The sequence below is a fragment of the Thiomonas sp. FB-6 genome (assembly GCF_000377645.1).
In the GTDB taxonomy this organism is placed as follows: domain Bacteria; phylum Pseudomonadota; class Gammaproteobacteria; order Burkholderiales; family Burkholderiaceae_C; genus Thiomonas_A.
Map to the genome: position 1 here is coordinate 1 of NZ_KB898481.1, position 55,184 is coordinate 55,184.

Here is a 55,184-nt window from a genome sequence, read left to right on the forward strand (position 1 = left end):
CTAGGGATGCTGTCCAAAATCAGCTGAGCGCCGAGGCAACGGAACGATGAAAGCCACGAGATGATTCCCGTCAGTGATTTCGCACGGAGCGCCGGCCGCGATGGGCTCCGCAGCGGTCGTTTCGACCCTGCAGGAGGCCGTTTTCGCGAACGGCGGACGCACTCATCCCTGCGCCGCCATCAGATGTCGCCGTGCCATCCAGAGGTTGGACAGCGCGAACAGCGTGTGCAGCTGTGCGGTGTTCTTCGCCAGGCCGCGGTAGCGCACCTTGACGTGGCCGAACTGGCGCTTGATCACGCGGAACGGGTGTTCGACCTTGGCGCGGATGCGCGCCTTGACGTGTTCCATCTCCTCGGCGATGGCATCCTTCGGACTCGTCACGTCAAGCAGCCTGCGCAGCCCGGGGCGCAGCGCGACATGCCAGCGCGTGCGAATGTCCTGGGTGTCGTCTCGCTTCTCGACGCCCTGGTAGCCGGCATCGGCGAAGACATCTGCTTCCTCGCCATGTACCAGCGCGTGCGCCTGGGTGACGTCATTGACGTTGGCCGATGTGCCCACCACCGTGTGCACCAAGCCACTGTCGGCGTCGACGCCGATGTGGCACTTCATTCCGAAGTACCACTGGTTGCCCTTCTTGGTCTGGTGCATCTCTGGGTCGCGCGTGCCGGTGTTGTTCTTCGTCGAACTGGGAGCTGCGATCAGCGAGGCATCGACCGCCGTGCCTTCCTTGAGCATCAGCCCCTTGGCGGCCAACGTCGCGTTCACAGCTTCAAGCATCTTCGGCGCCAGGTCGTGCTGTTCCAACAGGTGCCGAAAGCGCAGGATGCTCACACGATCAGGCAGTCGCGCCATGCTGCCAAGACCAGCAAACTGGCGGTACAGCGGGACGTCGAACAAAGCCTCTTCCATCGCCATGTCCGACAGGCCAAACCACTGCTGCAGGAAGTGAATGCGCAGCATCATCTCGGCGCCGAACGGCGGCCGGCCTCGCTCCTTGCGCGGCGCGTGCGGCTCGATCAGCGCAAGCAACTGCGCCCACGGCACCACGCGATTCATCTCGTCGAGGAACTTGCCCTTGCGGGTCTTACGGCTGGTCAGGTCCAGCCCGAGGTCGGCTTGCTTCATGCCCTCATTGTCTTGTCGGACGCTGCCCGCCGCCAGGGTCGCAATGGCCATTTTTGAACACCATCCCTAGCCGCCTTCGACCAAGCAGCCGAGCAACCTGAACCGCCAGCGCAGCGCTTGCTCAGGCTGCACCGGCATCCAGCAGGACCGCTCGTAGCTTGGCTGCTCGACGATGCCAAGCTACGGCTTCATAGCGCCGCGAAGCTGGCAGAAGCGGTCGGTGTGAGCAACGAAGAGCTGCAACTGCTCGAGCGCGGCCAGGCGCTGACGTTGCTTCGCCACCGCGGCTTCATCGCGAAGGTGGCGCGCTACCTCGGCATCCCGCCGATTACCGTGAGGCTACTTACGGGCGACGTCACCATCCGCGATTTTGCGACCGTGGCGGAGTCGGAGGAGGTGGTCATCGAGCGCGAGTTCGCCCGCTTCTGTGCGAACCCTCAGCTGCGAGCGCTCATCCCCGAAGCTTGCGACGAGCCTTCGCTTGACTACAAGCGTTTCTTGCTTGACGTGCACGCCACACATCGCGAGTTGGACTGGCCGGAGCTTCCGCGGCTGCCTGAAATCCTGCGTTGGCTGCAGCGTGCAGCCGTACTGCACAACGCGAACGAAATCGTTGCGGCTGCGGAGAATGATGAGACAGGTGGCGGAGATAGTGATGCACGGTAGGGTGGAGATGTGGTGACGTGAGCGTGGCCGTTTTCTTCGCTCGCTGATGATTGATTGATTGTTGTTGACTGACGACGGGCCTTCGGGCCCGTCTTTTCTTCGGCCTGGTCGGCCGGTGCCTACACGTGAGACCAAGGTCAACCACGTGGAGAAATTTGACATGACCAATGACGTTACGACGCACCGAGGGTTCGGTGTCGTGCTCGACCCGGTTCAGTTCGCAGCTGAGCTTGCTTCGCTCAAGCAGCGGCCGATGTACGAAGGGCGAGCACTGTACGTGAAGCTGCCCGACGAAGTGGCACGCATCTTCGAGAGCCCGCTGGTTCCGATGCGCCACTCGCTCGCAATCTCAGGCGGGGTGGCGCTTCCCGTCGCCGTGGCCACCTTTCAAGCAGCCGGCACTCAAGTCGTGTGCCTGGTACCACTGGCGACAGACGAGGCGCGTGACTGGCTCATCGAGTCCATCGAGAAACAGCGGCGCATCTTCGTTGCCGTGACTATCGATGAGCGCAGACAACTCGTCGTGATGCAAGCCGAGCCGCCGGTGCAGGATTTCACGGGCCGCGAGTGGCTCGCAGTTAAGGACAGACTCAGCGGATGGCGCAGCGTGGACCCCGTTGCGGAAGCTATGGACGTGCTGGATGTCTTGCGCTTCGTTGAGCAGGTCCCGGAATCCGAGGTGACCGGAGTGCCTGTGCAGGAGCGGTGGATTTTTGTGTGCGTGCCGTACCACCAAGATGGTGCGGGCGCGGGGGCTGCGGAGGCTTCGGTAGCGTCGACTGGTGTGCAGGCTAGCGCGCTGCATTGACACAGGGCATCACACTAGGCAGGGGGAAGCCTCCACCTATTTCTGTTCGTGGGCGACTCGCGGTGGGTCGCCCACCCATCTATTGAGGCATTCTCCGGGAATGGGGCTGGTGCGATGAGGCGAGGTTCTCTCGGAATTGGCCGTGTCTGGTCTCGCAAGTCATCGAAGGCATGAGCCTCGCGCATGACTTCGCTGCGATGTGTGGCTCCTGGAGGCTTGACATATGAGGGCTAAACCTTGGTCTTGCCTTGAGGCAGCTTTCGGCTGGCAGAGGGCGATGCGTCAGGCAGAGGGGCCAAGTGTCTCGTCCCGCTGGACTTTGGGAAGACACCCAAATTGGCCCCACGCTTGCTGCGAGGCGTCTTCTTGGGAGCCCCCAGCTTGAATTTTTCACCAGGAAGCATCTCCACGGGTTTGCCCAAGCTGGCTTGCCTGTAGATATTGTCGAGAGCATTCACCGCCGGTCTTGAGTGTTCCGACCTGTAATGCTTGTACCTCCATAGCGCTTGCGCCGAGCGGTGCCCCGAGATGGCTGCAATGGCGCCTTCAGTCAAATCTGTGCGCTCAAACAATCGAGAAATCGCCTCGTGTCTCGCCATGTGCGGAACGACCAGCCCACGTAGGCCCAGGTCCTTCACGATGACTCTCCAGTGGCTGGCATAGTTGAACGGCACCCAGTCATGGTCGCCCTCCGCATTCTTCGCGCGGGACCTTGAAGAGAAGATGTAGTCGCTCCCGGTCTCGTCCATCTTCACGTAGTAATCAAAGAAGTCAGCTAGGGAGTCGGGAATCAAGACAATGCGCTCATCTTCATTTTTCGTGCGTGGAATGACAATCTGTGGAGGGTCTGGTCGGTACCAAGACTTTCGCGCTGCCGCGAGCTCCCCAGGTCGCGCAGCAGTGGCAAAGAGAAGACGAAAGAACAGTCCCTCCCGCGAGTTCCCGGAAGCCTTCGGGTGATTCAAGATGGCACCCACGAGTTCGTCCGACAGTCTGCCGGTTCTCCGCGTGGTCCTCGGACGGGACACCCCGAGACAGGGATTGCGTTCGACGTTCTTACGCTCGATGTGCCACTTGAAGCACCCACTTAGGGCTGCCACCTCGAGGCGAACAGAGTCCCCGCTCAGGGTCTTGCCTTTGCATCGCTTCGATGGCGTCTTCAGGCGAAGCTCGATGTAGTCCCGAACGTCGTTCTCGCCGACATCCGTCAGGAGCTTGTCCCCAAAGAACTCCAGCAGGGGCTTGTGCAGATGCTTGGCAGCCCTCTTGGTGTTGTCGGCGAGGGATGCGTAGTACGCGCTGTTGACGTATTCGTCGTATGCGTGCGCCACAGTTCGTTTTGCGACTGTGGTTGCCGCGGGACGTTCCCAGGTGCCGTCGCGCATTTTGCGTTCGACAGCTTCCGCCCAGCGCCTGGCATCTTCTCGACGGGGGAAGGTGGATGTCTCGGTCTTCCCCTTGTGTCTCGCCAGAGCACGGAAAGAGCCGCTGGGAAGGAGCTGGACGGACGGCATGGAGCACCCCTGAGATGTACACACGTGTACATGAATCGTATCCGTGCGCACTCTCCGGGTCAAACGTCCAAATCCGCAAGTCTTGTATGTCTATGAAGTTGCTTGCGAAAGTTTGGTGGGCCCTGCGGGGCTCGAACCCGCAACCAACGGATTATGAGTCCGCCCCGGACAACATTCCGGGTTGTTGCGATGTGTTCCCGTTTTGCGCCATGAAGGGCGGATGCCCTAGGAGGCACGGGCTTCGCAGGCCGTTTCATCGTTCCCAAGCATTCCCGAAGATGCCTACAATTCCATTACACAGCCATGACACGACGGCGAAGGCGAGGGCAGGATGGGCAAGCGGGAAAACTTCACGGCGGGCCGGGTGGCAGAGTTCAGCTGCCCCGCGGACAAGCAGCAGGCGATCTACTGGGACGGCAAGCAGCCGGGCCTGGGCCTGCGGGTGACGGCCAAGGGCGCCAGGGCCTACGTGTTCCAGGCCTGGATCGACGGGGGCTCGGTGCGCGTCACGATCGGCCATTCCGACGTCTGGCCGTTGGAGACGATCTGGACGACCGACCGGGAAACCGGTCAGCGCGTGGAGGTGCGGCGCGGCGCGCGCCAGGAGGCGGCCCGGCTGAAGGCGCTGGTGGACAGCGGAGTGAACCCGGCCGAGCACCGCCGCGAGCAGGAAGCCGAGAAGACCCGGCGCAAGACCGCAGCCGAGTCGCTGAAGGAGAAGACCGTCGCCGCGCTGTGCACGGCCTACGTCGAGCTGCTCAAGCAGCGCAAGAAGCTCGATGCTCGGGACGCCGAGTCGACCCTGCAGCGCTTCCTGGCGGCTAATGAGGACCTGGCGGCCAAGCCGGCGCACGCGGCGACCTCGGCGGACTTCGTGACCGGGCTGCGCAAGCTCCACGAGGCGGGGAAGGTGCGCGAGCCCGGGAAGGTGCGCAGCTACGCGCACGCGGCATTCCGCACCGCCATGATGGCACGCACCGATCCGGAAATCCCGGTGAAGTTCGAGGCCTTCCACGTCACTGCCAACCCGCTGGCCACGATCCGAGCCACTGCGGCGCGCGCCGACAAGCGCCCGTTGAGCGCCGACGAGCTGCGAACCTTCTGGCGCATCGCCCAGGCCGCCGGGGGCGCGACAGGCGCGCTGATGCAGCTGCACATCCTGACCGGCGGCCAGCGCATCGCCCAGCTGCTGCGCCTGCAGCGCGAGAACGTGCACGCCGACTACATCGTGCTGCACGATCCGAAGGGACGCAGGCCCGAGGCACGGCGCCATGTCGTCCCGCTGCTGGCCGACGCCAAGACCGCGCTCAAGGCGTTCACGGGAGCGCCCGGCGTGTTCACGGTGAACGGCAAGGCGATTTCGCCCGCGGTGCTGGCCCGGCTGGAGGCGGAAGCCATCGGCGACCAGATCGAGGCCTTCGAGCCCAAGCGCCTACGCTCAGGCATCGAGACGGCACTGGCGTCCCTGGGCGTCGGCCGCGAGATCCGCGCCCAGCTCCAGAGCCACGGCCTGGGCGGCGTGCAGGACCGCCACTACGACGACCACGACTACCTGGCCGAGAAGCGCGCCGCGCTGCAGGTGTTGCTTGACCTGCTCAACAGGAAGCGCTCGGCCAAGGTGACACCGATTCGCGGAGCCGCGGCGTAGCGCTGCAAGGGCTCACAGTTCGCGCCAGGCTACCCCGACGGGGGGAAAAGCGGGAACCTTCACCCGCCTGCCTGGCGCCCAGCATTGAAGGCGAGCGCGTGAAGGAACGCCATGCATCGAGTAATTCAGATCGAGCCGGGTAGCCGGTTCATCGCCGCTTGGGAACTTGGGCTCCGCATCGGCGCGCTGCTGCACCCGACCCCTGACACGCCGCCCCTGCTGGTGACCTTGCAGAAGAAGATTGCCGAAGGGGAGCCGAACAATGTCCGCATCGAAGAACTGAGCGATGCGGACGTGCAGTACCTGCGTGCCACCTGGAAAGACATCGGCATTCCCGATGCACTGAACATGACCCAGGAGCAATGGGCGTTGTGCAATGCTGCGTTTCAAGCGGCAGCTGACCGCCCGCAGTGGGATCTCGTTCCCCGGTTCAAGAACTACGTGCAGGATGCAAAGAGCGAGCATGGTCGCATCGCCAACAAGCACGTCCAGGCCATGAATGCGCTGATCACCGCGGGCCGCATGCGCGCTTACGATGCCGATTTGGCGCCAGTCCAAAAGGTGGATAGCTGGGGTTCGCAAGTCCCCGTCGAGGACGCCCGCGCATATCTCGCCGGACTTGGGATCGAACTGCGCGAGCAAGTGCCAGCGCCGCGACGCACCATCATCGACACCCTGGCGGCGATGAATCAATCCATCGAGCAGCAAGCAGCCGAGGCTTTGGCCGATGGGTATCGACCGCCGGAAGGCCCGTACCGTCACGCCTTGCCAGTCGGGAAACGGCATTTCACGGTGTATGAGGCGACGCTGGAAACCGCGCTGGCCGTCCATCCTCGGCAGGCCGATGACCTGGGCGCCGCAAAGGTGAAGGGCTTCCTTCTGCACGAAGTCGGCCGCCCACAGCAGGGGGTCTACCCGAGCGACGAGCAAGCGCGGGAGTTGGACGACATCTGGAACTCGGCCGCGCTTCCGCGCCCCGCGTTCCCGATGGAGCGATACACATTCGATGCCTACGTGCTGGCGCTATCACAGTCGGCTCGCGGCAGTGAATGGGCATTGGGCGCGAATCTCACGAGCAGGGAAACCCATGCGGGCGTCCTGCGCGCCGCCACATGCAAGGCCCATGAGGAAATGCTGCGCCAGGCCGTCGCCGCCGGAACCGTCACGCTTCTACACCCCGGAACCCTGACGCCGATCGGCGCCGCCGCCGCTGGCGAGAATGCGCTGATTCGCCGGGAGGATCTGGTGAAATTCGCCGCCGACATGCCCGACCCCATCGAGCTTGTCGACGCGGAGACCGCGGCGCAGTCGATCGCACCCGAACCGGCGGCGCCGGACGTTGATGTGCAGCGGTCAGCGCCAGCAGAGCAGGGAACGGCCTCGTTCGAGCCCAGCGCCGGGGACTGCGACTCGGGCGCATCGCCAGAGCCCGCGTTGCTCAGTACCGCGCAGATTGCCACAGCCTTCGGTGGCGCGTGGATGGGGGCGGCGACGCTGCACACGTATCTCGGGAAGCGGGTTCCGAAGTGGCTGGCGAGTGCCATCGCGATACGTGCGCCGGCTACCAATAAGAAGGTCGGGCACCGCTGGAACCCGGTCGAGTTCGCCAAACTCCTGCGCGAGCACAAAGGCGTCAAAGAAGCGGCGATCAGCAAAGCGTTCCGGGAAGTGGCCGACCTCAAGGAATGGTCAGACCGCTGGGGCAACGCGCTAAGCGCGCTCCACCAATTCGACGAGTGAGGCCGTTTTCATCCGCCGATCTCATCCGCCGTTTCTGCCGCGTATCGGGCTGCGACCCGCATAAATCCTAGGTTTCTCTTCCGCATGATATCCGCCGTTTTGTGGCGGATGTCAGGCTTGCGCCAACGGCCAGCCGCGAACGATGGCGGGCCGGGCGCAACCGGAGAAACCCATGTCGGAACTGAAAACGCGGGCGGTCGAAGCCGGCGCCGTCTATCGCGCCGCCGAGATTTACTCGACGCCGCAGCGCCGCGGCCTCATGCCGTTCGCGAAGACGCGCTTCTATGAATTGGTCGCCTCGGGCCAACTTCCCACGATCAAGATCCGGGGCGGCCGCGCGACGATGGTCCGTGGCGCCGATCTGCTGAAGCTGCTCGAGGTGGCGCAATGAGGGCCGAACGTGGCCAGCGGGCGGCATCCAGGGCGCCTCAGGGGACGGCCCAGAACGGGGAATCGACACCCTCGACTGTCCCAGGTACTGCAACTTTTGGAGTACCCGTGATGCACGCCCCCGTCCATATCCCGAACTTGGCCGAGATGCCGCCCAGCGCGGTTCTGCCGACGCGCGATGCCGCTGCCTTCCTTGGCAAGAGCGGCCAGACTCTGCGCAAACTCTACTGCCTGCAAGGCCACGCCTTCGGCGTCCGACCGATCAAGATCGGCGGGCGCCTCGCCTGGAAAGCTGGCGACCTGCTGGCGCTGGTCAACGGAGGCGCGCAATGAGCCCCGGAAATGACGACGCCGCAGACTCCGGCCAGAGTCGCGGCGCCAGGGCACAGCAGGACGAACAGCTGCGCGATGGTAGCCCCAACGCCGCAGCGGCACAACGCGCGCGCATCCTCGCCCACCTGCAGGCCGGCCGACCGCTGACGACGCTCCAGGCGCGGCGCGAGCTCGACACTCTGCACCCTGCCGCTCGGGTCATGGAGCTGCGCCGCGCCGGCTGGTCGATCGCCACAGCGTGGGTCAAAGAGGAAACCGACGCAGGGCGTATGCACCGCATCGCACGGTATGCGTTGCTCGGTGAGCCGCGTCAGGGGGTACTGCTGTGAGCGCCAACCGCCCCTCCGCCGTCGTGATCCCGCTGCGCCTGCGCTTGCGCGAGCTGCTGGCCCTGCAGATCGCCAGGGAGTCCTGACCATGGCGCGCGCACGCAACATCAAGCCCTCGTTCTTCCTCAACGAGGACCTGGCCGAGATCGACCCGCTCGGCCGGCTGCTGTTCATCGGGCTGTGGTGCCTGGCGGACCGCGCAGGCCGGCTGGAGGACCGCCCGAAGCGCATCAAGATCGAGCTGCTTCCCTGCGATGCCTGCGACGTCGACCTGCTCCTGCAGGCCTTGCACGATCGCGGCCTGATCCAGCGCTACGCGGTCGGCGAGCATCGGCTGATCCAGGTGACGAACTTCGCCAAGCACCAGAGCCCGCACCATCAGGAACGCGAGAGCCACCTGCCTGCTCCGGAGGACTTCGAGGCGAGTGGCGAACGTGCCCGAGGCAAGCCCAAGGCAAACCCTGGATTTATCCCGGATAAGCCCCAGGCAAGCCCGGGAGCAATCGCTCTGATTCCTGATTCTCTGATTCCTGATTCAAAGGATATGTCGGGCAAGCCCGACGCTGCAGCCGAACTGCTGGGCTACCTGAACAACCAGGCCGGCAGGAACTTCCGTGCGGTGAAGGCCACGCTGAAGCCGATCCAGGACCGTCTGGCCAGTGCCACACCGGAGCAGATCCGTGCGGTGATCGACGATCGCGTGATGGCGTGGAAGGACGATCCCAAGATGGCCGAGTACCTGCGGCCGGCGACGCTGTTCGCCGCCTCGAAGTTCGAGAGCTACCTGGGCAACCTCGGCTCTGCAGACTCGAACGGCGCACAGGCGCCCTGGGCGGGAGGCATCTGATGGGCGCGCTCATCGCTCGCAAGGGTGTCGACCTGGAAGTCCAGATCTGCGCCGCGTTCGACCAGTTGCCGCCGGCGGAGGTCGGCCTGTTCGTCTGGCTTCCGGACGCCCGCAAGCTGTTCCAGGCCTACCGCGGGCCGCGGGTCAGCATCGACGGCGATGACGTCGAGATCGCCGACGGCTACGAGGTCGACCTGTTTCCCGTCAGGTATTCCCCGCTCGTCATGCGCCGGCTGCTGCGGCAGCTCGGCCTCCTGGAGACCCAACGATGATCGTGCATGCATCCGACCTCGAGCTCGCCGACTACATGGTCGAGCCCGATTTTTCCGCCCACGTCCGCACGGCCGACGACCTGCTCGAGGACATCAAGAAGGCCTTCTCCGGTGCCGGCAGCATCGAGCGGCACGGCACGCTGGGATGGCCGAAGGCGCAGAACCTCATCCAGTTCCGACCCGAGGAGATCACCCTGTGGGCCGGTTCCAACGGCAGCCGCAAGTCCATGATCGGCGGCCAGGTGATGCTGGACCTGGCGCAGCAGTGCTGCCGGTCGCTCACCATCAGCCTGGAGATGTCGGCGCGCAAGACCCTCGAGCGCATGTTCCGCCAGGCCACCGCCAAGGCGTGCCCGAGCCCGCGGGAGTGCGACCACGCCGCCGCGGTGATGCGTGGCCGGGTGTTCATCTTCGACCACGTCGGCGCCCTCAGCCAGGATCGGCTGAGCGCAGTGCTGCGCTGGGCACGCAAGAAGCTGGGCGTCGAGCATGTCCTGATCGACTCGATGATGAAGGTGGTCAACGGCGACGACGACTACAACGGCCAGAAGGACTTCATCAACCGCATGACCGAGATCGCGAAGGAGACGGGCCTGCACCTGCACATCGTGGTGCACACCCGCAAGCCCTCCGAATCGGTCGAGCGCGTGCCGTCGAAGTGGGACATCAAGGGCTCCAGCTCGGTCACCGACCTGGCGCACAACGTAATCACGCTGTGGCGCAACCGCGCGAAGGACGCCGAGCCGGCCAAGCACGTCAACGAGCCGGGCCAAGTGCTGGACATCCAGAAGCAGCGCAACGGCGAGTTCGAGGGGAAGGTTCTGCTCTGGTTCGATCCGGCCTCGATGCAGTTCCTGGACTCGTCCGGCGCGCTTGCGCGACCCTACGTCGCCCAACCGAGCCAGGAGGCCCACGCATGACGAAATCCAAGACTTCCAAGCTGAACGCACGGAGCCCCGCGCGGCGCGTACCCGGTGCTGACTTACTCGAGCCAACCGTGTTGCTCACCGTGGCCGACGCTGCGCGCAATGCCCGCTCTGTCTTGGCGGAGATCCTGCTGGGCGCCAGCGAAGCCGGGTATCAGCACAGCGAGGAACTGGAGCGCCGACTACTGGCAGCGCCGGCCGATGCCGCCACCGTCTCCATGGTTCACGAAGCCCTATCGATGGTTCGCCGGGCGCTTGCCGGCGGCGCCGTCCCTACCCGAAAGGATGCCTGAGATGACCATTACCGACTACGCGATCCAGGTGGCGGCCAAGCTCGATGACGGTGTGACCGCACCGCTGCTCCGGATCATCGACACGCTGAACACCGCGAACCGGGCGATGCTCGATTTCATCGGCAGCGCCAGAGCCATGTCGAGGGCCGGACAGAGCCTGGCGGGCAGTCTCGACAGGGCTGCTGCTGGCGCGACCGCCTTGGGCGACGCCTCAGGAGGGTTGACCCGGGCCAGCTACGTGCTCGACACCATGGCCGCCAGCAGCGCCGACCTGGCTGCGAACATGAAGGCGGCGCGCGCGGAGGGGCGCGGGCTGGTCATCAGCGGCGCAGGAGGCGGAGGAATCGGCCGGGGGTCGGGCTCCGTGGAGCGGAGTCATCGCGGCGCTACCGGCAGCGCTGCGCACGGCGCGGCCATCGGCACGCTGGGCATGATCGGGTACGGGATCTACGAAAACGCCAAGCTCACCGACATACTCACCCGCGCTGTGATGACGGACGGCACCCCGATGGCACGGCAGGGGGCGGCGGTTGCTGCATACCGCGCCCGGGTCATGGGAGAGGCGGCCCAGTACGGGTACGCCTCCCACGGCCTGGCGGACTTCGCCGATTCCTACCTCAGCGCCAGCCGGCTGCTTCGCGGGATGCCGGGCAGCGAGCGCATGGGTATCGTCGACACGATCCTGCCCTACGCCGCGCAAGAAGCATTCCTGAAGCAAATCAGCCTGCGCGAATCGCTGTCCGCCTTCATTGGCGCCGCGCACATGTCTGGCGCTTACTCGCAAAAGGACATCGCCCACATCCTGCCGGCGCTCATCAACACCAGCATGGCCACGAACGCCAGCATGGGGCAGATCGAGCGAGCCGCCGGCTATGCGGTGCCGATCCTGCGCACGGGCCTGGGCGTCGACCCGTCCGAGGTGTTCACCATGCTGGCCATCATGCAGCGTGCCGGCATCCACAACAGCAAATCCGGGACGTGGCTGGCGGACCTGTTCATGAATGCGGTCCCGGGCAACTTCGGCGCCGGGTTGTTCCACAACACGAAACAGGCGAAGGCGCTTCGAGACCTGGGGCTGCTCGACTCGCACAACCACCTGACCTACCTCAATCGAGGCGGCAAGCTCGATCCGATCAAGCTGATTGCCCAGCTCTCGACGGGCCTCGCGCACCTCACGCCGATCGAGCGCGCGGCCGATATGAAGCAGGCCTTCGGCACCCAAGGGGCACGCGCCGCAGCGCTGCTGAGCGATCCGAAGGTACGCGCCATGATCCCGCTTTTGCTGGCAGCAGAGGCGACGCTTGAGTCGCCCACGGCCGCACGCGCACAAGCGCTGCACGGCAACCCCGCCGCCAAGGCGCACCAGGTACTCACGAACGCACAGATCACCATCACCAACGCCTCGGCCACGTTCATGGGGCCGGTCAACGCGGCATTGTCGGCACTGCGGCCAGCCAGCGCCGCCTCGGCCGGCTTCGCGCAAATCCACCCCTTGGCTGCGACCGGGATCGGCGCCGCGGGGATCTTCGGCACGCTGCTGGCTGGCAAAAGCCTGTGGGGCATGTCCAAGCTGCTCATGAAGGACGCTGGCGGCTTGGCCGAGCGGCTGGTGATCAGCGCAGCCGAGCAGGTGACCGGCGAGGAAGTCGGAGGCACCGCGCTGGCGTACCTGGCCGCCGGCTCAGGCGTCGTCGCCACCCTCGGGGTCACCGTGGCGGCCGGCCTCGGCTACGCGGTCGGGCACGTTCTCAACGACGCGATCGACCAGGCGATCCGCTCGCTCTCCGGCGGCAAAGAGTCCAACCTGGGAGGCTGGATCTACGACCTGACCCACCCGGCACACGCCGATCACCGGACGCTCGTCGAGCGCATGCGCGGAGATCTCTTGCACGGCCACGCGGCCCTGGCAGGCGGCGGAAGTACTCCCTACGCCATCGGCCCGTACGCCATCGGGGATGCCGCAGCGTGGCTGCAACACGCGCCAGTCGTCCATGTGCACACTGACGTGCACATGGACGGCGAGAAGGTCGCCCACTCCGTGAGCTGGCACCTTGGGAAAGTCCACCCGGCCACCGGAATGCAAGGGGTCAACCCCCAGCATTCGCCGCTGTCGCCCGGCCTGAACCACGCGCCGGGTATGTGAGCTGGGCGCCCACTGCAGCACGGCCCGGAAGGGCCCCACCCTGAAACCTTGTCCCAAGCGATCTACGCACCACCGAAGGAACCATGACATGAAATTGATCGACCGACTCTCCCTGTTGGCCGGCGCCTCGAGCGCTGCAGCTCCGTCCGGCGTGCGCGCTGGGCCGGTTCACATCCCCCAGCGGGCACGAGGCCCGGCAACCGCCGACGTGCAGGAGGTGGAGCGCCGAATCGCGGTGCTGAACGACGAGATCACCCAGCTCGAGGCGCAGATCGAGGGGCTTGCCCCGCGGCGCCAAGCTGCAGACAGCGCGGTGCGAGACCTGTCCGAGGAAGCTGCCGCAGGGACCCTGCAGGACCCGTCCCGGCTCGCCAAGGCCCTGAAGCACCAGCGGGAAGTTGCCGCCGACACCGGGGAGCAAGCCGCGCTCGACCGTCTGCGCAAGGAACGAGGCGACCTATCCGAGCGCATCCTGACGCTACGACGGGAAGCGGCGAAGGAGGCCTATTCCCGCGCCGTGGAGGACTACGCCAAGGCCTGCACGCCTCTTGTCGGTCTGGCCCAGCGGGTGCGCGAGGCTGCCGTCGATGCCGGGGTGCTGGTGACCGAGCACAACTCGAAGCACCTCATCGGCACCTGGGTGCAGATCGGCGGCGCGGTGATCAACCTGCCCAAGGCCTGACCATGCCACGGCGCCGGCACAGAAGCACCGACCTGGCTACTTCCTCGGCAACGACCAGACCAGGGAACTGGTGGTCGAAATCGAAACTGCCGGAATCCCGGCTTTTTCGACGAAGGAGGGCCGCGGAGGTGGCACCTACGCCTGCCGCGAGCTGGTCGCAGAGCTAGAGCCAGATATGGCTTTTGCCCCCGCGCGCCCGGCGCATGGGGTGCGTCCAATTTCGAGCACCCCCCGAACTGAATGCGCAAAACGGTCAGATGTACGACCTGCGCCGCCGCCGGGATCGATCCGACCCGGGCTGTGGCTTGCGTAGGAGCGCGACCAGCAGGCGAACGGCGCTGCGCCAAGGGCGATGGTGCGGGGGCGCGACGAAAGGCCGCCAGCGGCCCGGATTTCAAACGAGACGATCCGTCAGAGGGGAAACCGTCATGTCCTTCGATCACCTGACCACCGAGCAACTGCGCGCCATCATCCACGGGAAGCATCCCGCGCTGGTGCGAGGCGGCAACGACTGGATCACGGACGAACTCGCCGCAGTTGGCCTGCAAGAGAGCGACGAAGCGGCCGACAACCTGATCCGCAAGATGGCCAAGACCGGCTTCGGGCTGTGCAAGGCCCGGACGCGCAGGGGGAGCCCGTGCCGTGCGCTGGGCGATGGCGCCGGCGGCCGGTGCATCCTGCACGGCGGCGCGTCGGTCGGGCCCGTAACGCTCAAGGGCAAGCAGAACGCCCTGCAGGCCTTAGTCCGAGCTCGCCTCAAGCGGCGCGGCATCGACCCGGACAAGCTGTGATGTGGCCAAATCCGACGCACGCACCTTGCGCGCGCATTGACATGGGGTACTGAAAATGCGGCTACCACCTGGACTCGCCTTCGGACCCGACGGGCGCCTTGTGCGCGTCGATCCGGACGAGCAGCGCAAGCGCCGGGCTGAGCTTTCCGCCGAACGCCGCGCCCGCAAGCGCAAGGAGCGCATCGCCATCGTCCGGGCCCACCTTCCGGCCCTGGGCATCGATCCGACCAGCGAGAGCGGTCAGCGGGTGTTGCAGAGGCTTGAGTATCTGGAGGGCGAGCGGAACTGACATGGGACACCACAACTACCCCCCGACTCGCGCCAAGCCCGGCACCGCGCGCCTGGTAGCCGACGAGGCGCGCCGCAAGTACCTGGCCTTCCTGGAAGAGTTGTTCCGAGAGTCCGAACGCGAACGGCGCGCCGCCGATCTCGCCGCTCGAGTTCGCGCCGCGGACGTCGACCCAGCCAGCGACCTCGGGCAACGACTGTTGCGCAAACTGGAGCGGGCGGACGGCTACCTGTGCCTGGCCACCACGCGCGCCGGAACGCCATGCATCGCCCTCGGCAGCGGCAGCGGCTGGCGCTGCCGGTTCCACGGCGGCGCATCGACCGGGGCCAAGACACCCGAAGGCAAGGCACGCGCGCTGGCCAACCTGCGCCAGTACCGGGACAGTGGGCAGGGCCCCGAGCAAGGTTAACGTCGCGCGCCAGGGGTTGGCCGCACCGATCGCGGCGGGCGCAATTTCGCGAGAGGTACGCGCAGGCGGTATGAGGTACGGGCCGACCGATCCGGATTTCTCCGGTTCCGGCGGGTTTGGCTCGTCGCCCGTCGCGTGCGCGCGCGACCGAGTGCGGCAAAGCATGCTAAGAATTGTTCTGTTTCGCCGGATTGCGCGCAAGCACTGCGCCGACTTCGAGGCGTTCGGAAGGGTGCAATTTGAAATGCGCACCTTCCAGACGCGGGGCGCCCAGCAGCAGCGCGCAGGTTGCCGGTCGCGGCTCAGAATTGAGCCACCAGATTGAGGCCCAGGAGCGCGCGCCCGGGGATCTCGTCAGCCGCCGCACCTGTTCGGGATGTCCCGCATGTTGGCCAGCTCGTCGGGCTCCTGCGCGATGTTGTCGCTGGGGAACCGGGACTTCACACCGCCGGCCGCGGCCTTCTTCGCCATGGCAACGGCCTGATCCGCGGCGAGGATGTAGGGCGTGTACGGACCGAGCGCGCTGTTGCACGTCGTGAGCATGTCGCCACGCGCCTGGAAAAGCAGGTTGCCAGCGATTTCCAAGTTCGTCAGCGCGTACAGGTAGGGCTGGAGTGCCACGGCGTCGGCTGCACTGTGGCACTTCAGCGCATCGGCGTAGCTGCCCTGCAGGCGCACGACCTTGGTGTACGCGTCCTCGGCGCTCGCTGATTCGGCATCGGCAGAGTTCCACCGCGCGTAGCCCTTGGAGCTCGGTGCCGCGTTCATGGAGCCGGCCAGGTGGATTTCTCGGATCAGGGCCGCGCGTGCAGCCTTGTACGCCAGCAGGCCCTGGGCGTAGCGGTCCCTGTAGGCGGCAACCGGCGTGCAGCTCGCAGCGTGGGCCCCCTGCGCGAGCGTTGCAAGGCAGAGAACTGTCGCGCCGAGAACGGTGATGCGACTTGACATGTGATTCCCCGTGAGTCAGCTCGATCGGGAGGATAGCGCTCCCTGGCGACCGCTCTTGAGGATCTTCCGCCGCGCTCGGCAAATCCCCAGAAATGGGCATTTCCCCGGCGCGCATGACCTGAAGAAGCCTGAGGTTCGGGGTGCCGCGCTGCCGGGGATGGGCCTGGCGCGGGTCTTGGGAAACAACCCCATGCGAACTGCGCAGAGCCCTTGCAAATGATGAAAAAGGCGATATACTTTCATCAAACGCACAGGAGCCAAGCATGATTCGCAACAGCAAGCAGCAGTGGGAAGTCGGCCAGACGGTCAAGGTCGGCTTCCTGAGCCTGGTGGTCCGCGCCAAGGTGGCTACGCCTGGCGACGGCGCCCCCGATGCCTACGTCCTGGCCAACGCCGCCGGCACGCAGCTCTACAAGTTCGTGCCGCACAACGGGCTGGAGAAGATCTCCACCGGCGACGCTCGCTCGCTGCTGGCCACCGCACAGCGCCACGGTGCCGAGATGGCGCGGGCCGTCGTCGAGCGCGCCAGGGCGCACGCCGCGCTCGCCGGCGAAATCGACGCGCTGCTCGCGGCTTGCTGACCATGGCCGACGAGCAGCCGAAGAAGTCGGGGCGCGGTGGCGCGCGTCCGGGCACCGGCGGCGCTCGCCCCGGCTCGGGTCGCAAGCCGGCCGAGGTCAAGAACGAGAAGCACCTGGTTTCGCTGCCGCCGTGGGCTGTCGCCGCGCTGCGGCTGCTGGGTGGCGGAAGCCTGTCACGCGGCATCGTGGCCGCGCTGGAGAAGCTCAAGCTGAGGGAATGATTTCACCGCTGCCGGGCGGTTTCTCGGCGATGAAGGCGGGCAAGCGTGGTGGTGGAACACCGCGCCGCCCTGACCACAACCTGCACGATGGAGGTGCAAGCAATGGCTACTGCCAATGGTAGTTCCGTGGGCGCGACGCCCGCGCAGCGGGATCTGCAGTCGATCCCATTTCGAGGCCACACGATCCATGTGTGGCGCCAGCCCGAGCCGACGAAGCATGCCTTCGCCTGGCGCGTGGTGCGCGACGACCTGCACAGCGTCGCCACCGATGAGGCCGACACCTGCGCCGAGGCGTGGAACGCCGCGATTGCGCAGGTCCCTGGCGCCAGCCAGGCGCAGGAGCCGCCGGCCTTTGACTTCGATCGATGGAACCGCTGCCGCTGGGACCGGCTGCCGGACTACTCGCTCACGGCATCCGGTAGTCTGGAAAGCGCCACTCCCGGGCTGGTCCGGCGCCTGGAGGGCATCAAGCACAGCGCGCGCGGCCTGCAATCGATCCTGCGGGTGTTGATGGTGGCCGACATGCACGCCGAGTGGTTCACGGATGGCGAGGAAGAAGCGCGCCCGCTCAGTCCCTTTGTGGCCGAAGGGCTGCACCTGGCCGCCGATCAACTGGCCCAGCGCGTCGAGGACGAGATCCACGGCATCACCGCGATGGAGGTGAGCGATGCCTGAGGCAACCGATAACGATCTGCGCGCCGCCGAGCAGGCGCTCCGCCACGTCACGCACCAAGCGAGGTTGGCCTTATGCGCCCTCGAAGCCTCCGAACTGCTGACGTTCATCGTCGACCCCGAATGCTATGCGGTTGCGGCTGCCATCGAGGACATGCTGGCCCAGACCATGCGCGACGCCGAGGCCGCGGGCGACAAGCTGACGGAGCTGAAGATCGGAGGCAGCCATGAGTGAACTCACGAAGGACGATATCGAGGCCGTCGAGCGTGCGCTCCTGCGCTTCCTCGTTCTGGCGCGTGCCGCGCGCCGGGTGGTCGAGCACGCGCTGCCCGACGACAACAGCGACGCTGGCGAGGATCGCGTCAGCGCCACCGAGCTGCTGGCCATGATCGAGAAGGAGGCCGGCGAGGCGCTGAGCCGCTTCTAGGGCCGACAACCCCGCCACCACGACCCGGCCGCGCGCCGGGTTTCTACCTGCGAGAGGGCATTCCCATCACGAACTCAAGCGCCTCGCGCAACTGCTCGAGAGTTGGCGTCGTATTGACTCGGCCCCAGCTGCCGGCGCGCACCCCGGGAGGCTGGAGCGCCATCACAGCGTAGCCCAGCGCGGCGCGATGCCAGCCCATGGTGATCGCGGTCAGCGCTGCACTGAGATCCGTGGCTTCCCAGTGATCGGGCTGGCGTCCTTGCGTGGAAATTTCCTCCAGTATCGCCCCAACCAAGGCCTCGACCGCATTCTTTCGATCAGCCTCTCCCATAGCGTCCCACTGATCGGAACGCGGCACCACCGAAACGGACTTGCTCAAGCTCATTTGTCACCTCGTGCATGGCTTTGCCTTGCGCAAGCATAGACGCAGGACGCTACCACGTACTCGACGCAACCTGTCGCCGACAGATGATCGCGCTCGCCGTGTTCGAGACGGCGCCGGGTGAATAGGCCGAGCGTCAGACCGGCACCGGCTCATTGAACCTTAGACGTCGACTGTTCCTGGCATCACCTTGCCACGGAGCAGCGAGCATGCCCATTCCCGAGACCACCCCGGCGCCGAGCGCCGCGAACGAAGCCCGCGTGCGCGCGAGCGGCATCAACCTCACGACCGAGTACGGGAAGTGGGTGCTGAACCTGGCGCGCACGTCGAAGAGCCACCTGTGCCTGGCCCGCAAGGATTTCGACTTCCTGTGCATCCAGCCGGGCGACGGCGCCGGCCATCGCTGTCGACTGCACGGAGGTGCCAGTCGCGGCCCCAAGAGCGATGAGGGCAGGGCGCGGGCTTCCGCCAACCTGCTGCAGAACCGGGCCCGTGGGCCGGCTCAGAAACCGGCGCCCGGCGCGGGTGACATGACGGAGCAGCTGGCCGCACCGCTGCCCGCGCATCAGGCCTCGGGCGAGTTCCTCAGCCTGGAGGAGCTGGCCACGTTCACGGGCCGGAAGCGGCGGGCGGCGCAGTGCCGGGTGCTGCAGGAGCTGGGCATCCCATTCCTGCTGCGCGGCCGCACGCCGATTGTTTCCCGCGTGCTGGTGCACCAGGCGATGTCCGGAGCTGCTGGAGCGCGGTAGGTTCGGTGCGTATTTGCACCGGCCAGGGCGCGCTGAAGGCGTCGGAATCGAACCCTCAGGGAAGCCGGCGCGGTGCGTCCAGTGCCCCTGAACAGGCACTGCAACCCGGGGTTCGGAGGGGGTTCGGCAACCCTGGCGAATCGGCCCGTTGCGGCCTCGTGGGGATCGGCCGAAGTGGTGAGATCCGTAGCACGATAACTGTCATTATCGCTCTAGGCAATTCGGTACCCCGAACCCGGAACTCGATGTTGGCGGGGTTCGAGAAGGATGGTCTTGCCGGCGCGTGCGCCCAGGGCCGAGAGGCGTGACGGCACCATGGAGGCATGCATCACCTGCTTTGGCAACGGTCCTGCAGTATCACGCGTTGGTGTTCGACGGTATCGACCGAGTCGATCGGAAGTTCTTGCCAATGTCCTGCTCTGCCCCCGGTCTGGTGAGGCGCGACGCGCGGTCAGGGCTTTCCGTGAGTCAGGGCTGACGCGGCCTCAAAGAGCACCTTCACCGAGAGGGGCATGAGTTCCGGGTCATTGGCCTCTGGCTTCCCATTGCCGTTCGCCCCATAGAACACCCCCTTCATCAGTACGAGCAGAAGCGTTGTTGCAATGGCCCCGGTGAGGCCGAGCGGGACGAGCCAGTGCCAATTGCTGTATGGCAGATTCCTCTCTTTAAGCAGCGGCCAGAGTAGGCACAAGAAGACGCCGTAAAAGACAACCACAGCCGCCAGCGCGAAAAAGATCAGGAGGTTTCTGTGCCGTCGATTCTGGTGCCCAAGCGCCAAGCTGAGCTCATGCCTTTGCGCCGCGAAGATCCTTTCCTGCTCTCCTTCGCCCCTCTTTATGTCCCCGCGCTCGACCTGCGCCGCTAGTGCGTCGGTGGCCCCTGGAATGGCATCTAGACTTGGCCTCGTGGTTGGCGCAGGAGGCTGCGGCGAAGACGGTGTCGACGAAGACGCCGCCGCGGAGCCACGCGGGGGGCGTTCCAAGCTTGGGCCAGTGGCTCCGAGATTGCTGGGCGGCTCCGCTTCACTCATCGGGCTCAAGCAGTCTCAACCCGACCAGTTGCCTGCCGCTGCTCAGCAAGCGCGCGGAAGTAACGCTCGATCTCTCCGTTGTCGATGATTGGCGAATTATCGCCATGCTCGCGACCGGCGGTGCGAGTTGTCTCCCACGGCGACCCCTGGACGTGGGACATCGCCGAGAGTTCAACCGCGTTGAAGTGCCCCAATTCGCCCCAGACACGATCCAGCAGACTCCAGAACTGCTGATCGTCCTTCGAAACCATGAGGTAGCGAGTTGCGTTTGGAGACGTCGGGTCCCCCTCCGAGATGAAGGACGTCACTGGCGAACGCCCGTAGGGCTTCAACTCTCGGTAGACAGAGTCAATGACGGGGCCGTAGGCCCAGGCTTCAAAGGGTTCGTCAACCAGATTTTCGCCCGTGAGGGCCAAGTGCCAGCCGTGCATGAAGTACAGCAACTTCTGCACATGCATCGGCGTCAATTGACGGTTGCTCTCCCGCGCCTTCACCAGCAGCGCGTTGGCGACGTGACGTGTACGGTAGCTCATGGCCTGCTCCTGGCAGGCGCCCGTGGTGCTCTACGACCCACTAGACGACTCATTGGACGTGAAGGGATGAACAAGTGCACTCATCAAGACCAAGGTACATGGCGCTCAAGAAGGAGCGCCTCAATTGTCGGTGACCAAGTGAACGGAACTTGACAATTCCACAGTGAATCATGTTCATAGTACTTGTACTTGATGTGGGGGCAATAGAGGCGGTCGTCAAGCTTGTTGCGTAGATGTCTCGACGCGATGGGGGCCGATCATGCCCGTCGACAGCGGCTGACCGCTTCGCTCGAAACCTTTCACAGCCATTACATGGGGCCGGGATGGGCTTTCTATCGGGGCCTCATATCGCCCTGAGAGCCTTGTTTTTCCTTGGTGGGCCCTGCGGGGCTCGAACCCGCAACCAACGGATTATGAGTCCGCTGCTCTAACCATTGAGCTAAGGGCCCGCGGCGCATACGGGCAGGGTGCCCGCGGCCGAGGGGCGGATTCTACCGGCGGCATGCGGGCCTTCGCGCAGGGGGCCGGCGGCGGGGCAGCGCGGGGCCGAAAATGCGCGCATGGAACTTCGCACGCGCGGCGTCACCCTGGTGGAGTGCCTGGTGGTGATGGCGCTGACCGCGATCTGCCTGGGCATGGCGCTTCCGGCCTGGCGCGACGCCCTGCGGGCGCAGCGCGTGCGCGAGGCCAGCCAGGCGCTGGTGGATGGCCTGCGCCTGGCGCGGCTGCACGCCTTGCAGCGCGGGGGCTTCGTGCGCATGTGTCCGGGCGGCCCGGGCGGCGGCTGCGAGGGCCCGGGGCGCTGGGAGCAGGGCTGGGTGCTGCTGGGCGAGCCGGCGGAGCAAGGCGGCGAGGCTACGGTGCTCGGGGTGGCGCAGGCCTTGCGCGGGGTACGCATCGATGCCGACGCGGCGCTGGCGCGGGGGGCCGGCTTCGACGCCGGCGGCTGGCCGCGCCGGCCCGGCGGTGCCTTGCTGATGGGGCGCTGGCGGGTGTGCCCGCAGGGCGGGGGCGCGGGACGGGAACTGGTGCTGTCGGCCGCCGGCCGGGTGCGCGGCGCCGCGCTGGACTGCTTGCCGGCCTGAGCCGCGCCGGTCCGGCTTCGGCTCAGCGCTGGCTCAGCGCGTTGCCGACCAGCTTGGCGGTGATGTCGACGATGCGGATCATGCGCTCGTAAGCCATGCGCGTGGGGCCGATCACGCCCAGGGTGCCGACCACGCGGCCGTCGACCTCGTAGGGGGACGTGATCACCGACAGTTCCTCGTAGGGCACGACCTCGCTGTCTCCGCCGATGTAGATGCGCACGCCTTCGGAGCGTTGCGAGCTCTCCAGCAGGCGCAGCAGCAGCGACTTCTGCTCGAACAGGTCGAACAGGCGCCGCAGGCCGGCCAGGTCGCCGGCGAGGTCGTCCACCTCCAGCAGCTGTTTCTGGCCGGAGATCACCACCTGCTCCTGGCGCTCGGCCGCGGCCTGGCCGGCGGCGGCCACCGCGGCCTGCATGAGCGCGACGATCTCGCCCCGGATGTTCTCCACCTCGCCGCGCAGCCGGGCGGACATCTGTTCGAAGTCCAGCCCGCTGCAATGGGCGTTGAGGTAGTTGGCCGCCTCGGTCAGCTGGGCCTGGGTGTAGGGGTGGCCGGAGACGATGATGCGGTTCTGCACGTCGCCGCTGGCGTCGACCAGGATGACCAGGATGCGCTGCTCGGACAGGCGCAGGAACTCGATGTGCCGGAAGGCCGCGTCGCGCCGCGGGCTCATCACCACGCCAACGAAGTGGGACAGGTCCGACAGCAGGCGCGCGGCGTTCACGATCACCTTCTGCGGCTCCACGCTGGTCAGCTCGGAGCGGAAGCGCTGCTCGAACTCCTGGCTTTCGCCGTCGCCGCGGGCGGTGAGCATGGTGTCCACGAACACCCGGTAGCCGCGCGGCGTGGGGATGCGCCCGGCCGAGGTGTGGGGGCTGACGATCAGGCCCAGTTCCTCGAGGTCGGCCATCACGTTGCGGATGGTCGCGGCCGACAGTTCCAGGCCCGAGGCGCGGGAAAGCGTGCGCGAGCCCACGGGTTGTCCGTCGGCGATGTAGCGCTCGATCAGGGTCTTCAGCAGCACGCGGGCTCGGTCATCCATGGCGCCCATTTTAAGTTCCCGCGCCCGGCCGTGGGGGGGAGGCGCCGGCGGCCCGCCATCTGCCTGTGCTGTAATGCCGCCAGGGCGGCCTCCTGGCGGCCTCGCCAGCGTGCCCCTCGCTCCCATTGCGCGCGTTCATCCGCCTCTCAGCCCATGTCCGCACCCGTTTTCCAGCACGCCATCCTGATCGGCAAGCCCGAGGCGGCCGGCGTCGGCCGCACGCTGGAGGACATCGCATCGTGGCTGGCCGCCAACGGCGTGGAGCCGCTGATCGAGCAGGACACCGCGCAGCGCTGCGATTTGCCCGGCTACCGCGCGGTGGCCCTGCGCGAGGTCGGGCGCGACGAGGCGCGCAGCCTGGTGGGCATCGTGGTCGGCGGCGACGGCACCATGCTGGGGGCGGCGCGCCAGCTGGCGCCCTCGGGCGTGCCGCTGATGGGCATCAACGCCGGGCGCCTGGGTTTCATCACCGACATCGTCGAGGCGCGCTGGCGCGAGGCGCTGGGCGCCATGCTGCAGGGACACTTCGAGCGCGAGCAGCGCGCGGTGCTGTCCGGGCACGTGCAGCGCGACGGCCAGACGATTTTCACGGGCATCGCCATCAACGACATCGTGGTCAACCGCAGCGGCGCGACCGGCCTGGTCGAACTGCGCGTGGACGTGGACGGATGCGCCATGTACGCGCAGCGCGCCGACGGCCTGATCGTGGCCACGCCCACCGGCTCCACCGCCTACGCCATGTCGGCCGGCGGCCCGATCCTGCACCCCAGCCTGCCCGGGCTGGTGCTGGTGCCGATCGCCGCGCACACGCTGTCCAACCGACCCATCGTGCTGCCCGACCACGTGCGCATCGACATCGAGGTGGCCTCGCGCAGCGACGTGGTGCTGAATTTTGACATGCAGCACTTCGCCGACCTGCTGGGCGGCGACCGCATCCAGCTGCAGATCGCGCCGTACCGCGCGGTATTCCTGCATCCGCCGGGGTGGAACTATTTCTCCACCCTGCGCAAGAAGCTGCGCTGGCACGAGATCCTCGGCGTCGACGACTGAAGCCCGGCAAACCGCGAAACCCTGGGCCCCGAACATGCTGCGCCGACTGCATATTCGCCAATTCGTGCTGGTGGACGAACTCGAACTCGAGTTCGACCCCGGCTTCACCGCGCTGACCGGCGAGACTGGCGCCGGCAAGTCCATCCTGATCGACGCGCTCAAGCTCGCGCTGGGCGAGCGCGGCGACGCCTCGGTGCTGCTGCCGGGGGCCCCGCGCGCCGAGATCTCCGCCGAGTTCGACACCCCGTCGCAACTCGTGGGCTGGCTGGACGAACAGGGCTTCGAGCCCGGCGAGACGGTGCTGCTGCGCCGGGTCATCGATGCCCAGGGGCGTTCGCGCGGCTACCTCAACGGCAGCCCGGCGACTCTCGCGCAGCTGCGCGAGGCCGGCGACAGCCTGGTGGACATCCACGGCCAGCATGCCTGGCAAAGCCTGGCGCGTAGCGACTCGGCGCGCGAGCTGCTGGACGCCTACGCCGGCGCGGCGGCCGAGCGCCAGGCCTGCGCGCAGGCCTGGCGGGCCTGGCGCGACGCCGAGCAGCAACTGCAGGCGGCCCGCCAGGACGCCGGCCAGCTGCTGCGCGAACGCGAGAGCCTGCAACTGGAACTGGCCGAGCTCGACCGCCTGGCGCCGCAGCCCGGGGAGTGGGAGCCGCTGAACGCCGAACACCGCAGGCTCGCGCATGCGGCCGAACTCATCGAGCAGTTGCAGGGAGCCTGCGCCTGGCTGGACGACGAGGAAAGCGGCGCGCTGCGCATGCTGGCGCGCGCGCAGCAGGCGCTGCAGCCGGCCGCGGCCATCGACCCGGGGCTGCAGCCGGTGCTGGAGCAACTGGATCAATTGCACACCCTGGGCGCCGAACTCGGGCACGAGCTGGCGGCCCGCCTGCGCCAGGCCGACGTCGACCCGCAGCGCCTGGCCGAGGTCGACGCCCGCCTGTCCGCGTGGATGGGCCAGGCACGGCGCCAGCGCGTGGCGCCCGATCAGCTGCCCGCGCACTGGCAGCAGTTGCGCGCGCGCCAGCAGCAGCTCGAACAGGGGGCCGACCTGGAGGCCCTGGCCGCGCGCGAGCGCGCGGCCCATGCGCGCCTGGGCGAAGCCGCGGCGCGCCTGAGCGAACGCCGCGCCGGGGCCTGCGAGCGCCTGGCGCAAGGCGTGCGCGCGCTGATGCAGGAACTGGGCATGCAGGGCGGGGATTTCGCGGTCGCGCTGCGCGAGCTGCCGCAGATCCAGTCTGCCGGCGCGGAATCGGTGGAGCTGCTGGTGGCCGGGCACGCGGGGGCCGAGTTGCGCCCGCTGGCGCGCGTGGCCTCGGGCGGCGAGCTATCGCGCATCGCGCTGGCGCTGGCCGCCACCACGGCGGCGCAGCAGCCGGTGGGCACGCTGTTGTTCGACGAGGTCGACGCCGGCATCGGCGGCGCCGTCGCGCACACCGTGGGGCGCCTGCTGGGCGCGCTCGGCGCCGACCGCCAGGTGCTGGCGGTGACCCACCTGGCGCAGGTGGCGGCGGCCGCGTCGCGCCACCTGCAGGTGGACAAGGCCAGCCGCGGCGGGCGCAGCTTCAGCAGCGTGCGCGCGCTGGAGCCGCAGGCGCGGGTGCTGGAAATCGCGCGCATGCTCGGCGGCGATGCCTCGTCCGAGGTGGCGCTGGCGCATGCGCGGGAAATGTTGCAGGCGGCGGCGGTTCCCGCGGCTCCGGCGCGTGCGCGCCGCGCCCGCGCGAAGGCGGGTTGAGGGGGACGAGGCGATGACCACGCAGGCACAGGATTCGTCCGCCGCGGCGCAGCGCGATGCGCGTGCGCTGCGCGTGGTGTTGTTGTCGGGGGTGTCCGGCTCGGGCAAGACCATCGCGCTGAACTCGCTGGAGGACGCCGGCTACTACTGCGTGGACAACCTGCCCGCGCAGCTGGTCGACCAGTTGCTGGACGTGGCACAGCAGGCCGGCTACCGGCGCCTGGCCATCGCCATGGACGCGCGCGCTCCCGAGGGCCTGGGCCTGCTGCCCGACCTGGTGCGGCGCCTGCGCGCGCAGTGCGACCTGCATTTCATCTACCTGGACTGCAGCACCGACACGCTGGTGCAGCGCTTCTCCGAGACCCGGCGCGCCCATCCGCTGACGGCTCGCCGCGGCGAGCAGGCGCGCAGCGCGCCCGGCCAGCCGGCGCCGGCCTCGGCGCCGGCGCTGGTGGAGGCCATCGAGCTGGAGCGCGAGCTGCTGGCTCCGGTGGCGGGCCTGGGCCTGCACATCGACACCAGCGGGCTGCGCCCGGCGCAGCTGCGTGCCTGGGTGCGCCAGGCCGTGCAGCTGGAGGCCTCGCGCCTGACCCTGTTGTTCGAATCCTTCGCCTTCAAGCACGGCGTGGCGCTGGACGCGGATTTCGTGTTCGACGTGCGCATGCTGCCCAATCCGCACTACGACCCGAAGCTGCGCCCGCTCAACGGGCGCGACGCGCCGGTGGCGGATTTCCTGCGGGCGCAGCCCTCGGTCATGCGCATGCTCGCCGACCTGCGCGGCTTCCTGGAGCATTGGCTGCCGGCCATGGCCGAGGACCAGCGCAGCTACGTGGTGGTGGCCATCGGATGCACCGGCGGCCAGCACCGCTCGGTGTTCCTCGCCGAGGAACTGGGGCGTCATTTCGGGCAGCAGCACCGCGTGCTGGTGCGCCACCGCGAACTCGACGCCGCCGGCGCGCCGGCGGCCTGAGCAGGCGAGCCGGCTCAGTCGCCGCCGGGCCGGGCCGCGGCCGCGGGGCCGGCCCGGGACCCGGCCGCTCCGGCCGTCTCGGCGGCCAGCAGCTTGCGCACCGGGGCCGGCAGGCCCAGCGCCAGCGCCTCCTCCGGCGCGAACCAGGCTCCGCCGGCGTCGCCGTCGCCCGCGTGCAGGCCGGCGGCGCGCAGCTCGACTTCCAGCGGCTGCAGCAGCAGGTCCATGTGGGTCAGCACGTGGCGCAGCGTTGCGCGCGCGCCATGGCAAAGCACCTCGCCGAGCTGCGCGGCCCGCTCCAGCGCCTGCTGCTCGTCGTCGTGGGCGGGCAGGCTCCACAGCCCGGGCCAGATGCCCAGCGGGTCGCGGCGCTGCAGCCACACGCGCGGGCCGCGGGGGCCGTCGCTGCGCGCCCACAGCAGCACCCAACGCTGCGTGCGCCGGGCCGCCCGCGCCGGCGCCTTCGCCGCGGCCTGAGCGCCGGCGGGCGCGGCCGGGCCCTCATGGCGCGGGCAGTCGGCGGCGAAGGGGCAGAGCAGGCACTCCGGCTGCGCCGGCTTGCACAGCGTGGCGCCCAGGTCCATGAGGCCCTGGGTGTAGGCGTCGAGCCCGCTCTCGGGCAGCAGCGATTCGGCCAGATCCCACATGGCGCGCAGCGAGGCCGCGTCGTGCGGGCGGGGCAGCGCGAAGGCCCGCGCCAGCACGCGTTGCACGTTGGCGTCCAGGATGGCTTCGCGCTGTCCGAAGCAGAAGGCGGCGATGGCCGCGGCCGTGGAGCGGCCGATTCCCGCCAGCCCCTGCAGGGCCTCGCGCTCGCGCGGGAATTCGCCGCCGTGCAGCTCGCGAACCTGGCGCGCGCAGGCGTGCAGGTTGCGCGCGCGCCGGTAGTAGCCCAGGCCGCTCCACTGCGCCAGCACCTCGTCGAGTTCCGCGGCGGCCAGCGAAGCCAGGTCCGGGAAGCGCCGCAGGAAGGCCTCGTAGTAGCGCAGCACGGTGTCGACCCGGGTTTGCTGCAGCATGATCTCGGAGACCCAGACGCGGTAGGGGTCGCGGCTGCGCTGCCAGGGAAGGTCGTGGCGCCCGTGCTCGAGTTGCCACGCCACCAGGCGCGGCGCGAAGCTGGGCGGGTCGATGCCGCCGGCGCCCGGTGCCGGGCCGCGGCTCGCGCGGGCCGGCTCGGCGGTGCTGCGGTGGGCCTTGCGCGCGCGGGGGGCTGCGGCCCCCGTCATGCGGCCGCGGCCAGCGCCTCGGCGCCGGGCAGCGCGAGCTCGAAGCGGTTGGAGAGTTGCTGGCGCAGCTCGCGCAGCTGTTCGGCGCGCTGGCGCAACTGCTGGATGCGCTCGGCCAGTTCGCCGTCGGCATGCGCCACCTGCTGCAGGTTGCTCAGGCGCCGGTGCAGCGAGCGTCTGCGCTCGCGGGTCTGCGCCTGCAGGCTGGCCACGGCGGCGCGATTCCAGTGCTGCGCGTCGGCGATGCCGCGCTCCTGGATGCTGCGCAGCCGCGCCTGCGCGGACAGCAGCACGCGGTCGGCGTAGGCGCTGCTCTGCATGCGCAGCCACTGCACGGCGCCGGCGAAGCGCAGGTAGTCGGCGCGCATGGCCTCCAGGTCCAGCCGGGCGCCGTCCAGGCGCAAGGCCTTGGGCAGGGGCATGGAGAAGGCGAACTCGTTGTTCAGGCGCACGCAGGCGCCGGCCAGCATGGACTGGTTCTCCTCCAGCAGCGATTCGGCCCGGTTCATGCTCAGGCCGAGTTCGTCGCAGGCGTCGGCCAGCGCGGCGCGCAGGCCGGTCTTGACCAGAGCCGAGCGCAGCTCCCGCCGCAGCAGTTCCAGGCGCTGCAGCGCGCGCTTGGCGTCGAGCAGCTCGGCCACCCGCGCCATCTGCCGGGCATTGACCGCCTGCACGGCCTGCACCAGGCCCACCGCGGCGTCGAACTCGAGGCGCTCCGCGTCGGCGCGTTGCAGCAGCGCGGCCGCCGCGTGCTTGCTCTTGCCCTGCAGGGCCTCGAGTTCCATGCGTTGTTCGTCGGCCAGGCGCAGCCGGGCGTCGAGGTCGCGCTCCAGGCGCTGGCGGGTGTCCAGCAGCGTGGCGCGCCAGCTGCCTTCGATCCAGTCGCGGCGCTCGCGGTCGGCGCATTCGCCCAGCGCCGCCTCGAGCTGGGGCAGCCCCGAGCGCTGGAGCAAGGTGTCGTCGCCCTGGATGCGCGCCAGCAGCCCCTTGTGGGCGCTGAGCGCGAACACCCGCGATGGCGGCACCTGCAGCACCTGGGCCACGGATTCGCATTGACCGCGGATCTGCGCCTGCACCTCGGCGCCGCTGCGCAGCGGATCCCACAGCATGTCGATCTTGTTGAGCACGACGAAACTGCGCGCGCGCCCCGCCGCGCCGACATGATCGGTCCACAGCTGCAGGTCGCTGCGCGTGACGCCGGCGTCGGCCGACAGCAGGAACACCACCGCGGCGGCGGAGGGAATCAGCGACAGGGTCAGTTCGGGTTCGGCGCCCAGCGCGTTCAGTCCCGGTGTATCCAGCACGCTGATGCCCTGGGCCAGCAGCGGATGCTCGATGTTGAGCAGCGCATGGCGCCAGCGCGGGATCTCCACATCCTGTGCGGGCCCGGCACCGCCGGCGGCCGCGGTCAGTGCCGAAACCTGTCCGTCGTCCTCGGGCAGGTGGAAACCCAGTTCGCGCGCGCGCTCCAGCGGCACCTGCACGGTGTCGCACAGGCGCTGGAGCGCGCGGCTCATGGCCACGGCGTCGCCGCCGTCGAAACGGTGTTCCTGCCATTCCTGCGGGCGCGCCTTCCAGTCGCTGAGCAGGCGTGACTCGGCGCGGGTCTCGATGGGCAGCAGGCGCAGCGAAATGGGCTGCTCCGGGTCGTTGAAGATCTCCACCGGGCACATGGTGGTGCGCCCGACCCCGGCGGGCAGCACGCGCTGGCCGGTGCTGCCGAAGAACAGTGCGTTGACCAGCTCGGACTTGCCGCGCGAGAGTTCGGCGACGAAGGCCAGCTGCACCTGGTCGCGCTGCAGGCGGCGCTCCAGCTCGGACAGGGGTTCCTGCCACAGCGTGGGGTCGAGGGAGCTGTCGGCCAGCCAGCCGGCCAGCGCGGTCAGGCGCGCAAGGCGCTGGTCGCGCCAGGCTCCGAAGCGGCTCCAGGAGGGAGCCTGCGCGGGCAGGCGAATGGGCTGGTTCATCGGCATCGGGGCACGAACGTGACGGCGCGCCGGCGTGGCGGGTGCGGGATGGGCATAGCGTACCCTTTCGCGCCCAGGTGCGATACAGGGGTGCTCAGCGGCGCTGGCAGGAAGCGCAGAAATAGGTGCTGCGTTGGCCCTGCGCGACATGCGCCAGCGGGCGCGCGCAGACCCGGCAGGGCTGGCCGGCGCGGCCGTAGACCAGCGCCTCCAGCTGGAAATGTCCCTGGGATCCGTCGCTGGAGCAGAAGTCGCGCAGCGTGCTGCCGCCGGCGCGCACGGCCTGCTCCAGGGTGGCGCGCAGCTCCGCGGCCAGGCGCGCGCAGCGTTCCCGCGACACCCGCCGCCCGGGGGTGCGGGGGTCGATGCCGGCGCGGAACAGCGCCTCGCAGGCGTAGATGTTGCCCACGCCGGCCACCACGGACTGGTCCAGCAGCAGCAGCTTGATGGCGGCGCGCCGCGGGTGCACCGCACGCCACAGCACCTCGCCGTCGAAGCCGGGCTCCAGCGGTTCCGGGCCGAGGTGACTGAGCAGGGGATGCGCCGGCCCGGGCAGCGCCTGCCAGATCACCGCGCCGAAGCGGCGCGGATCGTTCATGCGCAATTCGCCGCGGTCGGTCAGCAGCCGGAAATGCTCGTGCGGCCCCGGCTGGGGTGCCGCGGCGGCCGCGTTGTCCAGCCAGCGCAGCGAACCCGACATTCCCAGATGCACGATCAGCTGCCCGCGCTGCAGGCCCAGCAGCAGGTACTTGCCCCTGCGCTCCAGGCGCTCGATGCGCTGGCCGGCCAGGCTGTCCGGCTCGCATTGCAGGGGCCAGCGCAGCGGCTTGCCCAGCGCGGCGCCGCGCACGACGCTGCCGCGCAGCGGCTGCAGCAGCGCACGGCGCGTGACCTCGACCTCGGGAAGTTCCGGCATGCCCGCATTGTGCGGCAAGGGGGCGGTTTTCGCCCTGCGCGCTGCCGGGGAATGCTGGCCTGTCGGGGCCCATCCGTACCAGAATGGTCCCGAGTTCGACGCGCGAGCGCAGCGACGAACCAGGGCGTCGCGGGCCTGTCTCGGCCGCCCGCCTGCCCTGTGTCATCCGACGGCCGGACAGGAGGTCCTGAGATGTCCGGCTTCGGCTTCAAGCGAGTCAAGGCGCTGCGCGCCGTGGTTGTCCTGGCGCTGGTGGCGTCCAGGAAGGCTCTCGCGGGCTGGCTCGCGCTGTTCCCGTGGAGTCTGTTCAACGTCGTGAGCGTGGTGGTCATGGGCGTGCTCGTGCTGGTGGTGGTGCTCGTGGCCACCGGCGGCGGGGGCGGCGGCCCGGGCGGCGGGGGCGGCGCCGGGACGGATGCCGGGCACGAAGGTCCCGCGCTGCCGGGGGAGGAGGGCGAGCATCCCTCGGGCCCTGGACCGCAGGCCCGGCGCGGCAGCCTGGAAATCCGCTTCGACGACAACGTGGATTTCCGCGAACTGCGCTTCACGCTCAGCTACCACCCCGGCGAGCCGCCCCTGCCCGGCGAACTGCTGTACCTGCGCGGCCTGCGCGAGGACGACGACCGCGTGCGCGCCCTGGATGCACAGGACATCCTGCGCAACCCCGCCCGCTACGCGCCGCTGGCCGCCCACGCCGAGTCCCTGTGCAGGCGGGGCTATCCGCTGAGCGCGGGCAGTCCCTCTTGCCGGGGCGTCGTGCGCATCTCCCCGTCGTACACGCGCATGCGCTCCGCGCGCGCCGTGCTGCACGCCCTCGCGGCCGAGACCCCGCCGCTGGGGCCCGCCGGCCCGCAGGACGCCGTCGGCGCCGTGCAGGCGCAGGCCCCGCTGCGCCTGGCCCACGTGTTTTTCGTGGCATCCTCCGGTGCGCCGGACTTCACGAGCCGGGTCAGCCTGGTGGAGCAGGATCCGGACAGCCCGGCGGTGTTCCACCCCAGCGCCGCCGCGAGCGGCGCCGACGCGCGGGCCACGCCGGATCCGGTCCGGCGCCTGGACTTGTCGCGGGACCGCGGACGGCTGTACCTGCAGGGCCCTGGCGCGCTGGCGGTCTGGCGGGGCAGCGGGCCGCTCCAGACCCTGTACCGCGCCGACTTCGGCGAAAACCTGCGCGACGCCACGCCCACCGACGCCGGGGTGTGCGTGGCCTATTCCCGCGCCCAGCAATCCGGCATGCGCTGTCTGGCCCAGGACCAGGACAACTGGGGCCCGGCGCAGACCTTCCCGCGCGACATGGCCACGACAGGCCTGGCCAGCGCCGGTCGGGGCGTGCTGGCCCTGGGCAGCGAGGTGGGCGCGCCCGAGCAGGTGCTGGGCTACCACGTGGCCGATGCCTCGCCCTTCTGGCTGCAGTTCCGCGAGGCTCCCGTGGTCGCCGAGGGCGCGCAGGGGGTGGAGGGCTCGATGCCCCTCAAGGCCTGGCCCGGCGGGCGCGAGGACTACCTGTTGTTCGGGCCCTACCCGCAGCAGTGCCAGGGCTTCTGGCAGCTGGGCATGCTCGAGCCTGGAGCCGAGCGCTCGCCCACCTTTTTCCTGCCGGGGCCCGGCGGCGGGCAGACCTTGCGCAGCCACGACCTGTGGCGGGACCTCGCGCCCGGGGTGGTGCGTGTGTTCGCGCTGACGGACACCGTGCGTGAAATCGACTACGACCTGCTGAACCACCGGCCTCTGCGCTGCGTCGGGCGGAGCCTGGCGCTGGGCGCGGCCCGCCTGGACTCCCTGCGCCTGCTGGACGGGGAGGGGCGGGACAGGTTGCTGGTCGTCTCGGGGCTGCGTACCACGGCGCCGCGCAGCTTCATCGCCTTGCTGCGCTACGCCGATGCGGCTTCCGAGCCGCAGCTGCTGAGCCTGGTCGACTTCTCCGATCCGGCGCAGGCGCTGGGTCCGATGCACCGGCAGGTGCGGGTTCGGGCGATATCCCGCAACGCCCTGTTGCTGCGTGCCGAGGATTGACGCGGCGGGCGCCGCCGCCGCGCACGCCGGCCACTACACTGGAGAGCCACGCCGCTATGCCTTTCATCCGCTCATGCGTCACGCCGTTCTTGCAGCTTCGCTGCTGGCCGCGCTAGCTTGCGCCCCCTGGGCGCGGCAGGCCGGCGCCGAGGTTTCGCCCCAGGTCGCCGCGATCACGCGGGCGGCGCCTTCGCAGACCTCGCGCGACGACGCCGAGCAGCAGGCGCGCTGGTTCTATTCCACGCTGACCGGCGAGATCGCGGCCCGCACCGGGCACCCCGACGTGGCCTACGCCGAGTTGCTGCGCGCCGCGCGCGACATGGACTCGGCGCCTCTGTTCGAGCAGGTCGTGCAGGTGGCGCTGGGCGCGCACCAGCCCGAGCTGGCGCTGTCGGCCGTCGGCGCGTGGCTGGAACGGCAGCCCGGCTCCGAGCGCGCGCAGGCCTGGCGCGTGCAACTGCTGCTGGGCCTGGGGCGCGACGCCGAGGCGGCGCCGGCCATTCAGCACCTGTTGGCGATGAGCCCGCAGCCCCAGCGCCCCGAAACGGTGCTGGCGCTTGGGGGCATGTTCCTCGGCATGCAGGACGCCCAGCGCGCGCTGGCGCTGGCGCGCCGCAGCCTGGCCCCCTATGCGGCGCTGCCGCAGACCCAGGCGGTGCTGGCCCAGCTGCAGGTGCAGGCCGGCGAGTTGACGGCCGGGCTGGCCCGCGCCGCGCGCGCGCTCAAGGCCGACCCCGCGCTGCGCCCGGCGGCGCTGCTGATGCTGCAGCACTACAAGGCCGACCCGCCGCGGGCCGACGCCCTGGTGGGCGCCTACCTGGCGGCCGAGCCCGACGACGACACCCTGCGCATGGGCTGGATCGACGCGGCCACGCAGCAGCAGCGCGACAGCGTGGCGCTGGCGCAGTGCGAGCTGCTGGCGCGGCGCAGGCCCGAACTGGCCCAGGTCTGGCTGATCCTCGGTTCGCTGCAGCAGCAGATGGGCCGTTACGCGCAGGCCGAGCATTCGCTCGCGCGCTTCCTGTCGCTGAGCCTGCCCGGCGTGGCGCTGCCCAGCCTGCCGCCGCTGCCCGCGCAGCCGGCCGCCTCCGCCGCGGCCGCAACGATGGCCCCCGCACCGGCAGCCTCCGCACCGGCAGCCGCCCAGGCTTCCGGCGCGTCCGGCCGGGCCGGGGCCCCGGCGCCCGGCCAGGGCGCGCAGCCGCCGCACGCGGCGGTGGTGGCCCCCCCGGTGCCCCCGGATGAACTGGCGCAGGTGTACCTCGCGCTGTCCAGCCTGGCGCTGCACCAGGGCGCCGACGAGCGCGCCGGGCAGTGGCTGCAGCGCATCCCGTCCGCGCAGCGCGACCCCGCGGTGGTGCTACAGCAGGCCAAGCTGCTGGCCGCGCAGGGGCGGCCGCGGCAGGCGGTGGAGCGGGTGCGCGCGCTGCCGCGCGCCACCAGCGAGCAGCGCCGGCGCCGGCTTCTGGCCCTGTCCGAACTGTTGCAGGCGATGCACGAGCCGGCGCAGGCCTATGCCGCCTTGCGCTCGGGCATGGGCGTGTGGGGCCACGATGCCGACTATGCCTATGAAACCGCGATGGCCGCGCAGCAGGCGGGCCAGCCCGCGCAGATGCTGGCGGGGCTGCGGCGCGTCGTGAAGCAGCATCCCGAGTACCAGCCGGCGCTCAACGCGCTGGGCTATTCGCTGGCCGACCAGGGGCGCGAACTCGAGCAGGCCCGGCGCCTGGTCGAGCATGCGCTGCGCCTGAGCCCCGGCAACCCCTTCGTCATGGACAGCCTGGGCTGGGTGGAGTTCCGCCAGGGCCGGCTGGAGCGCGCGCAGACGGTGCTCGAACAGGCCTACGCGGGGCGCGAGGATCCGGAAATCGGCGCCCACCTGGCCGAGGTGCTGTGGCGCCGCGGCCAGCACCAGCGTGCCACCGAGCTGCTGCGCAGCTGCTGGAAGGCGGCGCCGCAGGACCGCGGAGTGCTGCAGGCCTTGCGGCGCCTGGGGCTGAAGTTTTGAATCCGCCGGCGTGGTGGAGGCGTTCGCCCCGCATCGCGGCGGGCGCCGCCTTGCTGGCCCTGCTCGGGGCTTGCGCCGCGCCGCCGCGCGCCGGCTTGCAGCCGGCCGGCTGCGCGCTCGACTACGCCGGGCGCATTTCGGTCATCGAGCAGGGTGCGCACCCCTACAACCTGTACGGCTCCTTCGAACTGCACCTGCTGGGTGACGCAGGCTGGCTGGAGCTGGGCTCGCCGCTGGGGCAGATGCTGGCACGCGCCAGCTGGAGCGCCGACTCCGCCAGTGTGAGCAACGGGCGCCAGGGGCGCGGCTTCGACTCCTTCGAGGACATGACCGAGGCCACGCTGGGCCTGCGCCTGCCCCGTGCCGCGCTGCAGGACTGGGTGCGCGGGCGCCCGGCTCCGCAACTGCCGTCGCGCGTGCTGGAGCCGGACGGCTTCGAGCAGCTCGGCTGGCAGGTGCGGGTGCGGCGCGAGAACGGGCGTCCGCGCCTGCTGCGCCTGTCGCGGGTGCAGGGCGACGAATCCGAGCAGCTCAGCCTGGTGATCGACCGCGCCAGCCTGCCCGAGCCGGCTTGCGAACCGCCGGGAGGCGCGCCTTGAGCCGCGGGCCGCGCGCATTGTTCGGGGTGCCGGCGCCGGCCAAGCTGAACTGGTTCCTGCACGTGCTGGGGCGCCGCGCCGACGGCATGCACGAATTGCAGACGGTGTTCCAGTTCATCGACTGGTGCGACGAGCTGGATTTCGAGCTGCGCGACGACGGCCTGATCTCCCGCGAGGGAGGCCCGGGCCTGCCCGAGGACGACCTGTGCGTGCGCGCTGCGCGGCTGCTGCAGTCCCGAGCGGGCTGCGCGCAAGGGGTGCACATGCGCCTGCGCAAGCGCATTCCGGCGCAGGCGGGCCTGGGCGGCGGCAGTTCGGACGCCGCCACCGTGCTGCTGGCGCTGAACCTGCTGTGGGGCCTGGGGCTGCGGCGCGCCGAGCTGCAGCAGCTGGGCGCGCGCCTGGGCGCCGACGTGCCGGTGTTCGTGTTCGGGCAGGACGCCTTCGCCGAGGGCGTGGGCGAGCAGCTGCGCGCGCTGCGCCTGCCGCAATGGGACATGCTGGTCGCATGGCCCGGCGAGGGCCTGTCGACGCCACAGGTCTTCGCCAGCCCATTATTGACAAGGGACACACCCGCCTGCACAATGGAGGGCTTTTGCGAGCACCTCAAAACGGGGCTTGGCGGGAAGAGTCCGGAAACCGCGGCGGATGCGCGAACCATGCGCGAACTGCTGGGTTTCGGGGCCAACGACCTGCAGGCCGCCGCGCTGGAGTTGCTGCCGAGCCTGCGCGGCCTGCAAGACTGGCTGGCGCGGCAGGGTGGCGCTTCGGGCGGGAATGCCGTGCGCATGAGCGGTTCGGGTTCGGCGATGTTCACGCCGTGGTCCGGGCGCTCGGATGGCGGCGATGCGGGCGAGGGTTTCGCGGGGGATGTTCCCCCCGGCTGGTCGGTGCGTGCGTGCCGGTCGCTGCCGGAACATCCGCTGCGGCACTGGGCGCCGGATTGAGAGCTTCGCAGGACAGCCACGCTGCTGCCGCGCGAGTGTCGTCATCGTCGCGGGATTGCGTAGAATGTGCGAGGTTGCCGTTCGTGCCGGGGGTTACGAGCCCGCGGGACATTGCGGCATGCCTCGATGACCGGGGATTCGTCCCGGGTCGAGCCGAGATGTTGGGGAGTCGCCAAGTTGGTTAAGGCACCGGATTTTGATTCCGGCATTCGAGGGTTCGAATCCTTCCTCCCCAGCCCCCTTGAGGGCCTGCCAGCCTCGCGCGGGCATCGGCTGCCGCTGTTCGCTGCGCGGCAGCTGCCGGCGGGCTCGACAATCCCGCAGCGCTAGCGCAGTGCCATCATGACCACCCACGCGGCCGATTTCGTCGTTTTCACCGGTAACGCCAACCCGGCGCTGGCGCAACAGGTGGTGGAGCAACTGGGCATCGGGCTCGGGCAAGCCTACGTCGGGCGTTTCTCCGACGGCGAGGTGACCGTCGAGATCCAGCAGAACGTGCGGGCGCGGGAAGTGTTCATCCTGCAGTCCACCTGCGCGCCCACCAACGACAGCCTGATGGAACTGCTGGTGATGGCCGACGCCCTCAAGCGCGCATCGGCCGAGCGCATCACCGCGGTGATCCCCTATTTCGGCTACGCCCGCCAGGACCGGCGGCCGCGTTCGTCGCGCGTGCCCATCACCGCCAAGGTGGTGGCCAACATGCTGCAGGCGGTGGGCATCGCGCGCGTGGTCACGATGGACCTGCATGCCGACCAGATCCAGGGCTTCTTCGACATCCCGGTGGACAACATCTACGCCTCGCCGATCCTGCTGGGCGACCTGCGCGCGAAGAACTACAAGGACCTGATCGTGGTTTCGCCGGACATCGGCGGGGTGGTGCGCGCGCGCGCGCTGGCCAAGCTGATGGACTGCGACCTGGCCATCATCGACAAGCGGCGCCCCAAGCCCAACGTGTCCGAAGTGATGAACGTCATCGGTGAGATCGACGGGCGAAACTGCATCATCATGGACGACATGGTGGACACCGCCGGCACGCTGACCAAGGCGGCCGAGGTGCTCAAGGAGCGCGGCGCCAAGCGCGTGGTGGCCTATTGCACCCATCCCGTGTTCTCCGGCCCGGCGATCGAGCGCATCAACGCCAGCGACCTCGACGAGGTGGTGGTGACCAACACCATCCCGCTGCGCGAGGCCGCGCTGGGAAGTTCCAAGGTGCGCCAGCTCTCGGCCGCCCAGCTGATCGCGCAGACCATGATGCGCATCGCCCAGGGCGGCTCGGTGCTGCAGTTGTTCAACGAGCAGGAAACCCTGTTCTGAAGCTTCTTGCGCCGTGGCCTTCGGGCCGCGGCATCCCGGGCGCCGCGCTGGTCGCGAGCGGGGCGCCTTCATCCCGGGGCCCGCTGGGCTCCATTTCTCGGAGTCGACATGAAAGTCGTCGCATTTGAACGTCAGGCGCAAGGTACCGGTGCGAGCCGCCGCATGCGCAACGCCGGCAAGGTTCCCGGCATCGTCTACGGCGGTGATCAAAAGCCGCAGCTGATCGAGCTCGATCACAACGCGCTGTATCACGCGCTGAAGAAGGAACAGTTCCACTCGTCGATTCTCGACCTGACGGTGGGCGATCAGCAGACCAAGGTGCTGCTCAAGGCCTTCCAGGCGCATCCCTTCCGTCCGCTGGTGCTGCACGTGGACTTCATGCGCGTGGCCGCCGATCGCAAGATCTCGATGAAGGTGCCGCTGCACTTCAAGGGTGCCGAGGAATCTCCCGCGGTCAAGCTCGAAGGCGCGATGATCACCCACGTGCTCAGCGAGCTCGAGGTGTCCTGCCTGCCCGGCGACCTGCCCGAGTTCATCGAGGTGGACCTCAGCGGCCTGAGCAAGGGTCACTCGCTGCACGCCAGCGACGTGAAGCTGCCGGCCGGCCTGTCCGTGGTCACCCACGGCGCCGAGAACCCGGTGATCGCCACCGTGCTGAGCAAGGGCGGCGAGTCTTCCGACGAAGCCGCTCCGGCGGCCGAAGGCGCTGCTCCCGCCGCGTCCTGATCCAGGACCACGCAGCCAGCGAAAACGCCGCCCGAGGGCGGCGTTTTCGTTGGCGCGAGCCGGCAGCCTCGCCGGCTCCTATTCGGCCGGCACCGGGCGGGGCTTGCGGTCCTCGCCCACGCACACGTAGGTCAGCGTGGCCTCGGTGACCCGGAACACCTGGGTGTCGGGAATGCCGCGCTCGGCGTAGACCTCCACGGACACGGTGATGGAGGTGCGCCCCACGCGCACCACCTTGGCGTACAGCGACAGCAGGTCGCCCACCAGCACCGGGTGTTTGAACACGAATTCGTTGACCGCCACGGTGGCCACGCGGCCCTTCGCGCGCCGCGCGGCGACCACGCCCCCGGCGATGTCGACCTGGGCCATGATCCATCCGCCGAATATGTCCCCGTGCATGTTCACGTCGGAGGGCATCGGCTGGATGCGCAGGATCGGCTCGGGGTGGGTGGGAAGACTGGACATCGGATCCCCGCTTAGGATGGGTTTGGGAGGAAGCTCGGATGAAAACCCGAGTGCCCGTGCAGGAAACAGGGCAAACCCGAATAATGCACCAATTGGCGCAAGTCCGACTTCCCGCATGAGAGACCACTCCCGCTCCTCCCCCCCGCCCGCAGGGGCCGCCCCGTCCGCGCCCGGCGCGCGCTGGGCCGCGCTGCGCGAGCTGGCGCCCTACCTGTGGCACTACCGCGGCCGCGTGGTGCTGGCGCTGCTCGTGCTGATCGTGGCCAAGCTGGCCAACGTGGGCGTGCCGATCGTGCTCAAGCACATTGTCGACGACCTGCAGCTGCGCCCAGGCGACCCGCGCGCGGTGCTGGTGGTGCCGGTGGCCTTGCTGCTGGCCTACGGCGCGCTGCGGGTGGGCGTTTCCCTGTTCACCGAACTGCGCGAGGTGGTGTTCTCCCGCGTCACGCAGGGCGCGGTGCGGCGCATCGCGCTGCAGGTCTTCGACCATCTGTTCTCGCTGTCGCTGCGCTATCACCTGCAGCGCCAGACCGGAGGCATGTCGCGGGACATCGAGCGCGGCACCCGGGCGGTGTCCAGCCTGGTCTCTTTCACGCTCTACAGCATCCTGCCCACGCTGGTGGAAATGGGCCTGGTCATCGGCATTCTGGTGGTGCGCTACGACTGGTGGTTCGCCGCGGTGGCGCTGGGCGCGCTGGTGCTCTACATCAGCTTCACCATCGTGGTCACCGAATGGCGCACCGGCTTGCGGCGCACCATGAACGAGCAGGACTCGCGCGCCAATCAGCGCGCGGTGGACGCGCTGCTGAACTACGAGACCGTGAAGATCTTCGGCAACGAGGCGTGGGAGGCCCAGCGCTACGACTCCAACCTCAAGCGCTGGATGGACGCGGCCGTGCTGTCGCAGAACTCGCTGTCGGTGCTCAACCTGGGCCAGAGCATGATCATCGCCGCGGCGGTCACGCTGCTGGTGTGGCGCGCCACCGTGGGCGTGGTCGACGGCACCATGAGCCTGGGCGACCTGGTGCTGGTCAACGCCTTCATGATCCAGCTCTACGCGCCGCTGAACTTCCTGGGCGTGATCTACCGCGAGCTGCGCCAGGCGCTGACCGACCTGGAGCGCATGTTCACCATCCTGCATCAGGACCGCGAGGTGGCCGACGCGCCCGCGGCGGCCGAGTTGCGCGCGGCCTCCGGCACGGTGCGTTTCGAGAACGTGCACTTCGCCTACCTGCCCGGCCACGAGGTGCTCAAGGGCCTGAACTTCGAGATTCCGGGCGGGCACACGGTGGCGGTGGTCGGCCCCTCGGGCGCCGGCAAGTCCACCCTGTCGCGCCTGCTGTTCCGGTTCTACGACCCGCAATCGGGCCGCATCCTGATCGACGGCCAGGACATCGCCGGGGTCACCCAGGCCAGCCTGCGCGCGGCGCTCGGCCTGGTGCCGCAGGACACCGTGCTGTTCAACGACAGCGTCGCCTACAACATCGCCTACGGCCGGCCCGGCGCCTCGCAGGAGCAGGTGGAGCGCGTGGCCCGCGCCGCGCAGATCCACGACTTCATCGTGCGCCAGCCGGCGGGCTACGAGACCCAGGTGGGCGAGCGCGGGCTGAAGCTGTCGGGCGGGGAGAAGCAGCGCGTGGCCATCGCCCGGGCGCTGCTGAAGAATCCGCCGGTGATGATTTTCGACGAGGCGACCTCGCAGCTGGACTCGGCCAACGAGCGCGCGATCCAGGCCGAGATCCGCGAAGCGGCGCGCGACCGCACCACGCTGATCATCGCCCACCGCCTGTCCACCGTGGTCGACGCGCACCAGATCCTGGTGCTGGCCGACGGGCGCATCCAGGAGCGCGGCACCCACGCCGAGCTGCTCGCCGCCGGCGGGCTGTACGCGCGCATGTGGGAACTGCAGCAGCAGGGGCAGAGCGGCGACGCCGCCGACGCGCCCGGGCAGGAGCCGACGCTGCGCGTGGTGGCCTGAGGCGCTCCGCCGACCAGACCCGACCCGGCTCGCCGCGCGCCACCGCGCGCCAACGCCTCGACCCCACGGTGGAGCGGGCCATTCCGGTCTTGCATCCCCACACCTGCGCGGGCATGCAAGGGGCCGTAGTCTTGGGCCCGCCATGCCCAATCACCTGAATTTCCTGCTGACCACCGTGCGCGACTTCAAGGAGCCGGTGACGATCATCTGCAGTTGCGACGACTTCTGGAGCGTGGCGCAGCAATTCGCGATGCTTCAGCTTTACGCTCGCGTCGTCGAACACAGGCCCAACGAGATCAACCTGCGCCGCGAGACCATCCGCATCATTCCACCCCACCCAGAGCCGGACCCGAAATGGTGCGCGCCCTGTGTCAAGGCCCTCGATGGCCGGATGGTCGACCTCACCCACGAGATCGCCTTCAAGGACTACTTCAGTGTCCTGAGCCGATACGCGAATCGCGCATTGCGCATCGCCGGCGCGTACGCGCGCACGTACCTGGAGGATTTCGAGCAGGGAAATCCCAAGCTTGTCGGTCGCTTCTACTGGGCGGGACTCGCCGCCTTCGCCTCCAAGCAGGTCGCCTTCACGCTCAAGCACCGCCTGGTGCAGTTGTGCGCCCCCTTCACCCTGAACGCGCTCGGCAAGGGCAATCTGTGGCTGTACAACGATGCGTTGCCGTGGCACTACGCCTGGGCGCTGTGCCCGGAGTCGGTGCGCAAGTGCGCGCAGCAGCGCCATGTGACGAACCTGCATCCCGTGGTGCTGGAAAACCTGTACGCGCAGGAGTGGGCCATGCCCGCGGTGATGTTCGTGCCGTGCAATTTCGATGAAAAGACGGCCAAGTCCGGCAAGCCCATCGGGTACCTGCAGTGGGCGCCTCTGATGGGCAAGGCGATCGACGGCTGGGACAAGCTGGCCAAGGAAACCAGTACCGCCCGTCGAGGCGACCTGGCCCTGGCCCATCTCCAGGACATGGCGCGCCACGAACAGGGTGAAGTGCTGCAGGGCCTCATCTACGACGAACTCCCGTTTCGCGCCGACCTCCGTGCGATGCGGGCCCTGGATTGGGGCTTCGGGGTTTCCGCGAAATACCTCGTGTTCAAGTTCCAGCTCAGTTTCAGCGCGGAGGGCTACGTGGACGACCCCGAATGGCGCTCCGACGCGCCCCCGGGGATTCGCGTGGATGACTACAAGGAGCGTATGGAGTGGATCGACAAGGCAGCCTTGAAGTACCACGAGTTGATGAGTGGGAAGCACAAGCAGCGCATGCTGGCCGAGTTGCGCACCCTGGCCGACTACGAGGGGTGAAGCGTGAGCCTGTCCCTGCATCGTCGACGCCTGCTGCTCACCGCGGGCGCAGCCTGCGCGGCGGCGGCACTTGTGCCCGTGCTGTGCCGCAGATACCGCGATCCGACTTCCTCCCCTGCAATCACGACAGCCATGGCCTCCACTCCCGCGACGATCGCACTGGGCGATCCGAAGAATTTCGATCTGCGCGCCCCGGGCGCAGGCATAGACCGCCAGCCGGTAGGGATGTATTTTTATGAGCGCAATTGGCCGATGAAGCAGCTGGGCCGCGTTCGCTACTTGCAGGGGCGCCGCAGCTTCGATATTCCCTGGGTATCGGGGGTTATGGGGTCAGCCGATCCTGACGAGCCGGAGCAGGGAATCTACTCGTGGCACGTCACGGCCTTCGCCATGCAAGAGGCAAGGATCGCCCACGAGCTCGCCCGCGACCGCCTGTTCAGCATGTTCCGGGATTTGCTGATGGTGGGTTGGCGCCCGTTCGTCGAAGTCGGGGATCCGCGCCTGTTCGGCGCGCAGGCGGTTCGCTATCAGCTGCAGGAAAGGGGAGGCGTCTACCTCGATGCGTCCTATCTGCCGACGATGGAACAGTGGATGCAGATCAACGAGTATCTGCCCATCTGGCGCTTCTGGGCGGACGGGGTGTACATGAGTGTGCGGGTGGTCGACGAGCCGGCCCTGCGCGATCCGGCGGTGGAAGGCGTCTACATGTTCTCCATCACCCTGGACAGCGAGGCGCCTCATTTCTGGACATATTTCGACAAGGTCGAGGACATGCATCGCTGGAAGGAGCTGATTCCAGCCGAGATGGCGCGTGTAGCAGCGACTCGCCCTGGCAAGGAGGCCGAACTGCGCAGACAGGGCTACGTGATCGACGAGAACTACCGTGATCCGCCCATCCTCGCGCTGGGCCAGGTGCAGGGGACTTGAGGGTGGCCTGCGGATCGAGTCCTGCGCCCGCCCGGCGCGCACGCGTGCGCCCCCGGGGACCGGTACCATGGGCTCCGCCATTTCCTGCCCGAACCATGCAATCCCCCGATTCCCTCGACCGCCCCGGCTCCACGCTGCGCATCACCCGCCCCGACGACTGGCACCTGCACCTGCGCGACGGCGACGCGCTGGCCTGGACCGTGCCGTGGAGCGCCGCGCAGTTCGCGCGCGCCATCGTCATGCCCAACCTGAAGCCGCCGGTGGTGGACACGGCGCAGGCGCTGGCCTACCGCGAGCGGGTGCTGGCGGCGCGGCCGGCGGGCGCGGACTTCCAGCCGTTGATGACCCTGTACCTGACCGACCGCACCCCGCCCGCGGAAATCGCGCGCGCGCGCGCCAGCGGCGCGGTGTTCGGGGTCAAGCTGTACCCGGCCGGCGCCACGACCAACTCGGACAGCGGCGTCACCGATCTGCGCCACGTCCACGGCGTGCTCGAGGCCATGCAGCGCGAGGGCATGCCGCTGCTGGTGCACGGCGAGGTCACCGACCCCGAGGTCGACGTGTTCGACCGCGAGGCGGTGTTCCTGGAGCGCCACCTGCAGCCCATCCGGCGCGACTTCCCCGGGCTGAAGATCGTGCTGGAGCACATCACCACCGCGCAGGCGGTGGACTTCGTGCTGGCGCACGACGCCCGCGACGCGCGCGGCGCGCCGCTGCTGGGCGCCACGCTCACCGCGCACCACCTGCTGCACAACCGCAACTCGATGTTCCGCGGAGGCCTGCGGCCCCACTACTACTGCCTGCCGGTGCTCAAGCGCGAGACCCACCGCCGGCGCCTGGTGGAGGCGGCCTGCAGCGGGGATGCGCGCTTTTTCCTGGGCACCGACTCGGCACCCCACGCGCGCGGCGCGAAGGAGGCCGACTGCGGCTGCGCCGGCTGCTTCAGCGCCATGCACGCGCTGGAGCTGTACGCGCAGGCCTTCGAGCAGGCCGGCTGCCTGCAGCGCCTGGAGGGCTTCGCCAGCCACTTCGGCGCGGATTTCTACGGCCTGCCACGCAACGCCGGCAGCATCGAACTGCGCCGCCAGGACTGGGAAGTGCCGCAACGCCTGGACTACCTGGACGGCGAAATCGTGCCGGTGGACGCCGGCGTGCGCCTGGGCTGGCGCGCGGTGGCCTCTGCCGCGCCGCAACAACAGGCATAATCGCCGGCGGCGAAGCAGGCCGGGCAGTCGCGCCGCGCGAGCGGCGAGGAAGGTCCGGACTCCACAGGGCAGGGTGACGGCTAACGGCCGTGCGCGGTGACGCGACGAACAGGGCCACAGAGACGAGTATGCGCGGCGCGAGCCGCGCGGACGTGAAACGCGGCAACCTCCACCCGGAGCAACACCAAATAGGCAGGCGAGGGCGCCGCAAGGCGCCGGAAGCGCGGCCCGCGCGAGCCTGCGGGTAGGTGGCACCGAGCCGGACCGGTAACGGCCGGCCCAGAGGAATGACTGCCACGTCGGGCAACCGATGCACAGAATCCGGCCTACAGGCTTGCTTCGCCCCTTATTCCCCCAGAGACCTCCCCGACGCCATGAACGTGTCCAGGCGCGCAGCGGCGTGCCTGGCGCGCCGCGCGCAGCGCTGCGATGTCAAACCGTTACTTTCAGCCTGGTGTTCAAGTGCTTATTTCAAGGGGAGTTTTTCCGCTTCGTCTGGTTAAATAACCAGTATTAGGAACGCGCTAAGTCATTGTTTGGTAAGCGAAATTTGCGGCCTGCTATTGACGGGGCCCTGTTTGCCCCATACAGTGCAGCCAAGTGCAGAAAAGTGGGTGAAAGTGCAGCGGCGCCACCCGGCACCAGGCAGAATCGGAGAAGCGCGTGTTCATCGGCATATCGGCATTGACGCTGGACGGCAAGGGTCGCATGACCGTGCCTGCGCGTCACCGCGACATGCTGCTGGCGCAGGCCGCCGGACGCCTGACCCTGACCAAGAGCCCCGAGGGTTGCCTGCTGATGTTCGGCGACCAGCAATGGCAGGACTTCCGCGCCAAGATCGCCGCGCTGCCCATGTCGGCGCAGGGCTGGAAGCGCATCTACCTGGGGCACGCCACCGAGACCGAGATCGACGCCAGCGGGCGGGTGCTGATTCCGCCCGAACTGCGCCTGGCCGCGCACATCGAGCGCGACATCGATCTCATCGGCATGGGCTCGCATTTCGAAGTCTGGGACCGCGCCACGCATCAGGCGCGCGAAGCGGCGGTGATCGAGGCGGGAATGCCCGATGCCGTACGCGACATCGTGGTGTGAAGGTGCCCCCCGATGCCCGCTCCGTCCCACCGCGCTGCAGCCGCGCTGCAGCATCGCACCGTGTTGTTGCAGGAGGCCGTCGACTGGCTGGCCGCCGACACGCGCGGAACCTACGTCGACGCCACCTTCGGGCGTGGCGGGCACACGCGGGCCTTGCTGGCACGCCTGCAGCCGCAGGCGCGCGTGGTGGCGCTGGACCGCGATCCGCAGGCGATCGAGGCGGGCGCCGAACTGGCGCGCACCGAGCCGCGGCTGCGCCTGGTGCACGCGGCCTTCTCGCAATGGGGCGAGGTGCTGGACCGTCTGGGCATCGCGCAGGTACAGGGCCTGCTGCTGGACCTGGGGGTCTCGTCCCCCCAGCTCGACGAGATCGAGCGCGGTTTCAGCTTCCGCGGCGACGCGCCGCTGGACATGCGCATGGACACGACGCGCGGCTTCACGGCGGCGCAATTCCTGAGCGAGGCCGACGTCGATGAAATCACCAGGGTGTTGCGGGACTATGGGGACGAACGGGCTGCTTTCGCGATTGCAAAGGCGATTGTGGCTGGCCGCGAACGGGGCCAGCCCGTCACCCGTACCGGCGAGCTTGCCGCCCTCGTTGCGCAAGCGGTGCGCAGTCGCGAACCGGGCCAGGACCCGGCCACCCGCACCTTTCAGGCTCTTCGGATTCACGTCAATGCCGAACTCGCCGAACTCGAGGCGGCGCTTGCGCAGGTAATGGATCGATTGGCTGCGGGAGGCCGGCTCGTGGTCATCAGCTTCCACTCCCTCGAGGATCGCATCGTCAAGCAGTTCGTGCAGGGGCACGCGCGCGCGCCGGCGCTGACGCCGCAGCAGCGCCGCCTGCCGCTGCCCCCGGCCGAGTTCGTGCCGAGCCTGCGTGCGCTCGCGCGCGTACGGTCGGGCGAGGCCGAACTGCGCGACAACCCGCGCAGCCGTTCGGCCGTGATGCGCGTGGCCGAGCGCCTGGCCGGGCCCGCTGCGCAGGGAGCGCGGGCGTGATCCGCGTCAACCTGCTGCTGCTGGTGCTGGCCGTGGCCTGCGCGATGAGCCTGGTGCGCGCCCAGTACGAGGCGCGCCGCAGCTTCGCCGCGCTGGACGCCGCGCAGCAGCGCGCCGCGCAGCTCGGGCTCGACCACGACCGCCTCCAGGTGGAGCTGCGTGCGCTGTCCGTGCCCTCGCGCATCGAATCGCTGGCCCGCGGCCAGCTCGGCATGGTGCCGATCACCCCGGCGCGCAGCGACTACGTCAGCGCCGCGCAGCTGCCCGGCCTGCCGCCGAGCATCCCCACGCGATGACGCGCGTCATGAGATTCGCATCGCGCCCCTTCGCCATTCCCGCGCAGCGCCGCAACAGCCACCTGCTGCACCTGCGCCTGCCGCCCGGCCGCGCCTGGCTGATCAAGGGCCTGATGTTCCTGGCCTTCGCCGCGCTGGCGCTGCGCGCGCTGTGGATCCAGGGCATCACCACCGGCTTCTACCAGCGCCAGGGCGACCTGCGCTTCGTGCGCACCATCGAGCTGCCGGCGATGCGCGGGCGCATCCTCGACCGCCACGGCAACATCCTGGCCTCGAGCATTCCGGTCAAGACCATCTGGGCCGACCCGCAGACCCTGCAGGCCGATCCGCGCCAGGTGGCGGAGCTGGCCATGGTGCTGCGCCTCGACCCGCGCGAGCTGCAGCGGCGCCTCGCGCAGGACCGGCTGCAGTTCGTCTACGTCAAGCGCCAGGTGGACGTGGACACCGCGCGCAAGGTCGAGGCCCTGCACATCAAGGGCGTGTACATGTCGCCCAGCTACCGCCGCTTCTACACCGAAGGCGCGGCCGCGGCGCAGCTGCTGGGATTCACCGACATCGAGAACCGCGGCCGCGGCGGGCTGGAACTCGAATTCCAGCGCGTGCTGGCCGGGCACGCGGGCACGCGCAAGGTCATGCGCGACCGCCTGGGCAACGTGATCGAGGACGTCGAGGGCGGCACGCCCCCGGTCAACGGCGAGGACGTGCAGCTGTCCATCGACAGCAAGATCCAGGACCTGACCTACCAGGCGCTGGAGCAGGCGGTGAAGGACAGCCACGCCAAGAACGCCAGCGCGGTGGTGCTGGACGCCGCCACCGGCGAAGTGCTGGCGATGGCCAACTACCCCAGCTTCGACCCCAACAAGCGCAGCGGCTACACCAATGCCGACATGCGCAACTACGCGCTGACCGACATCTACGAGCCGGGTTCGGTGCTCAAGCCCCTGACCATCGCCGCGGCCCTGCAGGACGGCGTGGTGAGCATGCACAGCAGCTTCCAGACCGCTCCCGGATGCATGCTCATGTACGGCAACCGCATCTGCGACGACTCCGACAACGGCACCATCGGGCTGCCGCAGGTGATCCAGTACTCGAGCAACGTGGCGACGGGTCAGATCGTCATGCGCATGAAGCCCGAGGAGCAGTGGGACATGTACACCGCGGTCGGCCTGGGCCAGCGTCCGCAGCTGCCCTTCCCGGGCCAGGCCAGCGGGCGCCTGCGCCCCTGGAAGCGCTGGCGTCCCATCGACGCCGTCACCCAGGGCTTCGGCTATGGCCTGGCGGTGTCGACCTTCCAGCTGGCGCACGCCTACCTGGTGTTCGCCGACGACGGCCTGATCCGGCCGGCCACGCTGTTCAAGACCGCCCAGCCGGGGCCCGCGGTGCGCGTGATCTCGCCCCGCGTGGCCGCCGACGTGCGCTCCATGCTGGCGCTGGTGACTTCGCCGCAGGGCACCGCCAAGGCGGCGCGCATTCCCGGCTATTCCACCGGAGGCAAGACCGGCACCGCCTACATCTGGCGCGGCAAGGCCTACGACAAGCACCAGTTCCGCGCCCAGTTCGTGGGCATGGCGCCGATCGACCACCCGCGCCTGGTGATGGCGGTCTCGGTGGACCAGCCCGACGCGAAGATGCATTTCGGCGGCCAGGTCGCAGCGCCCGTGTTCTCCCAGGTGGTGGGCCAGTCGCTGCGCATGCTGGGCGTGCCGCCCGACCTGCCCGTGCAACCCGAGGTGCCGCCGGCGCAGCCGGACGCGGCCCGCGTGGCGGGGGGAGGCGCATGAACCGGCCCGTGCTCGACAGCGCCGCCGCCGTGCTGCACGCGCTGCGCGCGGTGGCCGGCCCCGGCGCCGCGCTGAACACCGATTCGCGCGCGCTGCGCGCGGGCGACGTGTTCGTGGCCTGGCCGGGCGCCGTCGCGGACGCGCGGCGCCACGTGGCCGACGCGCTCGCGCGCGGGGCCTGCGCCGCGCTGGTCGAGCACGAGGGCGCGGAGGCCTTCGCGCTGCCGCCGCAGGCCCTGCGCGTGCGCGGCCTGAAGGCGCTGGCGGGCGAGATCGCCGACGCCTGGTTCGGGCATCCCTCGCGCGCCATGCGGGTGCTTGCGGTGACCGGCACCAACGGCAAGACCTCGGTGGCGCTGTGGACCGCCCAGGCCCTGCAGGCGGCCGGGCTGCCTTGCGGTGTCATCGGCACCCTGGGCGCGGGCCTGCCGGGCGCACTGCGCTCGACCGGACTGACCACGCCCGATCCGGTGCGCCTGCACGCCGAGCTCGCGGCCATGCTGCGCGCCGGGGTGCGCCACTGCGCGATCGAGGCTTCGTCCATCGGGCTGGAGGAGCGCCGCCTGACGGGCCTGCGCATCCACGCCGCCGCCTTCAGCAACCTGAGCCAGGATCACCTGGACTACCACGGCGACATGCGCGCCTACGCGGCCGCCAAGCGCCGGCTGTTCGACTGGACGCAATTGCAGGCCGCGGTGCTCAACGCCGACGACCCCTACGGAGCCGAGCTCGCGCTGCATTGCCGCCAGCGCGGCCTGCGCACGCTGCGCGTGTCCCTGGCGGGCGCGCAGGGCGCCGAATGGCAGGGCCGCGGCCCTGCCGACGCGCCTTCCGGCATGCGTCTGGAGCTGCTGCGCGACGGCGCACGCGCCGAGCTCGAATTTCCCTTGCTGGGCGCGTTCAACGCCTCGAACCTGTTGCTGGTCTGCGGCCTGCTGGAGACCTGCGAGCTGGAATTCGGGCAGCTGACCCGCGCGCTGTCGGCCGTGCAGGCGCCGCCCGGGCGCATGCAGGCGCTGGGCGGCGCCGGCGCGCCGCTGGTGGTGGTGGATTACGCCCACACCCCGGACGCGCTGGCCCAGGCGCTGCAGGCGCTGCGCGGCGTGGCACGGCGCCGCGGCGGCAGCCTGTGGTGCGTGTTCGGCGCCGGCGGCGACCGCGACCGCGCCAAGCGCGCGCCGATGACCGCGGCGGCCGAGGCCTGCGCCGACCGCGTGGTGCTGACCAGCGACAACCCGCGCAGCGAGTCCGCGCAGGACATCCTGGATCAGCTGCTGGCGGGCGCCGTGGCGCCGGCCCGGCTGCTGGTGCTGGCCGAGCGCGCGCAGGCCATCGCGCAGACCGTGGCCCACGCCGACGCGCGCGACGTCGTGCTGCTGGCGGGCAAGGGGCACGAGGCCACGCAGGAAGTGCGCGGCCGGCGCATTCCCTTCAGCGACGCCTTCCACGCGCGCGCGGCGCTGGCCGCGCGCGGCGGCGGCAGCTTCGCGCTGCGCGAGCTGGCCGACTGGACCGGCGGCGAACTGCTGGGCGACGGCGGGCTCGCGCTGGCCGGCGTGAGCACCGACAGCCGGCGCATCGGCGCCGGCGATCTGTTCGTGGCGCTGCGCGGCGAGCGTTTCGACGCCCACGATTTCCTGCCCCAGGCGGCGGCCGCGGGCGCCGCCGCCGTGCTGGCCGAGCGCGGGCTCGAGGCCTGCGGCCTGCCCGGGGTGCGCGTGGCCGACACGCGCGAAGCGCTGGGGCGCCTGGCGCGCGCCTGGCGTGCGCAGCAGCCGGCGATGCCCTTGATCGCGGTAGCCGGAAGCAACGGCAAGACCACGGTCACGCAGATGATCTCGCGCATCCTGGCCGCCTGGCTGGGCGAGGAAGGGCGCCTGGCCACCCAGGGCAATTTCAACAACGACGTGGGCGTGCCGCTGACCCTGCTGCGCCTGCGTCCGGGCCACCTGGCCGCGGTGGTCGAGATGGGCATGAACCATCCCGGCGAGATCGCCCGCCTGGCGGCCATCGCGGCGCCGGACGTGGCACTGGTGAACAACGCCCAGCGCGAGCATCTGGAATTCATGCACAGCGTCGAGGCGGTGGCGCGCGAGAATGCCCAGGTGCTGCAGGCGCTGCCGGCGCGGGGCGTGACCGTGTTCCCCGCCACCGATGCCTACGCCGGGCTGTGGAGCGAGCTGAGCGCGCCGCGCCGCATGCTGCGCTTCGCCTTGCGCGACGGGCTGCCCTCGGACATGCCGGCCGCGGTGCCCGCCGCCGAACTCGAAGGCTGGGTGTTGCAGGCGCGGCAGGCCGAGGACGGCGCGCAGCCGGCCATGCAGCTGCTGCTGCGCGGCGCGGCCGGACAGGCAACCCTGCGCCTGCGCCTGCTCGGGCGCCACAACGCGCACAACGCGCTGGCGGCGGCCGCGGCCTCGCTGGCCGCGGGCGCGCCGATGGACGCCGTGGTGCGGGGTCTGGAAGCCTTCGAGCCGGTGCACGGGCGCATGCAGCGCAGCAGCCTGCGGCGCGCCGACGGCAGCGCGGTGCTGCTGATCGACGATACCTACAACGCCAACCCGGATTCGGTGCGCGCCGCCATCGACGGCCTGGCCGCGCTGCCCGGGCGGCGCCTGCTGGTGCTGGGAGACATGGGCGAGGTGGGCGACCAGGGCGTGCAATTCCACGCCGAAGCCGGGCGGGCCGCGGCCGAGCGGGGCCTGCAGGGGCTGTGGACCGTGGGTCCGGCCGCGCGCGCCGCCGCCGAGGCCGCCACCGCAGCCGGCCTGCCGGCGCGGCATGCCGAGGCCTTCGAGCAGGTCGACCTGGCCGCGCTCGCCTCCGAGCCGGCCGACGCCGTGCTGGTCAAGGGATCGCGTTTCATGCGCATGGAGCGCGTGGTCGCCGCCTTGCGCGAGCGCTGGAGCGCCGAGGCGCGCGACACGGGCGGCGCCGGCCGCGGGGGAGTCGAACATGCTGCATAGCCTGGCCCTGTGGTTGATGCAGAGCTCGCCCGATCTGCGTTTTTTCCGGGTGTTCAACTACATCACCTTCCGCGCGGTGATGAGCACGCTGACCTCGCTGCTGATCGGCCTGGCCGCCGGCCCGGCGCTGATCCGCAAGCTCACCGCGATGAAGGTGGGCCAGGCCGTGCGCACCGACGGCCCGCAGACCCACCTGATCAAGACCGGCACGCCCACCATGGGCGGGGTGCTGATCCTGCTGTCCATCACCGCGTCCTCGCTGCTGTGGATGGACCTGTCCAACCGCTTCGTGTGGTTGGTGCTGCTGGTCACCCTGGGCTTCGGAGCGATCGGCTGGGTGGACGACTACCGCAAGGTGGTGCACCGCGATCCCAACGGCATGCGTTCGCGCGAGAAGTACTTCTGGCAATCCCTGATCGGCGTGATGGCGGCCTTCTACCTGGCCTTCGCTGTGTCGGGCGCGGGCAATGCGCAGGTCTGGCACCTGTTCGTGTCCTGGCTGCGCAGCGGGCTGACCATGCCGCTGCCGCCGGCGGCCGACCTGATCGTGCCCTTTTTCAAGACCGTGAGCTACCCGCTGGGCATCGTCGGCTTCATCGTGCTGACCTACCTGGTGATCGTCGGTTCCAGCAACGCGGTGAACCTGACCGACGGCGCCGACGGGCTGGCCATCATGCCGACCGTGATGGTGGGGGGCTCGCTGGGCGTGTTCGCCTACGTCAGCGGCAACGCGGTGTTCTCGCGCTACCTGCTGTTCCCCTATATCGCCGGCAGCGGCGAGCTGCTGATCTTCATCGGCGCGATGGTCGGCGCCGGCCTGGCCTTCCTCTGGTTCAACGCCTACCCGGCGCAGGTGTTCATGGGCGACGTGGGGGCGCTGGCGCTGGGCGCCGCGCTGGGAACCATCGCGGTGATCGTGCGCCAGGAGATCGTGCTGTTCATCATGGGCGGGGTGTTCGTCGCCGAGACGGTGTCGGTGATGGTGCAGGTCAGCTACTTCAAGTACACCAAGAAAAAGTACGGCCAGGGCCGGCGCATCTTCAAGATGGCGCCGTTGCATCACCACTTCGAGCAGCTCGGCGTGAAGGAGTCGCAGGTGGTGATCCGCTTCTGGATCGTCAGCATGATGTTGTGCCTGGTCGGGCTGGCGAGCCTCAAGTTGCGATGAACATGCTGCGCGACCGCTGCGTCCTCGTGCTGGGCCTGGGAATCTCGGGGCTGGCCATGCTGCGCTGGTGCGCGGGCCAGGGTGCGCGCGTGCACGCGGCCGACAGCCGCGCCGCGCCGCCCGGGCTGGAGACGGCGCGCCAGGAATTCCCGCAGGCCCGGCTGCAGGCGGGCGCCGCGGGCGTGGAACTGCTGGACGGCGTCGACCTGGTGTGCGTGAGCCCGGGCATCGCTCCCGATGACGCCGCCTTCGGCGCGCTGCTGCGGGCGGCGCGTGAGCGCGGCATCGAGCTGCGCGGCGAGTTGTCGCTGTTCGCGCAGGCGCTTGGCGATCTGCACGACGCGCAGGGCTATGCACCGGCGCTGATCGGCATCACCGGCACCAACGGCAAGACCACCGTGACCACGCTGACCACGCTGCTGCTGCAGGCCGCGGGGCAGGACGCGGTGGCCGCCGGCAATATCGGCCCGGCCATGCTCGACGTGCTGGGCCAGCGCCTGCGCGAGCAGCGCCTGCCGCGGGCCTGGGTGCTCGAGCTCTCCAGCTTCCAGCTGCACGGCGTGGACGATTTCGCGGCCAGCGCGGCCACCGTGCTGAACCTGACGCAGGACCACCTGGACTGGCACGGCGGCATGCAGGCCTACGCCGCCGACAAGGCCCGGGTGTTCGGGCCGCAGCCCTGGAACCTGCGCGGCGCGCCGGGGCTGATGCTGCTCAACCGCGACGACGCGGCAGTGCTGGCCATGCGCCGCGAGGGCCGGCGCGCCTGCAGCTTCGGGCTGGACGCGCCGCGCGCCGACGGCGACTGGGGCATCGTGCGCGAGCACGGCATGGACTGGCTGGCGCGCGCGCGCGCCGACGACTCCGAGCCGCGCCCGGCGCCGCGCCGCGGCCGCGTCGCCGCCCCTGCCGAGGCGCTGCCCGTGCAGGTGCAGGCGCTGATGCCGGCCGACGCGCTGCGCATCCGCGGGCGCCACAACCAGGCCAACGCGCTGGCCTCGCTGGCGCTGGCCGCCTCCACCGGCGCGGCGCTGGCGCCGATGCTGCACGCGCTGCGCGAATACCGCGGCGAGCCCCACCGCATGCAAAGCCTGGGCGTGCTCGACGGCGTCGAGTGGATCGAGGACAGCAAGGGCACCAACGTCGGCGCCACCGTGGCCGCGCTGCAGGGCCTGGACCGCCCGGCGCTGCTGATCGCCGGCGGTGACGGCAAGGGGCAGGACTTCGCGCCCCTGGCGCAGGCCGCCCGGGATCGCGTGCGCTGCGCGCTGCTCATCGGGCGCGACGCGCCCGCGCTGCGCCAGGCGCTGGGCTCCGGCGTCGACAGCGAGATGCTTCCCGACCTGCGCGCCGCGGTGCGCCGCGCCGCCGAGCTGGCGCGCTCCGGCGAGGTGGTGCTGCTGTCGCCGGCCTGCGCCAGCCTGGACATGTTCCGTGACTACAAGCACCGCGCCGAGGTGTTCGCGCAGGAGCTGGCCGAACTGGCCGCCGAGCGCGGGGCGGTGCTGGAGGGCGCGCCATGAAGTGGTTCGCGCTTCCGGGTCGGGCCAGGGCGGGCGCCGCGCAGATGCCCATGCCGGTGCGCGTGGGCTACGTCGGCCCCAGCGCGTCGCGCATGCTGGACTACGACCAGAACCTGCTGTGGGTGATCGTGCTGCTGCTGGCCTTCGGGCTGGTGATGGTCTATTCGGCCACCATCGCCATTCCCGAGGACCCGCATTACGCCAGCTGGAGCCAGTTCCACTTTTTCGGGCGCGACCTGGCCGCCGTCGCCCTCGGGCTGGTCGCCGGCTGGGTGGCCTTCCAGTTTCCCATGAGCTTCTGGCAGCGCTGGGCGCCGTACCTGTTCATCCTGTCGCTGGTGGGCCTGTTCGCGGTGCTGATCCCCTTCATCGGCAAGGGAGTCAACGGCTCGCGGCGCTGGATTCCGCTGGGGGTGCTGAACTTCCAGCCCTCCGAGCTGGTGAAGCTGACCATGGTGCTGTACGCGTCCGACTTCATGGTGCGCAAGCAGCAGGTCAAGCAAAGCGCCACCAAGGCCTTCGGCCCGATGGCCGCGGCGCTGGCCTTCATCGGCCTGCTGCTGCTGGCCGAGCCGGACATGGGCGCCTTCCTGGTGATCGCCTCCGTGGCCATGGTGATCCTGTACCTGGGCGGGGTGAACGGGCGCATGTTCGCCGCGCTGTCGGTGGTCGTGATCGGCGCCTTCGTGCTGATGATCGTGCTGTCGCCCTGGAGGCGCGATCGGATCTTCGCCTATCTGAATCCGTGGGCCCAGGACAACTCCGAAGGCAGCGCCTACCAGCTCGCGCATGCGCTGATCGCCGTGGGGCGCGGGCACTGGTTCGGCGTGGGCCTGGGCGGCAGCGTGGAAAAGCTGCACTACCTGCCGGAGCCGCAGACCGACTTCCTGCTGGCCATCGTCGGCGAGGAGCTGGGTTTCGTCGGGGTGATCGTGCTCATCGGAGTGTTCGCGTGGCTGACCAAGCGGGCCTTCGACATCGGGCGCCAGGCGCTGGCCGCCGACCGCATGTTCTCGGCGCTGGTGGCGCAGGCCATCGGGGTGCTGATCGGCGGGCAGGCCTTCATCAACATCGGGGTCAACCTCGGGCTGCTGCCCACCAAGGGGCTGACCCTGCCGCTGCTGA

General features: G+C 69.4%; 55 protein-coding genes, 2 tRNA genes and 1 other RNA gene (1 of these 58 running past the window's edge). 46 read left to right on the forward strand and 12 right to left on the reverse strand.

Annotated features, from left to right (window positions below; all coding sequences use genetic code 11):
- Positions 1 to 162 precede the first annotated feature (162 nt).
- The gene (locus tag D466_RS0110380; protein ID WP_018913040.1) at positions 163 to 1,125 is read right to left on the reverse strand and encodes an IS5 family transposase; all 963 of its coding nucleotides are present in this window, start codon (positions 1,123 to 1,125) and stop codon (positions 163 to 165) included.
- A gap of 117 nt (positions 1,126 to 1,242) precedes the next feature.
- Here D466_RS0110380 and D466_RS0110385 point away from each other — a divergent pair, with 117 nt between their 5' ends.
- Together D466_RS0110385 and D466_RS0110390 are read left to right on the forward strand one after the other, a co-directional pair.
- Complete coding sequence (locus tag D466_RS0110385; RefSeq protein WP_231385694.1) at positions 1,243 to 1,791, forward strand: hypothetical protein; 549 nt, start codon at positions 1,243 to 1,245, stop codon at positions 1,789 to 1,791.
- A gap of 160 nt (positions 1,792 to 1,951) precedes the next feature.
- On the forward strand, positions 1,952 to 2,599 hold the full coding sequence (locus D466_RS0110390) for a hypothetical protein (RefSeq protein WP_018913655.1): 648 nt from the start codon (positions 1,952 to 1,954) through the stop codon (positions 2,597 to 2,599).
- Positions 2,600 to 2,829: 230 nt separating this feature from the next.
- Here the strand turns inward: D466_RS0110390 and D466_RS23320 are convergent, their stop codons facing one another.
- Entirely contained in the window at positions 2,830 to 4,113 is a 1,284-nt protein-coding gene (locus tag D466_RS23320) for a tyrosine-type recombinase/integrase (protein ID WP_081629914.1), read from the reverse strand.
- 331 nt (positions 4,114 to 4,444) lie between these two features.
- Between D466_RS23320 and D466_RS21375 the strand changes: the two genes are divergently transcribed.
- The 14 genes from D466_RS21375 to D466_RS23905 all read left to right on the forward strand — a co-directional run bounded on the left by D466_RS21375 (position 4,445) and on the right by D466_RS23905 (position 15,205).
- Positions 4,445 to 5,761: an integrase family protein gene (locus D466_RS21375; protein ID WP_018913656.1), complete on the forward strand. Its 1,317-nt coding sequence runs from the start codon at positions 4,445 to 4,447 to the stop codon at positions 5,759 to 5,761.
- Between the two features lie 111 nt (positions 5,762 to 5,872).
- Positions 5,873 to 7,501: a hypothetical protein gene (locus tag D466_RS0110405; RefSeq protein ID WP_018913657.1), complete on the forward strand. Its 1,629-nt coding sequence runs from the start codon at positions 5,873 to 5,875 to the stop codon at positions 7,499 to 7,501.
- A gap of 172 nt (positions 7,502 to 7,673) precedes the next feature.
- A complete protein-coding gene (locus D466_RS0110410; protein WP_018913658.1) occupies positions 7,674 to 7,892 on the forward strand; it encodes a hypothetical protein in 219 nt (72 codons plus the stop codon).
- A gap of 110 nt (positions 7,893 to 8,002) precedes the next feature.
- Positions 8,003 to 8,224, forward strand: a complete 222-nt coding sequence (locus tag D466_RS0110415; RefSeq protein WP_018913659.1) for an AlpA family transcriptional regulator — start codon at positions 8,003 to 8,005, stop codon at positions 8,222 to 8,224.
- Positions 8,221 to 8,553 (forward strand): helix-turn-helix domain-containing protein, encoded by a 333-nt coding sequence (locus D466_RS21380; RefSeq protein WP_018913660.1) that lies wholly within the window; start codon positions 8,221 to 8,223, stop codon positions 8,551 to 8,553. The genes D466_RS0110415 and D466_RS21380 overlap by 4 nt, the downstream gene beginning before the upstream one ends.
- 88 nt (positions 8,554 to 8,641) lie before the next feature.
- On the forward strand, positions 8,642 to 9,400 hold the full coding sequence (locus D466_RS22795) for a conserved phage C-terminal domain-containing protein (RefSeq protein WP_018913662.1): 759 nt from the start codon (positions 8,642 to 8,644) through the stop codon (positions 9,398 to 9,400).
- A complete protein-coding gene (locus D466_RS0110435; protein ID WP_018913663.1) occupies positions 9,400 to 9,672 on the forward strand; it encodes a hypothetical protein in 273 nt (90 codons plus the stop codon). Before D466_RS22795 ends, D466_RS0110435 begins: the two co-directional genes overlap by 1 nt.
- Entirely contained in the window at positions 9,669 to 10,592 is a 924-nt protein-coding gene (locus D466_RS21390; RefSeq protein ID WP_018913664.1) for an AAA family ATPase, read from the forward strand. Before D466_RS0110435 ends, D466_RS21390 begins: the two co-directional genes overlap by 4 nt.
- The gene (locus tag D466_RS0110445) at positions 10,589 to 10,891 is read left to right on the forward strand and encodes a hypothetical protein (RefSeq protein ID WP_156004180.1); all 303 of its coding nucleotides are present in this window, start codon (positions 10,589 to 10,591) and stop codon (positions 10,889 to 10,891) included. Before D466_RS21390 ends, D466_RS0110445 begins: the two co-directional genes overlap by 4 nt.
- 1 nt (position 10,892) lies before the next feature.
- Positions 10,893 to 13,034 carry a hypothetical protein gene (locus D466_RS0110450; protein WP_038165982.1) on the forward strand — a complete coding sequence of 714 codons (2,142 nt, stop codon included), beginning with the start codon at positions 10,893 to 10,895 and terminating at the stop codon, positions 13,032 to 13,034.
- A gap of 88 nt (positions 13,035 to 13,122) precedes the next feature.
- On the forward strand, positions 13,123 to 13,716 hold the full coding sequence (locus D466_RS0110455) for a hypothetical protein (protein ID WP_156004182.1): 594 nt from the start codon (positions 13,123 to 13,125) through the stop codon (positions 13,714 to 13,716).
- 428 nt (positions 13,717 to 14,144) lie between these two features.
- Entirely contained in the window at positions 14,145 to 14,507 is a 363-nt protein-coding gene (locus D466_RS21395) for an HGGxSTG domain-containing protein (protein WP_018913668.1), read from the forward strand.
- Between the two features lie 100 nt (positions 14,508 to 14,607).
- On the forward strand, positions 14,608 to 14,796 hold the full coding sequence (locus tag D466_RS23900) for a hypothetical protein (protein WP_156004184.1): 189 nt from the start codon (positions 14,608 to 14,610) through the stop codon (positions 14,794 to 14,796).
- A 1-nt stretch (position 14,797) separates the two neighbouring features.
- Positions 14,798 to 15,205 (forward strand): HGGxSTG domain-containing protein, encoded by a 408-nt coding sequence (locus tag D466_RS23905; RefSeq protein WP_018913670.1) that lies wholly within the window; start codon positions 14,798 to 14,800, stop codon positions 15,203 to 15,205.
- A 354-nt stretch (positions 15,206 to 15,559) separates the two neighbouring features.
- On the opposite strand, the gene D466_RS0110475 is transcribed toward D466_RS23905, so the two are convergent.
- Entirely contained in the window at positions 15,560 to 16,153 is a 594-nt protein-coding gene (locus D466_RS0110475; protein ID WP_018913671.1) for a hypothetical protein, read from the reverse strand.
- A gap of 263 nt (positions 16,154 to 16,416) precedes the next feature.
- On the opposite strand from D466_RS0110475, the gene D466_RS0110480 reads away from it, so the two are divergent.
- From D466_RS0110480 to D466_RS0110500, 5 genes are read left to right on the forward strand one after another with little or no spacing between them, the layout of a single operon-like run.
- Positions 16,417 to 16,734 (forward strand): hypothetical protein, encoded by a 318-nt coding sequence (locus D466_RS0110480; protein WP_018913672.1) that lies wholly within the window; start codon positions 16,417 to 16,419, stop codon positions 16,732 to 16,734.
- Positions 16,735 to 16,736: 2 nt separating this feature from the next.
- Complete coding sequence (locus D466_RS0110485; protein WP_038165983.1) at positions 16,737 to 16,955, forward strand: hypothetical protein; 219 nt, start codon at positions 16,737 to 16,739, stop codon at positions 16,953 to 16,955.
- A 45-nt stretch (positions 16,956 to 17,000) separates the two neighbouring features.
- Positions 17,001 to 17,630: a hypothetical protein gene (locus D466_RS0110490; RefSeq protein WP_156004186.1), complete on the forward strand. Its 630-nt coding sequence runs from the start codon at positions 17,001 to 17,003 to the stop codon at positions 17,628 to 17,630.
- Positions 17,623 to 17,862 carry a hypothetical protein gene (locus D466_RS0110495; RefSeq protein WP_018913675.1) on the forward strand — a complete coding sequence of 80 codons (240 nt, stop codon included), beginning with the start codon at positions 17,623 to 17,625 and terminating at the stop codon, positions 17,860 to 17,862. Before D466_RS0110490 ends, D466_RS0110495 begins: the two co-directional genes overlap by 8 nt.
- The gene (locus tag D466_RS0110500) at positions 17,855 to 18,055 is read left to right on the forward strand and encodes a hypothetical protein (protein WP_018913676.1); all 201 of its coding nucleotides are present in this window, start codon (positions 17,855 to 17,857) and stop codon (positions 18,053 to 18,055) included. Before D466_RS0110495 ends, D466_RS0110500 begins: the two co-directional genes overlap by 8 nt.
- Before the next feature lie 43 nt (positions 18,056 to 18,098).
- Here the strand turns inward: D466_RS0110500 and D466_RS0110505 are convergent, their stop codons facing one another.
- On the reverse strand, positions 18,099 to 18,440 hold the full coding sequence (locus tag D466_RS0110505) for a hypothetical protein (RefSeq protein ID WP_018913677.1): 342 nt from the start codon (positions 18,438 to 18,440) through the stop codon (positions 18,099 to 18,101).
- A 206-nt stretch (positions 18,441 to 18,646) separates the two neighbouring features.
- Here D466_RS0110505 and D466_RS0110510 point away from each other — a divergent pair, with 206 nt between their 5' ends.
- Positions 18,647 to 19,186: a DUF4224 domain-containing protein gene (locus D466_RS0110510; protein ID WP_018913678.1), complete on the forward strand. Its 540-nt coding sequence runs from the start codon at positions 18,647 to 18,649 to the stop codon at positions 19,184 to 19,186.
- 451 nt (positions 19,187 to 19,637) lie between these two features.
- Here the strand turns inward: D466_RS0110510 and D466_RS23910 are convergent, their stop codons facing one another.
- The 3 genes from D466_RS23910 to D466_RS0110525 all read right to left on the reverse strand — a co-directional run bounded on the left by D466_RS23910 (position 19,638) and on the right by D466_RS0110525 (position 21,198).
- Complete coding sequence (locus tag D466_RS23910; RefSeq protein ID WP_156004188.1) at positions 19,638 to 20,168, reverse strand: hypothetical protein; 531 nt, start codon at positions 20,166 to 20,168, stop codon at positions 19,638 to 19,640.
- 53 nt (positions 20,169 to 20,221) lie between these two features.
- Complete coding sequence (locus D466_RS21410; RefSeq protein ID WP_018913680.1) at positions 20,222 to 20,749, reverse strand: Panacea domain-containing protein; 528 nt, start codon at positions 20,747 to 20,749, stop codon at positions 20,222 to 20,224.
- Between the two features lie 373 nt (positions 20,750 to 21,122).
- Positions 21,123 to 21,198 (reverse strand) — tRNA-Ile (locus D466_RS0110525).
- Between the two features lie 111 nt (positions 21,199 to 21,309).
- On the opposite strand from D466_RS0110525, the gene D466_RS0110530 reads away from it, so the two are divergent.
- Positions 21,310 to 21,834 carry a GspH/FimT family pseudopilin gene (locus tag D466_RS0110530; RefSeq protein ID WP_018913681.1) on the forward strand — a complete coding sequence of 175 codons (525 nt, stop codon included), beginning with the start codon at positions 21,310 to 21,312 and terminating at the stop codon, positions 21,832 to 21,834.
- Between the two features lie 22 nt (positions 21,835 to 21,856).
- Here D466_RS0110530 and hrcA read toward each other — a convergent pair whose 3' ends face one another.
- Entirely contained in the window at positions 21,857 to 22,876 is a 1,020-nt protein-coding gene (gene hrcA / locus D466_RS0110535) for a heat-inducible transcriptional repressor HrcA (protein ID WP_026285135.1), read from the reverse strand.
- 153 nt (positions 22,877 to 23,029) lie between these two features.
- On the opposite strand from hrcA, the gene D466_RS0110540 reads away from it, so the two are divergent.
- The 3 genes from D466_RS0110540 (at position 23,030) to rapZ (ending at position 26,631) form a co-directional block, all read left to right on the forward strand.
- Entirely contained in the window at positions 23,030 to 23,926 is an 897-nt protein-coding gene (locus D466_RS0110540; protein ID WP_018913683.1) for an NAD kinase, read from the forward strand.
- A 34-nt stretch (positions 23,927 to 23,960) separates the two neighbouring features.
- Entirely contained in the window at positions 23,961 to 25,661 is a 1,701-nt protein-coding gene (gene recN, locus D466_RS0110545; protein WP_018913684.1) for a DNA repair protein RecN, read from the forward strand.
- A 67-nt stretch (positions 25,662 to 25,728) separates the two neighbouring features.
- The gene (rapZ, locus tag D466_RS0110550; protein WP_026285136.1) at positions 25,729 to 26,631 is read left to right on the forward strand and encodes an RNase adapter RapZ; all 903 of its coding nucleotides are present in this window, start codon (positions 25,729 to 25,731) and stop codon (positions 26,629 to 26,631) included.
- 14 nt (positions 26,632 to 26,645) lie between these two features.
- On the opposite strand, the gene mutY is transcribed toward rapZ, so the two are convergent.
- The 3 genes from mutY to mutM all read right to left on the reverse strand — a co-directional run bounded on the left by mutY (position 26,646) and on the right by mutM (position 30,743).
- Positions 26,646 to 27,860, reverse strand: a complete 1,215-nt coding sequence (gene mutY, locus D466_RS21415) for an A/G-specific adenine glycosylase (RefSeq protein WP_018913686.1) — start codon at positions 27,858 to 27,860, stop codon at positions 26,646 to 26,648.
- Positions 27,857 to 29,827, reverse strand: a complete 1,971-nt coding sequence (locus D466_RS0110560) for a dynamin family protein (protein WP_018913687.1) — start codon at positions 29,825 to 29,827, stop codon at positions 27,857 to 27,859. Before D466_RS0110560 ends, mutY begins: the two co-directional genes overlap by 4 nt.
- A 94-nt stretch (positions 29,828 to 29,921) precedes the next feature.
- Positions 29,922 to 30,743: a bifunctional DNA-formamidopyrimidine glycosylase/DNA-(apurinic or apyrimidinic site) lyase gene (gene mutM, locus D466_RS0110565; RefSeq protein WP_018913688.1), complete on the reverse strand. Its 822-nt coding sequence runs from the start codon at positions 30,741 to 30,743 to the stop codon at positions 29,922 to 29,924.
- A gap of 192 nt (positions 30,744 to 30,935) precedes the next feature.
- Between mutM and D466_RS0110570 the strand changes: the two genes are divergently transcribed.
- The 7 genes from D466_RS0110570 to D466_RS0110600 all read left to right on the forward strand — a co-directional run bounded on the left by D466_RS0110570 (position 30,936) and on the right by D466_RS0110600 (position 38,347).
- Positions 30,936 to 32,753, forward strand: coding sequence for a hypothetical protein (locus D466_RS0110570; RefSeq protein ID WP_018913689.1), 1,818 nt, complete (start codon positions 30,936 to 30,938; stop codon positions 32,751 to 32,753).
- A gap of 73 nt (positions 32,754 to 32,826) precedes the next feature.
- Positions 32,827 to 34,761 carry a tetratricopeptide repeat protein gene (locus tag D466_RS23915; protein WP_018913690.1) on the forward strand — a complete coding sequence of 645 codons (1,935 nt, stop codon included), beginning with the start codon at positions 32,827 to 32,829 and terminating at the stop codon, positions 34,759 to 34,761.
- Positions 34,758 to 35,360 (forward strand): outer membrane lipoprotein LolB, encoded by a 603-nt coding sequence (locus D466_RS22810; RefSeq protein ID WP_196803463.1) that lies wholly within the window; start codon positions 34,758 to 34,760, stop codon positions 35,358 to 35,360. The genes D466_RS23915 and D466_RS22810 overlap by 4 nt, the downstream gene beginning before the upstream one ends.
- On the forward strand, positions 35,357 to 36,307 hold the full coding sequence (ispE, locus tag D466_RS0110585; protein ID WP_026285138.1) for a 4-(cytidine 5'-diphospho)-2-C-methyl-D-erythritol kinase: 951 nt from the start codon (positions 35,357 to 35,359) through the stop codon (positions 36,305 to 36,307). Before D466_RS22810 ends, ispE begins: the two co-directional genes overlap by 4 nt.
- A gap of 162 nt (positions 36,308 to 36,469) precedes the next feature.
- Positions 36,470 to 36,543 (forward strand) — tRNA-Gln (locus D466_RS0110590).
- 106 nt (positions 36,544 to 36,649) lie between these two features.
- Positions 36,650 to 37,621 carry a ribose-phosphate pyrophosphokinase gene (locus D466_RS0110595; RefSeq protein ID WP_018913693.1) on the forward strand — a complete coding sequence of 324 codons (972 nt, stop codon included), beginning with the start codon at positions 36,650 to 36,652 and terminating at the stop codon, positions 37,619 to 37,621.
- Positions 37,622 to 37,729: 108 nt separating this feature from the next.
- Positions 37,730 to 38,347 carry a 50S ribosomal protein L25/general stress protein Ctc gene (locus D466_RS0110600; RefSeq protein ID WP_026285139.1) on the forward strand — a complete coding sequence of 206 codons (618 nt, stop codon included), beginning with the start codon at positions 37,730 to 37,732 and terminating at the stop codon, positions 38,345 to 38,347.
- A 78-nt stretch (positions 38,348 to 38,425) separates the two neighbouring features.
- Here the strand turns inward: D466_RS0110600 and D466_RS0110605 are convergent, their stop codons facing one another.
- Positions 38,426 to 38,812, reverse strand: coding sequence for an acyl-CoA thioesterase (locus D466_RS0110605; protein WP_018913695.1), 387 nt, complete (start codon positions 38,810 to 38,812; stop codon positions 38,426 to 38,428).
- A 115-nt stretch (positions 38,813 to 38,927) separates the two neighbouring features.
- Here D466_RS0110605 and D466_RS0110610 point away from each other — a divergent pair, with 115 nt between their 5' ends.
- The 13 genes from D466_RS0110610 to ftsW form a co-directional block, all read left to right on the forward strand.
- Positions 38,928 to 40,790, forward strand: coding sequence for an ABC transporter ATP-binding protein/permease (locus D466_RS0110610; protein WP_018913696.1), 1,863 nt, complete (start codon positions 38,928 to 38,930; stop codon positions 40,788 to 40,790).
- A 175-nt stretch (positions 40,791 to 40,965) separates the two neighbouring features.
- The gene (locus D466_RS0110615; protein WP_231385695.1) at positions 40,966 to 42,099 is read left to right on the forward strand and encodes a hypothetical protein; all 1,134 of its coding nucleotides are present in this window, start codon (positions 40,966 to 40,968) and stop codon (positions 42,097 to 42,099) included.
- A gap of 3 nt (positions 42,100 to 42,102) precedes the next feature.
- Positions 42,103 to 43,026, forward strand: a complete 924-nt coding sequence (locus D466_RS0110620) for a hypothetical protein (protein ID WP_231385696.1) — start codon at positions 42,103 to 42,105, stop codon at positions 43,024 to 43,026.
- A gap of 95 nt (positions 43,027 to 43,121) precedes the next feature.
- Positions 43,122 to 44,231 (forward strand): dihydroorotase, encoded by a 1,110-nt coding sequence (gene pyrC / locus D466_RS0110625; protein WP_018913699.1) that lies wholly within the window; start codon positions 43,122 to 43,124, stop codon positions 44,229 to 44,231.
- Between the two features lie 11 nt (positions 44,232 to 44,242).
- Positions 44,243 to 44,576: RNase P RNA component class A (gene rnpB / locus D466_RS22825), an RNA gene on the forward strand.
- 318 nt (positions 44,577 to 44,894) lie between these two features.
- The gene (locus tag D466_RS0110630) at positions 44,895 to 45,323 is read left to right on the forward strand and encodes a division/cell wall cluster transcriptional repressor MraZ (protein WP_018913700.1); all 429 of its coding nucleotides are present in this window, start codon (positions 44,895 to 44,897) and stop codon (positions 45,321 to 45,323) included.
- Positions 45,324 to 45,335: 12 nt separating this feature from the next.
- Entirely contained in the window at positions 45,336 to 46,325 is a 990-nt protein-coding gene (gene rsmH, locus D466_RS0110635) for a 16S rRNA (cytosine(1402)-N(4))-methyltransferase RsmH (RefSeq protein WP_018913701.1), read from the forward strand.
- Positions 46,322 to 46,621 (forward strand): cell division protein FtsL, encoded by a 300-nt coding sequence (ftsL, locus tag D466_RS0110640; RefSeq protein ID WP_018913702.1) that lies wholly within the window; start codon positions 46,322 to 46,324, stop codon positions 46,619 to 46,621. The genes rsmH and ftsL overlap by 4 nt, the downstream gene beginning before the upstream one ends.
- A gap of 8 nt (positions 46,622 to 46,629) precedes the next feature.
- On the forward strand, positions 46,630 to 48,402 hold the full coding sequence (locus D466_RS21430) for a penicillin-binding protein 2 (RefSeq protein ID WP_051083739.1): 1,773 nt from the start codon (positions 46,630 to 46,632) through the stop codon (positions 48,400 to 48,402).
- Positions 48,399 to 51,368: a bifunctional UDP-N-acetylmuramoyl-L-alanyl-D-glutamate--2,6-diaminopimelate ligase MurE/UDP-N-acetylmuramoyl-tripeptide--D-alanyl-D-alanine ligase MurF gene (gene murF, locus D466_RS0110650; RefSeq protein ID WP_026285140.1), complete on the forward strand. Its 2,970-nt coding sequence runs from the start codon at positions 48,399 to 48,401 to the stop codon at positions 51,366 to 51,368. Before D466_RS21430 ends, murF begins: the two co-directional genes overlap by 4 nt.
- A complete protein-coding gene (gene mraY / locus D466_RS0110655; RefSeq protein ID WP_018913705.1) occupies positions 51,358 to 52,536 on the forward strand; it encodes a phospho-N-acetylmuramoyl-pentapeptide-transferase in 1,179 nt (392 codons plus the stop codon). Before murF ends, mraY begins: the two co-directional genes overlap by 11 nt.
- Positions 52,533 to 54,059 (forward strand): UDP-N-acetylmuramoyl-L-alanine--D-glutamate ligase, encoded by a 1,527-nt coding sequence (gene murD, locus D466_RS0110660; RefSeq protein ID WP_018913706.1) that lies wholly within the window; start codon positions 52,533 to 52,535, stop codon positions 54,057 to 54,059. Before mraY ends, murD begins: the two co-directional genes overlap by 4 nt.
- Positions 54,056 to 55,184: the 5' portion of a putative lipid II flippase FtsW gene (ftsW, locus tag D466_RS0110665; protein WP_018913707.1), read on the forward strand. Its footprint extends 101 nt past the window's final position; the window shows 1,129 of its 1,230 coding nt (coding positions 1-1,129); the start codon lies at positions 54,056 to 54,058; its stop codon lies beyond the right edge, outside the window. The genes murD and ftsW overlap by 4 nt, the downstream gene beginning before the upstream one ends.

Bases quoted from the DNA above. Each gene is read 5' to 3' on its own strand.
- D466_RS0110380 (WP_018913040.1), bottom strand. From the start codon at position 1,125: ATGAAGCAAGCCGACCTCGGGCTGGACCTGACCAGCCGTAAGACCCGC.
- D466_RS0110390 (WP_018913655.1), top strand. From the start codon at position 1,952: ATGACCAATGACGTTACGACGCACCGAGGGTTCGGTGTCGTGCTCGAC.
- D466_RS23320 (WP_081629914.1), bottom strand. From the start codon at position 4,113: ATGCCGTCCGTCCAGCTCCTTCCCAGCGGCTCTTTCCGTGCTCTGGCG.
- D466_RS21375 (WP_018913656.1), top strand. From the start codon at position 4,445: ATGGGCAAGCGGGAAAACTTCACGGCGGGCCGGGTGGCAGAGTTCAGC.
- D466_RS0110405 (WP_018913657.1), top strand. From the start codon at position 5,873: ATGCATCGAGTAATTCAGATCGAGCCGGGTAGCCGGTTCATCGCCGCT.
- D466_RS0110410 (WP_018913658.1), top strand. From the start codon at position 7,674: ATGTCGGAACTGAAAACGCGGGCGGTCGAAGCCGGCGCCGTCTATCGC.
- D466_RS0110415 (WP_018913659.1), top strand. From the start codon at position 8,003: ATGCACGCCCCCGTCCATATCCCGAACTTGGCCGAGATGCCGCCCAGC.
- D466_RS21380 (WP_018913660.1), top strand. From the start codon at position 8,221: ATGAGCCCCGGAAATGACGACGCCGCAGACTCCGGCCAGAGTCGCGGC.
- D466_RS22795 (WP_018913662.1), top strand. From the start codon at position 8,642: ATGGCGCGCGCACGCAACATCAAGCCCTCGTTCTTCCTCAACGAGGAC.
- D466_RS0110435 (WP_018913663.1), top strand. From the start codon at position 9,400: ATGGGCGCGCTCATCGCTCGCAAGGGTGTCGACCTGGAAGTCCAGATC.
- D466_RS21390 (WP_018913664.1), top strand. From the start codon at position 9,669: ATGATCGTGCATGCATCCGACCTCGAGCTCGCCGACTACATGGTCGAG.
- D466_RS0110445 (WP_156004180.1), top strand. From the start codon at position 10,589: ATGACGAAATCCAAGACTTCCAAGCTGAACGCACGGAGCCCCGCGCGG.
- D466_RS0110450 (WP_038165982.1), top strand. From the start codon at position 10,893: ATGACCATTACCGACTACGCGATCCAGGTGGCGGCCAAGCTCGATGAC.
- D466_RS0110455 (WP_156004182.1), top strand. From the start codon at position 13,123: ATGAAATTGATCGACCGACTCTCCCTGTTGGCCGGCGCCTCGAGCGCT.
- D466_RS21395 (WP_018913668.1), top strand. From the start codon at position 14,145: ATGTCCTTCGATCACCTGACCACCGAGCAACTGCGCGCCATCATCCAC.
- D466_RS23905 (WP_018913670.1), top strand. From the start codon at position 14,798: ATGGGACACCACAACTACCCCCCGACTCGCGCCAAGCCCGGCACCGCG.
- D466_RS0110475 (WP_018913671.1), bottom strand. From the start codon at position 16,153: ATGTCAAGTCGCATCACCGTTCTCGGCGCGACAGTTCTCTGCCTTGCA.
- D466_RS0110480 (WP_018913672.1), top strand. From the start codon at position 16,417: ATGATTCGCAACAGCAAGCAGCAGTGGGAAGTCGGCCAGACGGTCAAG.
- D466_RS0110485 (WP_038165983.1), top strand. From the start codon at position 16,737: ATGGCCGACGAGCAGCCGAAGAAGTCGGGGCGCGGTGGCGCGCGTCCG.
- D466_RS0110495 (WP_018913675.1), top strand. From the start codon at position 17,623: ATGCCTGAGGCAACCGATAACGATCTGCGCGCCGCCGAGCAGGCGCTC.
- D466_RS0110500 (WP_018913676.1), top strand. From the start codon at position 17,855: ATGAGTGAACTCACGAAGGACGATATCGAGGCCGTCGAGCGTGCGCTC.
- D466_RS0110505 (WP_018913677.1), bottom strand. From the start codon at position 18,440: ATGAGCTTGAGCAAGTCCGTTTCGGTGGTGCCGCGTTCCGATCAGTGG.
- D466_RS0110510 (WP_018913678.1), top strand. From the start codon at position 18,647: ATGCCCATTCCCGAGACCACCCCGGCGCCGAGCGCCGCGAACGAAGCC.
- D466_RS21410 (WP_018913680.1), bottom strand. From the start codon at position 20,749: ATGAGCTACCGTACACGTCACGTCGCCAACGCGCTGCTGGTGAAGGCG.
- D466_RS0110530 (WP_018913681.1), top strand. From the start codon at position 21,310: ATGGAACTTCGCACGCGCGGCGTCACCCTGGTGGAGTGCCTGGTGGTG.
- hrcA (WP_026285135.1), bottom strand. From the start codon at position 22,876: ATGGATGACCGAGCCCGCGTGCTGCTGAAGACCCTGATCGAGCGCTAC.
- D466_RS0110540 (WP_018913683.1), top strand. From the start codon at position 23,030: ATGTCCGCACCCGTTTTCCAGCACGCCATCCTGATCGGCAAGCCCGAG.
- recN (WP_018913684.1), top strand. From the start codon at position 23,961: ATGCTGCGCCGACTGCATATTCGCCAATTCGTGCTGGTGGACGAACTC.
- mutY (WP_018913686.1), bottom strand. From the start codon at position 27,860: ATGACGGGGGCCGCAGCCCCCCGCGCGCGCAAGGCCCACCGCAGCACC.
- D466_RS0110560 (WP_018913687.1), bottom strand. From the start codon at position 29,827: ATGAACCAGCCCATTCGCCTGCCCGCGCAGGCTCCCTCCTGGAGCCGC.
- mutM (WP_018913688.1), bottom strand. From the start codon at position 30,743: ATGCCGGAACTTCCCGAGGTCGAGGTCACGCGCCGTGCGCTGCTGCAG.
- D466_RS0110570 (WP_018913689.1), top strand. From the start codon at position 30,936: ATGTCCGGCTTCGGCTTCAAGCGAGTCAAGGCGCTGCGCGCCGTGGTT.
- D466_RS23915 (WP_018913690.1), top strand. From the start codon at position 32,827: ATGCGTCACGCCGTTCTTGCAGCTTCGCTGCTGGCCGCGCTAGCTTGC.
- D466_RS0110595 (WP_018913693.1), top strand. From the start codon at position 36,650: ATGACCACCCACGCGGCCGATTTCGTCGTTTTCACCGGTAACGCCAAC.
- D466_RS0110600 (WP_026285139.1), top strand. From the start codon at position 37,730: ATGAAAGTCGTCGCATTTGAACGTCAGGCGCAAGGTACCGGTGCGAGC.
- D466_RS0110605 (WP_018913695.1), bottom strand. From the start codon at position 38,812: ATGTCCAGTCTTCCCACCCACCCCGAGCCGATCCTGCGCATCCAGCCG.
- D466_RS0110610 (WP_018913696.1), top strand. From the start codon at position 38,928: ATGAGAGACCACTCCCGCTCCTCCCCCCCGCCCGCAGGGGCCGCCCCG.
- pyrC (WP_018913699.1), top strand. From the start codon at position 43,122: ATGCAATCCCCCGATTCCCTCGACCGCCCCGGCTCCACGCTGCGCATC.
- rsmH (WP_018913701.1), top strand. From the start codon at position 45,336: ATGCCCGCTCCGTCCCACCGCGCTGCAGCCGCGCTGCAGCATCGCACC.
- D466_RS21430 (WP_051083739.1), top strand. From the start codon at position 46,630: ATGAGATTCGCATCGCGCCCCTTCGCCATTCCCGCGCAGCGCCGCAAC.
- murF (WP_026285140.1), top strand. From the start codon at position 48,399: ATGAACCGGCCCGTGCTCGACAGCGCCGCCGCCGTGCTGCACGCGCTG.
- mraY (WP_018913705.1), top strand. From the start codon at position 51,358: ATGCTGCATAGCCTGGCCCTGTGGTTGATGCAGAGCTCGCCCGATCTG.
- murD (WP_018913706.1), top strand. From the start codon at position 52,533: ATGAACATGCTGCGCGACCGCTGCGTCCTCGTGCTGGGCCTGGGAATC.